The sequence below is a fragment of the Pantoea sp. YR525 genome (genome assembly GCF_900116775.1).
Taxonomy (GTDB): domain Bacteria; phylum Pseudomonadota; class Gammaproteobacteria; order Enterobacterales; family Enterobacteriaceae; genus Pantoea; species Pantoea symbiotica.
Window position 1 is genome coordinate 230,687 of record NZ_FPBU01000005.1, and the last position, 57,671, is coordinate 288,357.

Consider the following 57,671-nt stretch of genomic DNA (forward strand, 5'->3'; position numbering starts at 1 on the left):
AGCGCTGGTTCTTTGCCGGCATCGCCATTGCTATCGTCGTGGCGCTGTTGGTGATGATGTATCGCAATGCTGCTAGCAACAAATTAACCAATATTGCTTACGCGCTGATTATCGGCGGGGCGTTGGGTAACCTGTTTGATCGTTCGTATCACGGCTTTGTGGTCGATTTTATCGACTTCTATGTCGGAGACTGGCACTTCGCGACCTTCAACATCGCCGACTGTGCCATCTGTATCGGCGCGGCGCTGGTGGTGCTGGAAGGTTTTCTCAGCCCGAACGGCAAACCGGCAAAAGATAAAGGGTAAAAAATGAGTGAGTCTGTTCAGCGCGATAGCGCGTTGCTGGTGCATTTTACGCTGAAGCTGGAAGATGGCTCGACGGCGGAATCGACGCGCGCCAACGGCAAACCTGCGCTGTTCTGTCTGGGCGATGGCAGCCTTTCAGCCGCGCTGGAACAGCAACTTCTGGGGCGTAAAGTGGGCGATAAGCACGCCTTTACCCTCGAGCCGGAAGATGCCTTCGGCGGCACCAGCCCGGATCTGGTTCAGTACTTCTCGCGTCGTGACTTTAATGACGCGGGCGAGCCGGAAGTCGGTGCCATCATGCTGTTTAGCGGCCGTGGCGGCAGCGAAATGCCGGGCGTGATCCGTGAAGTTTCCGGCGACTCAATCACCGTAGACTTCAACCATCCGCTGGCGGGTCAGCGCATTCAGTTTGATATTGAAGTGCTGGAGATTGATCCGGCGCTGGAGGCCAACGATGCAAATCCTGTTAGCTAACCCACGCGGTTTCTGCGCAGGCGTTGATCGCGCCATCAGCATCGTTGAGCGCGCGCTGGAGATGTACGGCGCGCCCATCTACGTGCGTCACGAAGTGGTGCATAACCGCTACGTGGTGAGCAGCTTGCGCGAGCGCGGGGCGATCTTTATTGAAGAGATCGCTGAAGTACCGGATAACGCCATTCTGATCTTCTCCGCACACGGCGTATCGCAAGCGGTTCGCGCCGAAGCCAAAGCGCGTAATCTCACCATGCTGTTTGATGCCACCTGTCCGCTGGTGACAAAAGTGCATATGGAAGTCGCGCGCGCCAGTCGCAAAGGTGTTGAAGCGATTCTTATTGGCCACGCGGGACATCCGGAAGTGGAAGGCACCATGGGCCAGTACAGCAATCCCAACGGCGGTATGTATCTGGTGGAATCGCCGGAAGATGTGTTCAAGCTGAACGTGAAAGATGAGAGCAACCTGTGCTTTATGACGCAGACCACGCTGTCAGTCGATGATACTTCGGACGTGATTGATGCACTGCGTCAGCGCTTCCCGGCGATTATCGGTCCACGTAAAGATGACATCTGCTACGCCACCACCAACCGTCAGGAAGCCGTTCGCGTGCTGGCGCGAGATGCTGAAGTGGTGCTGGTCGTAGGATCGAAAAACTCCTCTAACTCGAACCGTCTGGCCGAACTGGCGCAGCGTGCTGGTAAGCTAGCGAAGCTGATTGATTCGGCTGATGACATTCAGGAAGAGTGGGTCAAAGATAAGCAGATCATCGGCGTCACTGCGGGCGCATCTGCTCCAGATATTCTGGTGCAGCAGGTGATTCAGCGTCTGCGTGAGCTCGGCGGTGAAGCGGCGATTGAGCTGATTGGCCGTGAAGAGAACATCGTGTTTGAAGTACCGAAAGAGCTGCGCGTTGACGTGCGTAATGTGCAGTAAGCGGTTCACACCGCAGTAAAATCAGGCCGACATTGTTCGGCCTTTTCTTTGCCTGTCGCAGCCAGAAATCCCACTTCCAGCATGCGGGATTGCTTTTACTGATAATGTTTCGCGGCTGGCATAAAATTCTTATATCCCTTTATTATTGTGGCGTGACTGTTATCTGACCGTTAACCTGTTTACGCTTTACATGCATAGATTTGTATCAGGAATGAATAATTATGAGTGAAATCCGCATTGCAATCGTTGGTGCGCCGGGTCGCATGGGACGCAATTTGATTCAGGCTGTACAGCAGGCGGAAGGTGTTGCGCTCGGCGCGGCACTGGCACGTAGCGGTTCGTCATTGCTGGGCGTTGATGCTGGCGAACTGGCGGGCATCGGCAAAACGGGCGTAATCGTCTCTGACGATCTGCAAAAGGTGGTTAATGACTTCGATGTCCTAATCGATTTCACTCGTCCGGAAGGCACGCTGGAGTATCTGGCATTTTGTCGCCAGCACAACAAAGCGATGGTGATCGGTACCACCGGTTTTGATGAAGCCGGCAAAGCGGCGATTCGCGCGGCAGCCGAAGAGATTGGCATCGTGTTCGCTGCCAATTTCAGCGTGGGCGTCAACCTGGTGCTGAATCTGCTGCAGCAGGCGGCGAAGGTGATGGGCGACTACGCGGATATTGAAATTGTAGAAGCGCACCATCGTCATAAAGTTGATGCACCATCAGGTACAGCGCTGGCGATGGGCGAGGCGATTGCCGATGCCATGAAGTGGAATCTGGATGAGCACGCGGTATATGCCCGTGAAGGTCATACCGGTGAGCGTAAAGCGCAAACCATCGGATTTGCTACCGTGCGCGCCGGCGATATCGTGGGTGAACATACCGCGATGTTTGCAGATATTGGTGAGCGTGTAGAGATTACCCACAAGGCTTCCAGCCGTATGACCTTTGCAAATGGTGCAGTTAAAGCGGCAAGTTGGTTAAAGAACAAGAAATCTGGCCTTTATGATATGCGTGATGTGCTGGATTTATCGATGTTGTGAGTGTTGTGAACCATCGTGATGTGGTTATTTCAATCGGTAAGACCTTGATTGACGAGGGCAATGTGATCATTGCCCTTTATTTTATCTGTAAATGGATGCTTTGTTTGTTTTTCACTGCGAAGTGCTTATTTATCGTGATTGGTGAGCGTTTGTCAGGCTTGTGATGGCTATTTTTGACCATTTGGTCAAAAATTTATGCGTGTTAGCATCACTTTGTCATTATTGCCGTCAGGCAACCGATTATTTTTCCGAGTTATCTCACTCTTTTATCGCCTTTCACCGTTTTTAACATTCAGTTGCCCGAAATATACAAAAAAATAACCACATGTTGTAGACAAGGTGCGGGGCGATCATTAGAATGCGCGCAATTTGCCAAAATTCGAGTACTCAGGCGGGTTTTGCATTGATTCTGGCACTGCTTTTGAATTAATATGCAAATATTGTGACTGTTTATTCCCTGGAGGATGTTTTGATTAAGTCAGCGCTCTTGGTTCTGGAAGACGGAACCCAATTCCACGGTCGGGCCATCGGGGCTACGGGGTCGGCAGTGGGAGAAGTTGTTTTCAACACTTCAATGACCGGTTATCAAGAAATCCTCACTGATCCTTCCTATTCCCGCCAAATCGTTACCCTCACTTATCCCCATATCGGCAATGTTGGCGTTAACGCCGCCGATGAAGAATCCAGCCAAATCCATGCTCAAGGCCTCGTTATTCGCGATCTGCCGCTGATTACCAGCAACTTCCGCAGTGAAGAAAGTCTGTCAGCTTACTTGCAGCGCAATAACATCGTTGGCATCGCCGATATCGACACGCGCAAACTGACCCGTTTGCTGCGCGAGAAGGGCGCACAGAGCGGCTGCATTATTGCGGGCGATAATCCGGATGCCGCACTGGCGCTGCAGAAAGCGCAGGCGTTCCCGGGCTTGAAAGGCATGGATCTGGCGAAAGAAGTGACCACCGCTGAGACTTACGCGTGGCAGCAAGGTAGCTGGACACTGGAAGGTGACCTGCCGGAGCAGAAAAAGGCGGAAGAGTTACCGTTCCATGTGGTGGCGTACGATTACGGCGCCAAGCGCAACATCCTGCGCATGCTGGTGGATCGCGGCTGTCGCCTGACGGTCGTACCTGCAAAAACCCCGGCGGAAGAGGTTCTGGCACTTAATCCAGACGGTATTTTCCTGTCGAACGGTCCTGGCGACCCGGAACCGTGCGACTACGCGATTAACGCCATTCAGGCATTCCTGAAAACCGATATCCCGGTATTCGGTATCTGTCTTGGCCATCAGCTGTTAGCGCTGGCGAGCGGTGCCAAAACCATCAAGATGAAACTCGGCCACCACGGCGGCAACCATCCGGTGAAAGATCTCGACAACAATACCGTGATGATCACCGCGCAGAACCACGGTTTTGCGGTTGATGACAGCCAGTTGCCAACCAATCTGCGCGTGACCCATGTGTCGCTGTTCGACCAAACCGTGCAGGGCATTCATCGCACTGACAAACCGGCCTTCAGCTTCCAGGGACACCCGGAAGCGAGCCCAGGCCCGCACGATGCGGCGCCACTGTTCGATCACTTTATCGAACTGATCGAAGCATACCGTTCTAACGCGAAGTAATCAGGAGCCCACGATGCCAAAACGTACAGACATAAAATCCATCCTGATTCTTGGTGCTGGCCCGATCGTTATCGGCCAGGCATGTGAATTTGACTACTCCGGTGCGCAGGCGTGTAAAGCGCTGCGTGAAGAGGGCTACCGCGTCATTCTGGTGAACTCGAACCCGGCAACCATTATGACCGACCCGGAAATGGCTGATGCGACTTACATCGAGCCGATTCACTGGGAAGTAGTGCGCAAGATTATCGAAAAAGAGCGTCCGGATGCGGTGCTGCCAACCATGGGCGGCCAGACAGCGCTGAACTGTGCGCTGGAGCTGGAGCGTCAGGGCGTGCTGGCTGAGTTCGGCGTCACCATGATTGGTGCGACTGCCGATGCCATTGATAAAGCCGAAGATCGTCGTCGCTTTGATGTGGCGATGAAAAGCATTGGTCTGGGTACCGCACGTTCCGGTATCGCGCACACCATGGAAGAAGCACTGGCGATTACCGAAGTCGTTGGCTTCCCATGCATCATCCGTCCTTCCTTTACCATGGGCGGCACCGGCGGCGGTATCGCTTATAACCGCGAAGAGTTCGAAGAGATTTGCGAACGCGGTCTCGACCTGTCGCCAACCAATGAGCTGCTGATTGATGAGTCGCTGATTGGCTGGAAAGAGTACGAGATGGAAGTGGTGCGTGATAAAAACGACAACTGCATCATCGTCTGCTCGATCGAAAACTTCGATGCGATGGGTATTCACACCGGTGACTCCATCACCGTGGCACCGGCGCAAACCCTGACTGACAAAGAATACCAAATCATGCGTAACGCCTCGCTGGCGGTACTGCGTGAAATCGGTGTCGAAACTGGCGGTTCTAACGTCCAGTTCTCGGTGAACCCGAAAGATGGCCGCATGATCGTCATCGAAATGAACCCGCGCGTATCGCGTTCGTCAGCATTGGCCTCGAAAGCGACCGGCTTCCCGATTGCCAAAGTGGCGGCGAAACTGGCGGTGGGCTTCACCCTCGATGAGCTGATGAACGACATCACTGGCGGCTTGACGCCTGCGTCGTTCGAACCTTCTATCGACTATGTCGTCACCAAGATTCCTCGCTTCAACTTTGAGAAGTTCGCCGGTGCCAACGATCGTCTGACAACGCAGATGAAATCAGTGGGTGAAGTGATGGCGATTGGCCGTACCTTCCAGGAATCGATGCAGAAAGCGCTGCGCGGTCTGGAAGTGGGTGCCAACGGTTTCGACCCGAAAGTCAGCCTCGACGATCCAGAAGCGTTAACGCGCATTCGTCGCGAACTGAAAGATGCCGGTTCTGACCGTATCTGGTACATCGCCGATGCGTTCCGTGCAGGAATGTCGGTTGATGGCGTGTTCAACCTCACCAACATCGATCGCTGGTTCCTGGTGCAGATTGAAGAGCTGGTGCGTCTGGAAGAGCAGGTTGAGCGCGAAGGTGTGAACTCGCTGAATGCGGAATTCCTGCGTGCGCTGAAGCGTAAAGGCTTTGCCGACCTGCGTCTGGCCGCGCTGGCGGGCGTGTCTGAAGGCGAAATCCGTAAGCTGCGTCAGCAATTTAACCTGCATCCGGTTTATAAGCGCGTTGATACCTGTGCGGCTGAGTTCGCCACCGACACCGCCTATATGTACTCAACCTACGAGGAAGAGTGCGAAGCCAATCCAAACCAGGATCGTGAAAAAATCATGATTCTCGGCGGCGGTCCAAACCGTATCGGCCAGGGCATCGAGTTCGATTATTGCTGCGTGCATGCGGCGCTGGCGCTGCGTGAAGACGGTTACGAGACCATCATGGTCAACTGTAACCCGGAAACCGTATCAACCGATTACGACACCTCGGATCGCCTCTACTTCGAGCCGGTCACGCTGGAAGACGTGCTGGAAATCGTACGTATCGAGAAGCCGAAAGGCGTCATCGTACAGTACGGCGGCCAGACGCCACTGAAACTGGCGCGCGCGCTGGAAGCGGCTGGCGTTCCGGTGATTGGTACCAGCCCGGACTCGATTGACCGTGCAGAAGACCGTGAGCGTTTCCAGCAGGCGGTTGATCGCCTGAGCCTGAAGCAACCGGCTAACGCCACCGTTGCTACGCTGGAGCAGGCCGTTGAGAAAGCCGCCGGTATCGGTTATCCGCTGGTGGTGCGTCCTTCTTATGTGCTGGGCGGCCGTGCGATGGAGATCGTTTACGACGAAATCGACCTGAAGCGTTACTTCCAGACGGCGGTATCGGTCTCTAACGATGCGCCAGTGTTGCTGGACCGCTTCCTCGATGATGCGGTTGAAGTGGATGTCGATGCAATTTGCGACGGCGAACGCGTGCTGATTGGCGGCATTATGGAGCACATCGAGCAGGCGGGCGTGCACTCCGGTGACTCCGCATGTTCACTGCCGGCCTACACGCTGAGCACTGAAATCCAGAACGTGATGCGTCAGCAGGTGGAAAAACTGGCCTTCGAGCTGAATGTACGTGGCCTGATGAACGTGCAGTTCGCGGTGAAGGACAATGAGGTTTACCTGATTGAGGTGAACCCACGCGCCGCGCGTACCGTGCCGTTCGTGTCGAAAGCCACTGGCGTGGCGCTGGCGAAGGTTGCCGCGCGCGTGATGGCAGGTAAAACGCTGGCTGAGCAGGGAGTCACCAAAGAAGTGATTCCACCGTATTACTCGGTGAAAGAAGTGGTGCTGCCGTTCAACAAGTTCCCAGGCGTTGACCCAATCCTCGGCCCAGAAATGCGTTCTACCGGTGAAGTGATGGGCGTAGGTCGCACCTTCGCTGAAGCCTTCGCCAAAGCGATGCTGGGTGCGCAGAGCAACATGAAGAAAACCGGTCGCGCGTTGCTGTCAGTGCGTGAAGGCGATAAGAAACGTATCGTCGACCTGGCGGCAAAACTGCAAAAGTTTGGTTTCGAGCTGGATGCGACGCACGGTACCGCAGTGGTGCTGGGCGAAGCGGGCATCAATCCACGTCTGGTAAACAAGGTGCATGAAGGTCGTCCGCACATTCAGGACCGTCTGAAGAACGGCGAATATACCTACATCGTCAACACCACGGCGGGACGTCAGGCAATTGAAGACTCCAAGCTGATTCGTCGTAGCGCGCTGCAGTACAAAGTGCATTACGACACCACGCTGAACGGCGGCTTTGCCACGGCGATGGCGCTGAACGCGGATCCGACTGAGCAAGTAATTTCAGTGCAGGAAATGCACGCGCAAATTAAATAATCACTCGTTGATAGTAATAAAGCGGCTCCTGCGGGAGCCGTTTTTTTTGGCCTTTTACCCGCAGCTGAATATCCTTATCTGTAAAAATCCTATTGATTTGACATATGTTTTATCAGTTGATGCGGAAAGGCTTACACCTCGGAATATCCGCACAAATTTATAAATAAGATCCCAGTCAGCGCACCGTACTATTTCGCTCGCTCATCAATAGAGCGCTCACCTTAACTGGGATATAAAAAATGCAAATGCGTGCTTTCACTCTCAGCGCTATTGCTGCGTTACTCGCAGCGGCGCCACTCGCCAGCCAGGCGGAAATTACTTTACTCAAGCAGGATCCACAGGCGGGCGATCCGCTGAGCCGTCTCGACTTCAAAGTGGGCGGCAGTATTCGTCCGCAATACCTGCATCAGAATGGCGTCAACGACAAGTCGTACAAACGTAATGGCTATGACGGCGGATCACGTTTCCGTTTCACCGCCAATTATTACCTGTTCGACGACGTAAGCTGGGTGGGTTACTACGAGCTGGGCGTTAACTTCCCAGCCTGGTGGGGTTGGGACAATCATCATGCGGATGGTGCGAACAACACCTCGCGCCGCCAACTCTATACCGGCTTCAAAAGCGCCACCCTGGGTGAACTCTACTTTGGTCAGCAGAACAGCGTTTACTACGATGTAGTTGGTGCGAAAACCGATATCTGGGATTACGACATGCTGGCCCAGGCGCCGGGCAACGGTATCAATGGCGACTACGACGGCTCGTACCGTTCGCGCAAAATGCTGAAATACAAAAACACCTTCGGCGATGCGGATGTGTATGCGTCTTACCTGTTTGAAGATAACGAATTCCTGCCAGGTAACGGCCTGCGCTATAAGCGTAAAGGCGGCGGTTCGCTGGGCGTGAACTACCACATCACCAAAGATCTGGCATGGGGCACCGCGTGGAACTACACCCGCGCCGATATCCGCAATCCAAACAATGGCGACAGCAAACGCTATGACCAGAATATCTACGGCACCGCGCTCAGCTGGACACCGGATAACTGGACGCTGTCAGCCGGTGCCGGTTGGTATGAGAACTTCTCACCAACCAAACGCAACACCGTTAACAACTACTTCGCGGATGACGCGTGGGGCATCGAATACTTTGCTGGCTACAAATTCCCAATCGGTCAGTATGCGGTGAAATCTATTCAGCCTTACTTCATGGGCGACCGTCTGGAGTTCGTCAACGGACGTGACTACAAACGTATTGATAACGGCGTCGGCGTGAGTGCGCAGCTGGATTACGGCTTCCGTGTCGACTACGAATATGTCATCACCTCCAGCACCGACAAGTCACTGGGCAACGTGAATCTGGTACGTCTGCGCTACGATTTCTAAAGCGTCTCAACGGCTCCTGCGGGAGCCGTTTTCTTTTGTCGCACAGAGTGCGCTTTTCTTTACACTGCGATACCGATAATGCGACGTTTCGCGCGGAGTTGTGCCGCCTCGTCAGCAATTTCTGGCTCCTCGCCCCGCTATTGCTGGGAAAGTCGGTGTAAAACTCTGTCCAATAACAAAAGTGCGGTGGCATCGGAGCTTTACGCAAATAGCGGGGTCGGCCTATCGACGAAAGTTTCGCCTTTACGTATGATGGCGCCAATTTTTCCAGTAGGTCTTTTAACATGATTAGTCTGATCGCGGCACTGGCAGCGGATCGCATTATTGGTATGGAAAACGCCATGCCATGGAACCTACCAGCAGATTTGGCGTGGTTCAAACGTAATACCCTGAATAAGCCGGTGATTATGGGTCGTCTGACCTTTGAATCGATTGGCCGTCCGCTTCCTGGACGCTTGAACATTGTGGTCAGCAGCCAGCCCGGCAGCCACGAAGGCGTTACCTGGGTGACATCTCTGGAAGAGGCGGTAAAAGCGGCAGGTGATGTTGAAGAGATGATGGTGATTGGTGGTGGACGCGTTTACGAGCAGATGCTGGCTCGCGCGGATCGTCTTTACCTGACCCATATCGATGCGGAAGTGGAAGGGGACACGCAGTTCCCGGATTACGAGCCGGACGAGTGGCAGTCAACCTTCAGCGAATTCCACGACGCTGATGAGCAGAACTCGCACAGCTACTGCTTCGAGATTCTTGATCGCCGTTGATCACCCGTTAAGCATATGATCGCCATTGATGGCCTATGTAGGCAGGTGCGCATAAATGCGCACCCTACGAAAGTCCTGCCAAATAACTGTAGGGTCGCCATTAATGGCGACCTTTTTTATTTACGGCGTATCACTTAACGGCGGATGCGCACTCACCGCGCTCTCGGCCATCGCCTGTTCGCGGTTGGATGCCTGCACGTAATACTGTTTGGTTTCCCAATGCAGCAGCGTCAATGTTCCGCCCCAGCAGCAGCCAGTATCCAGCCCAATCACATGTTCCGGTGTGCCTTTACCTTCCAGCGATGCCCAGTGACCAAAGATCTGCGTATAGTCGCTGTCGATTTTGCCCGGCACGTTAAACCACGGCTTAAGCGGTGGCGGGGCAGATTCTGGCGACTCTTTGCAGATCATATCCAGCTGGCCATTCGGGAAGCAGAAGCGCATGCGCGTCAGCGCATTGGTGCTAAAGCGCAGTCGTGCCAGGCCGCTGAGCTCCGGCGTCCAGTTGTTTGGCATGTCGCCGTACATCGCATCGAGAAACAGCGGATAGCTGTCGCTTGAAAGTACCGCTTCCACTTCACGCGCGCACATCTGCGCTGTCTCCAGATCCCACTGCGGCGTAATGCCCGCATGCGCCATTAACAGCTTTTTCTCTTCATCCACCTGCAACAGCGGCTGACGACGTAACCAGTTGATCAACTCATCGGCATCATCGGCTTCCAGCAGCGGCGTCAGGCGATCTTTCGGCTTATTGCGGCTGATACCGGCAAACACCGCCAGCAAATGCAGGTCGTGATTACCCAGCACCAGGCGCACGCAATCACCCAGCGATTTCACATAGCGCAGCACATCGAGCGAGCCGGGGCCGCGCGCCACCAAATCGCCGGTAAGCCATAAGGTGTCCTGCTGCGGATCGAAATCAACCTGCGCTAACAGCGCACGAAGCTCGTCATAACAGCCATGAACATCGCCAATCAGGTATGTACTCATTGTCAGTCCGATTAAAACGCGCCGCCCGGACGGGCCGGGCGGAGGAGGATTAGTGAATGTGGGTTTGCACCGCAAGCCGGAACACCGGAATCTCGACGTGGAACTCATCGCCCGCATCATCGATCATCACATAGTGACCTTGCATGGTGCCCATCGGCGTCTCCAGAATCGCGCCGCTGGTGTACTGATACTCGCCGCCGGCAGCAATGTGCGGCTGTTCGCCGACCACACCTTCACCTTGCACTTCAGTCTCGCGACCGTTGCCGTTGGTGATTAGCCAATAGCGGCTGCGCAGCTGTACGTTGCTGCGCCCCAAATTGCGAATGGTGATGGTGTAGGCAAACACGTAGCGATCCTCGTCGGGCAAGGATTGTGACTCCACATACTGACTATGTACATGGATACAGACGCGGGCCAGTTCACTCATGCACTCAACTCTCCGGAGTTTCAGCCTGATGCTTGCTCAACCAGTTTGCCAGTTGGCAATATTGCGCCACAGAGACGTTCTCTGCACGCAGCGAGGCATCGATTTCTAATTGATCCAGCGCACCAGCCGCAAACATATGAGCCAGGCTGTTGCGCAGCGTTTTACGGCGTTTACCAAAGGCTTCAGTGGTAATGCGGCTCAGCAGACGAATATCGCTGACCGGATACTGCGGTTGCATATACGGCACTAAACGCACCACGGCCGATTCCACTTTAGGTGCTGGCGTGAACGATTCTGGTGGCACTTCGAGCACAGGAATCACCTGGCAATAGTACTGCGCCATCACGCTCAAACGACCGTAAGCTTTGCTGCCCGGACCGGCGACTAAACGATTCACCACTTCTTTCTGTAGCATGAAGTGCATATCTTTAATCGAACCAGTATAGCTGAAAAGGTGGAACATCAGCGGCGTCGAGATGTTGTACGGCAGGTTGCCGAACACGCGCAGCGGCTGCCCTTTCTCTTGCGCCAGCGCAGAGAAATCAAAGGTCATCGCATCCTGCTGGAAAATGGTCAGCTTAGGACCGAGGAACGGGTGCGTTTGCAGACGCGCGGCAAGGTCGCGGTCCAGCTCGACCACGGTCAGCTCATCCAGACGTTCGCCTACCGGCTCAGTTAATGCGCCAAGGCCGGGGCCGATTTCCACGATAGCTTCACCTTTTTGCGGGTGAATGGCGGAGACAATGCTATCGATAATGTACTGATCGTTCAGGAAGTTCTGCCCGAAACGTTTACGGGCGTAATGCCCCTGATGGACGCGATTATTCATTACTGCTCTTGATCATAGTGATGGCGAGATTAAGCGCCGTGATAAAGCTGCCCGGTTCTGCCTGGCCGAGACCGGCTAATTCAAGCGCGGTGCCGTGATCGACAGAAGTCCGGATAAAGGGCAGGCCAAGTGTGATATTCACCGCGCGGCCAAACCCCTGAAATTTTAGCACCGGTAAGCCCTGGTCGTGATACATCGCCAGAACCGCATCGGCATGTTGCAGGTATTTCGGCTGGAACAGCGTATCGGCTGGCAGAGGTCCGGTGAGTTGGATGCCTTGCTGGCGCAGTTCGTTGAGAGCCGGAATGATGGTATCAATCTCTTCGCGGCCCATATGGCCGCTTTCGCCAGCATGCGGATTAAGGCCGCAGACGAAGATATGAGGATTCGGTAAACCAAACTTCTGCTGCAGATCACGATGCAAAATGGTGATCACTTCATGCAGCGTGTCGCGGGTAATCGCGGCAGAAACATCTTTCAGCGGCAGATGTGTGGTGGCTAAGGCCACGCGCAACTCTTCCGTTGCCAGCATCATCACCACTAAATCGCCACCGGCGCGATCGGCAAAAAACTCGGTATGACCGGTAAACGGAATGCCCGCATCGTTGATCACGCCTTTGTGCACCGGACCGGTAATTAGTGCGGCAAATTCGCCGTTCAAACAGCCGTCACAGGCGCGTGCCAGCGTTTCCAGTACATAGTGGCTGTTCGCAACGTTGAGTTCACCGGCGGTCACCGGCTGAGCAGTATCGACCTGCAGCAGCGTTAGCGTTCCGGCCTGCTGCGGTTGCGCTGCTGCAGGTTGATAATCACGCAGCGTCAGCGGCAAACCCAATAAAGCAGCGCGACGGCGCAAAAGCTCGCCGTCGCCGCAGACCACCAATTCAACTGGCCAGTTTTGCTGCGCCAGTTGAACGGTGAGGTCGGGACCAATCCCGGCGGGTTCGCCGGGCGTGATCACCACTCGATAATTACTGACCATTGTTATCCAGAATCTTCACGTAAGCACTGGCGCGCTGTTCCTGCATCCAGGTTTGCGCTTCTTCCGCGAATTTACGATTGAACAGCATGCGATAGGCGCGCTCTTTCTGCGCGGCATCGGTCTTATCAACCTGACGCGTATCCAGCAACTGAATCAAGTGCCAGCCAAATGAGGAGTGAACCGGTTGGCTAACCTGACCTTTCTGCAGCTTCAGCAATGCATCGCGGAATGCTGGATCGTAAATCTCCGGAGATGCCCAACCGAGATCGCCGCCCTGGTTCGCTGAACCTGGATCGTCTGAGAACTGTTTGGCCGCTGCGGCAAAAGTGGTTTTGCCACTTTTAATGTCGGCCGCGATCTGTTCGATCTTCGCCTGCGCCTGCGCGTCAGTCAGGATCGGTGACGGCTTCAGCAGAATGTGGCGCGCATGAACTTCCGTTACAGAGATGCTTTTGCTTTCGCCACGCAGGTCGTTCACCTTCAGGATGTGGAAGCCAACACCCGAACGGATTGGACCGACGATATCGCCTTTCTTCGCAGTGCTCAGCGCCTGCGAGAACAGCGTTGGCAGCTCTTCGATTTTGCCCCAGCCCATGTTGCCGCCTTTCAGCGCCTGAGGATCGGCTGAGTAAGTTACTGCCAGCTTGCCGAAATCGGCGCCGCCTTTCAGCTGACCAACCAGTTGGCGAGCCAGCGTTTCCTGGTCGTCAACCTGCTGCTGCGTCGGGTTTTCTGACAGCGGCAGCAGAATCTGGCTGATATTCAGTTCAGTACCTTGCGAGTTCTGCGCACCAACCTGCGAAGCCAGCGTATCCACTTCCTGCGGCAGGATAGTGACGCGGCGACGCACTTCGTTGTTACGCACTTCGGCAATCGTCATCTCTTTACGGATCTGCGCACGATAAACGTTGTAGTTCATACCGTCGTAGGCCAAACGGCTACGCAGCTGGTCGAGGCTCATGCGGTTTTGTGCGGCAATGTTCTGAATCGCCTGATCCAGTTGCTGATCGTTAATCTGCACGCCCGCTCTTTCACCCATTTGCAGAATGATGGCATCCATGACCTGGCGCTCAAGGATTTGATGACGCAAGGTTTTGTCATCCGGGAGTTGCTGGTTTGCCTGCTGCGCCTGTGATTTCACGGTGCGCATCATGTTATCAACGTCACTTTCCAGTACCACGCCGTTGTTCACGACAGCGGCAACTTTATCAACCACTTGTGGGGCTGCGAACGCAGTGTTAGCGGTAATCGCTACACCAAGAATCAGCATTCTCCAGTTCTTCATACTTTATCCATTGTTGTTTCCGCACTGCGGGAGAGCCTGTCAAACATCACAACATCAGAAAGCGCGCTGGTAAGGAATGATGCCCTGACGCAGCATTTCATTAGTGCCTAAGCCATAGTTGGAACTCAGACCACGCAGCTCAATGTTGAATGAGATTTGGTTGTCATACTTACTGTCGTTGTTTTCCCAACCGTTGATCTTGCGTTCGTAACCCAGACGAATGGCATAGCAGCACGAGCTGTACTGCAGGCCGACCAGCTGTTCAGCCGGACGACTGTTGCGGGTATCGTAGTAATAACCGCCCACCAGTGACCAGGCATCCGCAATCGGCCAGCTAGCGGTGGCACCAACCTGTGAAATCCCGTTTTTGTAGATCGGGTCAGTCACCAGGCTTGAGTTATTCAGCGCCTGCGCCACGTATTCCGGGCTGCTGTAGCGATAGCTCAGCTGCACCATACGATCGGCATCCTGACGATACTCGACCACTGCATTGCCCTGCGCGACGTTATCAAGGCGGGTGTCGTATTGCAGACCGCCACGCGCGCCCCAACGATCGCTGATTTTCCAGTAAGTGTCGCCGGCCCAAACGAGGCTGCCGGTGTCATCTTCTTTGTTCGTCTGGTTTACGCCGGTACGAGACGGGGTAAACGAGTAGATTTGACCCACAGAAACGTTAAAACGTTCCACCAGATCGTTATCATAAATACGTGAGGTTACGCCGGTCGCCACTTCGTTAGACGAAGCGATGCGATCGAGGCCGCTGTAAGTACGATCGCGGAACAGGCCAGTGTAGTCGGTTTGCAGCAGCGTCGAGTCGTACGGATAGATATTGCTCTGGTTACGATACGGGATGTAAAGGTACTGAACACGCGGTTCCAGCGTTTGCGTATAGCCTGGTTCCCAGTCCATCGCGCGGTCAAACACTAAGCGGCCATCCACTTTGAACTGTGGCAGCGTACGGTTGACGGAATCGTCAAGGCGTCCACTTGCACCACCGACGTTTGGAATCTCGCCATTGTTATAACTATTGATATTCTCTTGCTGGTAATGGGTTGCCAGGAACTTAGCTTCAGTATCAAGGCTTGCCCATCCGTTTGATAGCGGCAGATTTAATGTTGGCTCAATATGCAAACGTGTTGCTTCCGGCATACGGCTATTAACATTAGTGAATTTCACTGCCTGGGCAAAGACGCGACCATCAAACGGCCCCATATCGTTCTGATAGAAGTTCAGATCGAGCTGTGGCATTGCACGATAGACGTTGCTGTTGCTGGTATTGCCAAATACTTGGAAGTCTTTGGTCGAGAGCGTCGCGTCCCAATTGGTATCAGCGTAACCAAAGCTAAATTTCTGCGTGGCATAGCCGTCGGTAGAGCTGTAGTACTTCGAATCGAGATCGTTGAAGTAGTAAGGATCGCTTACCTTGGTGTAATCAGCGTTGAAGCGCCAGTGCTGATCGTAAACACCTGAATGACGCCAGAAGAATAGCCAGCGATCATCGTTAGTATCATTTTGGACTAAAGGACGAGAGGCTTTATCTTTGTTGTATTGATTGTCCGATTGCAGATAATCCAGTTCCATCAAGCCCGCACCAAACACCGTCAAATAACGGAATTCGTTCTGCAACTGCAGACCGCGTTTTTCCATATAGTGCGGCGTGATAGTGGCATCGGCTTGCGGCGCGATGTTCCAGTAGTACGGCAGCATGAATTCAAAGCCGTTATTACTGCCGTATTTCGCATTCGGGATCAGGAAACCCGAGCGGCGACGATCGCCAATCGGTAACTGCAGATAAGGGCTGTAGAATACCGGCACATTGCCGAGCTTAAAGCGGGCGTTCCAGATCTCAGCGACTTCTTCTTCGCGGTCCTGAATCACTTCGGAACCGACCACGCTCCAGCTGTTGGAACCCGGCAAACAGGAAGTAAAGCTGCCGTTTTCCAGAATGGTGTAGCGATTATTACCGCGCAGTTTCATCTGATCGGCATCGCCGCGGCCCTGACGGCCAACCATCTGATAATCACCGTTCCACACGTTAGTGTCTTTGGTGTTCAGATTCGACCAGGCTTTCGGACCTTTGAGAATGACCTGATTGTCGTCATAGTGCACATTACCCAGCGCATCCACGGTACGAATCGGCGTGGTTTGGCCATCTTGCTGACGCTGATGTAACTGCATTTCGTCGGAGCGCAGGCGGCTGTTGCCCTGCTGCACGTCGACATTGCCGGTGAACACCGCATCATTCGGATAGTTGCCTTTGGCGGAATCAGAATGGATGGTGACCGGCAGCGAGTTGGTGTCGCCATTGACCAGCGGGCGGTTGTAACTTGGCACGCCCAGCATGCACTGCGACATCAGATCGTCGGCGAGTGATGACTGGCTATAAAGCGCTGCACCAATCATGGTAGCCAGCAAGGTAGGTATACGTTTTTTCATACGCGGTTTCGATAATTCCATGAAAACTGGCATCATGCCGACAATCCGGTCAGAGACTAACTTACTGCCCGGCGTTGCGCCAGTGTTAATCCTTGTCTGTCCGCGTTGCCGTTAGGCGCTGAGATAAATGACAGGTATGATAATGCAATTTTCAGCCGCAAGCATGGCGAATTGAGGAGTTTATGCGCTACTGGGGAAAAGTAATTGGTCTGGCGCTCGGGATATTTTCCGGGGCAGGCTTTTGGGGCATTGTACTGGGTCTGATCATTGGTCACATGTTTGACAAAGTGCGCAGCGTAAAAGGACAGGGCTACTTCGCCAATAACCAGGCGCGCCAAACTCTGTTTTTCAGTACCACCTTCCAGGTGATGGGCCATTTGACCAAGTCAAAAGGGCGCGTTACCGAAGCGGATATCCAGATTGCTTCCTTATTTATGGATCGCATGCAGCTGCATGGCGATGCACGTACTGCCGCACAGCGTGCATTCCGTGAAGGCAAGCAGAGCGACTATCCGCTACGTAGTAAACTGCGCGAACTGCGCAGCGCCTGCTTTGGCCGATTTGATCTGATTCGGATGTTTCTGGAAATCCAAATCCAGGCTGCATTCGCCGATGGTTCACTGCATCCCAACGAGCGTCAGGTGCTGTATGTAATAGCTGAAGAGCTGGGCATTTCACGCGCGCAGTTCGACCAGTTCCTGCGCATGATTGAAGGCGGTCAGCAATTTGGCGGCGGCGGTTCTTCACGTAGTGGCACCTATCAGCAGGCGCAACGCGGTCCAACGCTGGAAGATGCCTGCAGCGTGTTGGGCGTGAAAAGCAGCGATGATGGCACCACCATCAAGCGCGCCTACCGTAAGCTGATGAGCGAGCATCACCCTGACAAGCTGGTGGCGAAAGGTTTACCGCCGGAGATGATGGAGATGGCGAAGCAGAAAGCGCAGGAGATTCAGGCGGCTTACGATTTGATTCGTAAGGAGAAGGGGTTCAAATAATCGTCTTCCAGGACGATTATTTTGTAGGGTCGTCATTTATGACGACCTTTTTTATGGCTAAAATTCCGCCGGCTGCCTGAACGTCATGCTATTGCCAAACGCCGGATGCGTGATCGTCAGCGACTCCGCATGCAGTTGCAAACGCGGCGCCATCGTTAGCGCCTCTTCATGCGCATAAAAGCGGTCGCCAAGAATCGGATGCCCCAGCGCCAGCAGATGCACGCGCAGCTGGTGTGAGCGTCCGGTAATTGGCTTGAGCTTGATGCGCGCACTGTTCGTCGCTTCATACTCCAGCACCTGATATTCGGTCTGCGCCGCTTTGCCGTTCTCGAAACACACCATCTGCTTAGGCCGGTTCGGCCAGTCACAAATCAGCGGCAGATCGATCAAACCCTCTTCTGCCGCCGGATGGCCCCACACGCGCGCCACATAGTATTTAGAGGGCTCGCGCTCACGGAACTGGCGCTTGAGCTCACGCTCAGCCGCTTTATTCAGGGCCACGACGATCACGCCGCTGGTAGCCATATCAAGACGATGCACCGATTCCGCCTGTGGGAAATCACGTTGGATACGCGTCATCACGCTATCCTTATGCTCCTCCAGACGGCCCGGCACCGACAGCAACCCGCTCGGTTTATTCACCACCATAATGTGCTCGTCCTGATACAGAATATGCAGCCAGGGTTCGAGCGGCGGGTTGTAAGCTTCCATCAGCATGATGTCGCGGTCCTGAACATTATTGGTGCGTGACAACGATCAGGCGCAGCGCATCAAGACGCCAGCCTGCATCGCCCAGGCTTTCCAATACCTGCTCGCGATTGCTTTCCAGCGCTTCAACCTCATCATCACGGATGTTGGGGTTAACCGCGCGCAGCGCTTCAAGACGTGACAGCTCAGCGCCGAGCTTCTCTTCGGCTTCCACTTTCGCTGCCGCGATAATCGCCTGCGCTTCTGGCACGATCGCTTTCTCCGCCTGAGTCAGAATCTCATGCACATCCTGCTGCACCGCATTCACCAGCTTGCTGCCGGTATGGCGATTCACCGCATTCAGTTGACGGTTAAAGCTTTCGAACTCAACTTTGCCTGCCAGATTGTTACCGGCACGATCCATCAGCAAGCGCACCGGCGTTGGCGGCAGGAAGCGGGTGAGCTGCAGGCTTTTCGGCGCTTGCGCTTCAACCACATAGATCATCTCGACCAGCAGCGTACCGACCGGCAGCGCCTTATTCTTCAGCAGCGACAGCGCACAGCTGCCGGTATCGCCCGAAAGAATCAGGTCTAGACCGTTGAGGATCAGCGGATGTTCCCAGGTAATAAACTGGGTATCTTCGCGCGACAGCGCCTGGTTGCGGTTAAAGGTCACGGTGCAACCCTCTTCCGGCAAGCCAGGGAAATCAGGCACCAGCATGTGGTCGGATGGCGTCAGCACAATCAGGCTATCGCTGCGGTCTTCCTGATTGATACCGACGATATCGAACAGGTTCAGCGCAAAGTTAACCAGATCGGTATCGTTGTCCTGCTCGCCGATGGCATTCGCCAGCTCCTGAGCCGCATCTCCGCCGTTGGAGTTCAGTTCCAGCAGGCGATCGCGGCCCTGTTCCAGCTGTGATTTCAACGCATCGTGCTGCTTACGGCTTTCGCTGACGAACTCATCAAGCCCCTGCGGATTTTCCGGCGCAGCAAGATATTCAATCAGCTGACTGTACTCTTTGTCATAAATGGCGCGGCCGGTTGGGCATGTGTGTTCAAACGCATCCAGCCCCTCGTGATACCAACGCAGCAACACCGCCTGCGCAGTTTTCTCCAGCCACGGCACCAGAATCTGGATGTCATGCATCTGGCCGATACGATCGAGACGACCAATACGCTGCTCCAGCAGATCCGGGTTGAACGGCAGGTCGAACATCACCAAACGGCTGGCGAACTGGAAGTTACGGCCTTCAGAACCGATTTCGGAACACAGCAACACCTGCGCGCCATCCTCTTCGGAGGCGAAGAAGGCTGCTGCCCGGTCGCGTTCGATAATCGACAAGCCTTCGTGGAACACGGCGGCGCGGATGCCTTCGCGCTCACGCAGTACCTGCTCCAGCTGCAGCGCAGTGGCGGCTTTGGCGCAGATCACCAGCACTTTCTCTTTGCGGTTGCTGGTGAGGTAGCCCATCAGCCACTCAACGCGCGGATCGAAGTTCCACCATGTGCCGCTATCACCTTCAAATTCCTGATAAATCTGCTCGGGATACAGCATGTCACGCGCGCGCTCTTCTGCGCTTTTGCGTGTGCCCATGATGCCGGAGACTTTAATCGCGGTTTGATACTGCGCGGGCAGCGGCAGACGAATCTGGTGCAGCTCACGTTTCGGGAAGCCTTTCACGCCGTTACGGGTGTTACGGAACAGCACGCGGCTGGTGCCGTGGCGATCCATCAGCATTGAGACCAGCTCTTTACGCGCATCTTCTTTGCCGTCGCGATCGCTGTTCGCCACTTGCAGCAGCGGCTCGATATCCTGTTCACCGATCAGATCGTTAATCAGGTTCATCTCATCTTTGCTGATGGCGTGATCGGCCAGCAGCGAGCTCACCGCATCGGCCACCGGACGATAATGCTGCTGCTCTTCGACAAACTGGCCGAAATCGTGGAAACGGTTCGGATCAAGCAGGCGCAGACGCGCAAAGTGGCTCTCTAAGCCCAGCTGCTCTGGCGTTGCAGTCAGCAGCAGTACGCCCGCGGTTTTCTCTGCCAGCTGCTCGATAACCTGATATTCACGGCTCGGTGCATCTTCGCTCCATGCCAGATGGTGCGCTTCATCGACCACCAGCAGATCCCACTCGGCATCGGCCAGCAGTTCAAGACGCTGCTTGTTACGGCGCACAAAATCGAGCGAACAGATAATCAGCTGCTCGGTTTCAAAGGCGTTGTCGCTGTCGTGCTGCGCTTCGGTGTAGCGATCGTCATCAAACAGCGCAAAGCGCAGGTTGAAGCGGCGCAGCATTTCCACCAGCCACTGATGTTGCAGCGTTTCCGGCACCACAATCAGCACGCGCTCGGCACGACCCGCCAGCAGCTGTTGCTGGATGATCATCCCGGCTTCAATGGTTTTACCCAAGCCCACTTCGTCCGCCAGCAATACGCGCGGCGCGTGACGACGGCCAACATCGTGGGCGATGTGCAGCTGATGCGGAATTAGGTTGGTGCGCATACCGCGTAGGCCGCTGATCGGCAGGCGGTATTGCTCGCTGTGATATTTGCGCGCGCGGAAACGCAGCGCAAAGCGGTCCATGCGGTCGAGCTGACCGGCGAACAGGCGATCCTGCGGCTTGCTGAACACCAGTTTGCTGTCCAGCATCACTTCGCGCATGACGACGCCGGTTTCTTCGGTGTCGAGACGCGTGCCGATGTAAGTCATTAAATCGTTTTCGTTGCGGACTTCATCGACGCACATCTGCCAGCCTTCGTAGCTGGTGATGGTGTCACCCGGATTGAAAATCACACGAGTAACCGGAGAATCATTTCGGGCATACAGGCGGTTTTCGCCGGTTGCCGGAAAAAGCATGGTGATCATGCGCGTATCGATCGCGACCACCGTGCCCAATCCCAGTTCACTTTCCGTATCACTAATCCAGCGTTGACCCAGTGTAAAAACCATATATTTTTTGCTCGACTCTCTGACATGCCATAAAGAAGTTCACCTGTACTCAGGCAATACCCAACCGCCAAACGGGTGTTTGGTCAGATTGTGTGTGCGGTGAGAATCAGGAAGGGCGCTATGGTACTGGATGGCAAGGCATTCGTCACCTGTCAAAAAAGCCCCAGCTGCCCAGTAATGAGTGTAGCAAAGTCATCACCGACGAACGGTAAAATGCCGTCAGCCACCGGTTGCAGCTGTTTAGTGACGTAATGATCGTAGTCGAGAGGCGTATTACGCGCCTCAAGCGGTTCCGGGCCGGCTGTTGCCATCACATAGCGAATTGAGCCGCCATTTTGATACTGCAACGGGCGCTGCAGATTGCGGTTGTGCTCATCGGCGAGGCGCGCAGCGCGCACGTGTGGCGGCACATTACGCTCATAATCTTTCAGCGCGCGACGCAGGCGTTTTTTATATACCAGCTGATCGTCGAGTTCCCCGGCCAGCAGCTGCGCGACCGTTTCGCGAATGTAATCTTGCCACGGCTCGCCACGGAAAATGCGGCCATAGAGATTTTGCTGGAACTGCTGCGCCAGCGGCGTCCAGTCGGTGCGCACCGATTCGAGGCCTTTAAACACCAGCCGCTCACCGCAATCGCTGCGAATCATGCCGGCATAACGCTTTTTGCTGCCCTGTTCGGCGCCGCGAATGGTTGGCATCAGAAAACGGCTGAAGTGGGTTTCATACTCCAGCTCCAGCGCGCTCTCCAGCCCATAAGTCGATTGCAGATGCTGCTGCCACCAGCCATTAACCTGTTCAGCGAGGTGACGACCAATCGCTGTCGCCTCTGCTTCACTGCGCGCGCCTTTTAGCCAGACGAAGGTGGAATCAGTATCGCCGTAAATGACATCAAAGCCTTCAGCTTCAATCAGCTCGCGTGTTTGCTGCATGATGGCGTGGCCGCGTAGGGTAATGGATGACGCGAGGCGCGGATCGAAGAAGCGACAGGCGCTGGTACCGAGCACGCCATAAAAAGCATTCATGATGATCTTCAGTGCCTGCGACAGCGGTTTGTTGTTGTCGCGCTTGGCAGCTTCTCGGCCCTGCCAAATCTGCTCGACAATCGCCGGTAAGCAGTGCGTTTCGCGGGAAAAGCGCGCGTTGCGAAAACCTGGCACGGAATCGGCGTCATCCGGATGCGCCAGGCCTTCCACCAAACCCACTGGATCGATGAGGAAGGTGCGAATAATTGAGGGATAGAGGCTTTTGTAATCCAGCACCAGCACCGAATCGTACAGGCCGGGCCGCGAATCCATCACGTAGCCGCCGGGGCTGGCTTCCGGCGCAACTTCGCCGAGATTCGGCGCCACGAAACCGGCGCGATGCATACGTGGGATATAGAGATGGCCAAAGGCCGCCACCGAACCGCCGTGGCGATCCACCGCTAAACCATTCACCGTGGCGCGTTCCAGCAGGAACGGCATGATGGCGGTGTGCTGGAAAATGCGCGTCACCAGCTCGCAATCCTTGAGGTTATATTTCGCCAGCGCCGGCTTATCGTTGGCAAAGCGCCAGTTGATCTCCTCCATGCGATCCCACGGATTGTCGATGGCTTTGCCTTCGCCCAGCAGCTGGCGCGACACCGCTTCAAGGCTGAAAGAGGGGAAATCCCAGAAGGCGGATTTGAGCGCGTCGATGCCATCGATAATCAAGCGGCCCGTCGCCTGCGCGAAAAACACCCCGGGTTTGAAGCCGTGCTCGCGCCACTCCAGCGCCTGCTTCTGACGTCCTAAACGCAGCGGAATGCCGTAGCGATCGGCGTGTTTCTGCAATACGCGCAAGTCGAACTGCACCACGTTCCAGCCGATAATCACATCCGGTTCATGCCGCTCAAACCACGCGTTGAGCTGCTCAAGCAACTGCGGGCGGCTATCGACATAAATCAGCTCAAAATCGAGCGTGCTGGCATCGCCGTTGGGCGGACCAAGCATGTAAACCTGGCGCTGACCGCAGCCTTCCAGCCCGATGCAGTAGAGTTCGCCATGCTGCGTGGTTTCGATATCCAGCGATACCCATTTCAGCTGCGGACGGTAATCAGGATGTGGCTTCAGGCGCGCGTTGACCACGCTGTCGCCGCGCGTTTCACCGCTAAACCACACCGGCGCAGTGATAAAGCGCTCCATCAAATAGCGTTCGGGTGGACGGATATCCGCTTCATACACCGGAATACCGTTTTCACGCAGGCGCTTTTCCAGATTTTGCAGCTGGCGATTGCTGCGGCAATACAGGCCAAACACCGGGCGGCGGCGGAAATCCTTCAGCTCCAGCGTTTGCAGGCGTGTGTGCCGCTCGTCGCGGATCAGCGCTTCGGTTGGCGCGCGAAACTCCTCGGGAACAAACGCCACGGATTCCTGGGCAGGCAGCACCAGCCGCTGCGGGCCGCTGTCGGTTGCCAGCCACAGCACCACTTCGCTGCCGGTCGGCGTATCTCGCCAATGTCGGGTAAGCAGAAAACCTGCGCGCGGATCGGTCACGTGAACTCCAGAGGATGAATTGCATTGAGTATAACATGGATGTTTATACAGTGTCCTGCAGGCGAAATTGTCACCACTTTGTCAACATCGTTCTACAATTCTTGCCTTGACGACCATGAGTATGCTCTGGACAATCCAGCCTCTATATTCCGCAGAGGATATTTATGGAAGCCTGGATTCAACACCTGTTTTCGCAATCGCTGGAGTACGCGCTGATCGCCGTTGCGCTGGTGACTTTCCTTGAGTCGCTGGCCTTCGTGGGATTGCTGTTGCCGGGCACGGTATTAATGGCCAGCCTTGGGGCGCTGGTCGGCAGTGGACAAATTGGTCTTTACCCGGCGTGGGCGGCAGGTTTTGCTGGCTGCCTCATCGGGGATTGGGTTTCGTATGGTATCGGCTGGAAATTTCAGGGGCCGCTGCATCGTTGGAAATACATCCAAAAATACAAGGGCTTGCTGGATAAAACCGAACATGCGCTGCACCAGCACAGCATGCTCACCATTTTGGTGGGGCGTTTTGTTGGGCCGACGCGTCCACTGATTCCGCTGGCGGCCGGCATGCTGGAGCTGCCGGTGCGCAAGTTTCTGCCGCCTAACCTGATTGGTTGTATTCTCTGGCCACCCGCTTATTTGATGCCGGGCATTCTGGCGGGCGTGGCGATTGACGTGCCGCAGGCCGCGCAGGGCGGCAGCTTTAAATGGTTGCTGTTGCTGGTGGCGCTGCTGCTGTGGATCGGTGGCTGGCTGCTGTGGCGCTGGTGGCGCAGCGGAAAAACCGTCGATTGGGCAACGAAATATCTGCCGACTGCGCGCCTGCGCTGGCTGGCTCCGCTGATGGCGGCAATTGGTTTGGGCGCGTTTATCGCTATCCAGTTCCATCCAATGATGCCGATCTTCCGCCATCTGCTATGGAAAGTCTTCTTCGCTTAACGCGATGTCACGCCAAGGATGGCGGCCGCCTCACTTTCACCACGCACCAAACTTTCAGTACTGCCATCCCAATAGATGCGCCCATCGACGATCACCAAACTGCGCGGCGCAATTTGCTGAGCATCTTCCAGACTGTGCGACACCATCAACAAGGTGATGTTGCGGCTTTCGCATACCGAACGAACCAGCTGCAGCATCTCGTTGCGCAGCGCCGGATCCAGCGCTGAGAAGGGTTCGTCCAGCAGCAAAATTGGCTGATTGCGCAGCAGGCAACGCGCCAATGCCACGCGCTGACGCTGGCCACCGGAAAGTTCGCCAGGCAAACGCGCGAGCATTGTCTGCAGGCCAGTTTGCTCGGCGATAGCCACGACTTGCTGCTGCTGTTCACGCGTCAGTTTCAGGCCCGGATGTAGCCCCAGCGCCATGTTTTGCTGCACCGTCAGATGCGGAAAAAGGTTGTTCTCCTGGAACAGCATGGAAACCGGGCGCGCCGACGGTACGCTGTGAGTATGATCAATGCCGTTCATCACCAGCGCGCCTTGATTGATCGGCAAAAAGCCGCCAATCAGACTCAGCAAGGTACTTTTCCCCGCGCCGCTCGGACCGAGGATCGCCAGACGTTCACCGGCCTGCGCCGCAAAACTGAAGCGCATCGGCAGATGCTGATAAAGGTAAGTGAGGTTATTCAGTGTCAGCATGGCGACCCGGTAATTTTTCCATCAGAGTAAAGAGTAGCAAGCAGAGCAGCAGCAGCAGTAGCGCAGTGACGGCGCCGTCCGCACCGCGATAGGCGCCAATCTGCTGGAACAGATAGAAGGGCAGCGTGCGGAAATCGGCGCTGCCAAACAGCGCGACCACGCCGAAATCACCAATCGACAGCACGCAGGCAAACGCCAGCGCCTGAGCAATTGGACGTTTCAGCGCGCGCAGCTCAATCAGCCGCAAACGGTTGAAGCCGGAGATGCCGAGTGAAGCGCAGAGCTGGCTGTAACGGGCGCTGATATCGCGCATCGGATTCTCCAGCACTTTCATGGCGTAAGGGATGGCGATCAGGGCATTAGTAAAGATCACCAAACCATCGGCGCGCTGCGGCAGACCTACGGTGGCGTTGAACAGCAGGAAGAAACCGCTCGCCAGCACAATGCCCGGCATCGCCAGAATCAGCATGCCGCTCATCTCCATCGCCTGCGCCGCGACTATGTTCTGGCGCTGCCGCAGTTCGCGGCTGCTCCACAACAGCATCATGGTCAGCACCACGCAAAGCAGGCCAGCTCCCACGGCGATGCGCAGCGAGGTAAAGGTGGCTTGCCACAGCGCCGCTTGTTGCAGTGCACCGGCGACGCCGCCGCGCAAACCATCGACGATTACCGCCGCCAGAGGCGGTAACAGCAGCAGCAGCGCCAGACTAATCAACAACGTATCGCTGATGCGCGCCTGCCATGAATCCTGCGGATCGCGCCAGCCGCGAATGCTCTGGCTGCCGGTGGGAATGGCTTTGCTAAAGCGCTGGCTCAGCAATACCAGCAGCAAACAGCAACCGAGCTGTAACAGCGCCAGCAGCGCCGCGCGGCCCGGATCGTAGTCGAAATTCAGCGCCTGATAGATCGCCAGTTCCAGCGTGGTGGCCTGCGGTCCGCCGCCCAGCGCCAGCACCGTGGCGAAGCTGGCGAAACAGAGCATAAAGATTAGCGCCGCCGTCGGCAGAATCTGACGGCGTAGCCACGGCCATTCCAGCCAGCGAAACAGATTCCAGCCGCGCAGGCCTAATTGGGCGGCGACTTGCCGCTGCTCGCCGGGAATGCTCTCCAGCGCCTGTAACAGCAGGCGCGTCGCCAGCGGCAGGTTAAAAAAGACGTGCGCCAGCAGAATGCCCTGCAGGCCATACGGTGAAAAGTGGTAGTCAAAGCCAATGGCCGAGCACAGTTGTGCCAGCCAGCCGCTGCGGCCGTAGACGCTGAGCAAGCCAAACACCGCCACCAGCACCGGCAGCACCAGCGTCATGGCGCACAGGCGCAGCAACAGATTGCGACCGGGAAAACGGCGGCGATAGAGCGCGCGTGCCAGCAGGATTGCGGGCAGCACTGAGAGCAACGCCGACAGCAGCGCCTGCTCAAACGAGAACAGCAGCACATGATGCAGATAACTGTCGTTGAGCAGCGCACGCCAGTCGGTGGCCGGTGCAACCATCACCAATGCGCCAAACGCCAGCAGCGCCACCGCACAGAGCAAAAGCGCGATGACGCTACCGGGAATTAACCAGCCGGGCATTAACGACTAACGGCGCTTTGCCATGCGCTGATCCACGCGGCGCGATGGTCGGCCACTTCGGCTGGCGTGTATTGCAACGCCTTGGCGGGCACCTGCAGCGTTTGATAACCGGCTGGCAGATCGCTTTTGATCACCGGATACATCCAGTTGCCGGTGGGAATGGTCTGCTGGAAGGCCGGAGAAACCATAAACTGCATGAACTGCTGCGCCAGCTTGGGCTGTTTGCTGCTGGCGAGCTGCGCGGCAACTTCCACCTGCAAATAGTGGCCTTCGCTAAATTCGGCGGCGGCGTAGTTCTCTTTCTTCTCTTCGATAATGTGATAAGCCGGAGAAGTGGTGTAGCTCAACACCAGATCGCCTTCGCCCTTCAGGAACAGGCCGTAAGCTTCGCTCCAGCCTTTGGTGACGGTAACGGTTTTTTGTGCCAGCTTCTGCCACGCGTCAGGCGCGTTATCACCATAGACTTTTTGCATCCACAGCAGCAGGCCAAGGCCCGGCGTGCTGGTGCGCGGATCTTCATAAATCACGCGCCATTTTTCCGGGCTTTCGACCAGTTCTTTCAGGCTTTTCGGCGGATTCTTCAGTTTGTTTTTATCGTAGACGAAGGCGAAGTAGCCATAATCGAACGGAATGAAGGTGTCGTTGTGCCAGCCATCTGGCAACGTTAATGCTTTGGTATCAACGCTGCTTTTGGCAAACAGCCCGGTTTTCTCCGCCGCCTGCACCAGATTGTTGTCCAGCCCCAGCACCACATCGGCTTTGCTGTTTTTGCCTTCCATGCGCACACGATTGAGCAGCGATACGCCATCTTCCAGCGCTACGTACTTCAGTTCGCAGCCGCACTGCGCTTCAAAGGCTTTTTTTACCGCTGGACCGGGGCCCCAATCGGCAGAGAACGAATCGTAGGTGTAAACGGTGAGAACCGGTTTGGCAGCGAAAGCCGGTGCCGCAACCAGCAGCAACACAGGCAGAACTTTGTTTAACACTTTGCGCTCCTTGAGGAGAAGATAAGTTGAGTCGCAAAGGATCTGAGGAGTGAGACATCTCAAATCCCTACGCCGGTATTAGCCGGATCAGGTTCGACGGGTTTCTCTCAGCCCTGATTTCAAGGCACCCCGTTGAGAACGGCTCATTCTAGACATTTATATGACAGCGCGAAAGGATCACAGCTCCGGCGGCGCAAACCAGGCTGATTTGAAGTCAAACCAGCCGAGCGTATTGAGGCGCACGCCGCGCATACTGCGCTGTCCTTCCAGCAGCAGCCAGTGATGGAACAGCGGATGCAGATAGTCGCAGTCGATCAGCTGTTTACTCCATTCCGCCAACGGTAAATCCTTTTGCCGCCAGCGTGCGGCATCGGCTTGCCAGTCAATTGGGATGCAGTGATGCATCAACGGCAGCTCAAACAGTTGGGCGAACAGCGCGTACTCGAGCGGCAGGGTAAAGTTGACGCTGCCGAGCCAGATGTCACTTTCACCTTCGCCCTCGAACCACTCTTCGTAGCTCACAACGCGGGTGATCAGCTCAACACCTTGCTGCGCCAGCAGCGGTCGCAGCGCGTTGGCGATACCTTCATGCTCAACGTGATGGCTGTACCAGCTCAGCGTCAGTTGGGTTAAACCTGCTAGCTTGTCGGCGGGCGTGAGATCGCGGCGATGGTGCCAGCGTGGCAGCAAGCCATAAGCGGGGAACCAGTAACGCTGATAGCCGACGCCAGCATGATTCAATAAGGCGATCGGATTAAACAGATAACTCACCCAACGGCGGAAATGCGCATCGCGGCCCAATGCGGAGCGCTGATCGTAAAGCAGAAAGTAGCAGCCTTCTTCCAGACGGCTCTCTTCCGATTTTTCATCGGCGGTTTCGCCTTGCAGTTTGACTCCGGCGTACACCAGTTCATCGCTGATCTCCGGCAGCACCCAAATTGACACATCGTCAATCAGCGCGCGATAGCCAAAGTAATCATCGAAGGCGGCGATTTTCAGCTGCGTTTGTTGGTTGCGCACCACGCTGTACGGGCCGGTGCCAATCGGCTGGCGGGCAAACTGACGCAGCGTTGGCCATTCGCGCGGCAGGATCATCGCGCTGACGCTGGCCAGCAGCCATGGCAACCAATCGTCCGGCTGGCTCAGATGGATATCCAGCGTCCAGGGCGCGGGCGAATCCAGTTTACTGATGTGAGAAAACAGCGGCTGGCTACGCACGCGTTCCAGCGAAGCAATCACATCCTCCATTTCCAGTTCACGACCATGATGAAAACGGATCGCCGGGCGCAGGAAGAAGCGCCACTGCAGCGACGAGGTCTGCTGCCAGTGATGGGCGATATCGGGTTCGATTTCCCCCTTTTCCTCATTTATGCGCATCAGGCCGTTGAAAATTTGTCGCGCCAGATGGGTTTCTGAGCGGCGCAGCGGCGAACCTGGCAGCAGATTGGGCAGCGGACGGTAATAGAGCACGCGCAGAATGTGTTTACCCTGACGGAAGCTGCGGCCTAAATGTGCCGCGATCATCTGGCGCACCTGATTTTTATCGCCAACCAGTTGCACTAACTGTTCGATGCGATCCTGCTCAAGTAGATCCTCAGCGCGCTGCTGCTGGAGCGCCAGGCCGGTATAGCAGAAACTCAGCATCGAGCGCTTGCCGCGTCCCGCTTCCGCCTGCCAAATCAGCCAGCCTTCACTCTGCATGGCGTTGAGCAGGTTACGCATATGGCGACGCGAACAGTGCAGCAGATCCGCCAGCTCGTTGAGCGTGGTTTCCTGATCCTGCCCCTGACAGCTTTGCCATAAGCGGATGAATTGCTGCTGCAAACGTGATGAGGACATAAAAGGGGAACTCCTTGTCAGAATCGCTCAGTTTTTCCTGCCTCATATTAGAGGCATACTGCCCGGCAATGGAAGAGCGGGAGGCATTCAGTAATGAATGGCGCTCTGCCAGCGGTTCCGCCGACGTGGAACCTCTTTCTGAGTAGGGTGCATTTTCACCGCCAGCAGCGCTTTATCTGCTGGCTTTTTTCGTTTTGCTGTAGAATCTTCTACCCTCATTTCTCTACCTTTTTTTATCCGCAAAGGGATTTCTGCATGAAATCGCTGTTAACGCGTCAACGTCGCATCAATCCGGTCTATCTCTCGTTTATGGCGGTGTCGTTTATGACCGGCGTGGCCGGTGCGCTGCAGGCGCCGACGCTGAGCCTGTTTCTGACGCGTGAAGTGCAGGTAAGTCCGTTCTGGGTCGGCTTGTTCTTTACCATCAATGCGATCGCCGGGATTGTGATTAGCCTGCTGATGGCGAAACGCTCCGATAACCAGGGCGATCGCCGCAACCTGATTCTGTTTTGCTGCCTGATGGCGACGCTGAATGCGCTGCTGTTTGCCTTTAATCGCCACTATTTAACGCTGGTGACGCTGGGCGTGTTTTTGTCGGCGCTGGCCAGCGTGTCGATTCCGCAGGTGTTTGCGCTCGCGCGCGAATATGCCGATCAGTCGGCGCGTGAAGTGGTGATGTTCAGCTCGGTGATGCGTGCGCAGCTGTCGCTGGCGTGGGTGATTGGGCCGCCGCTGTCATTTGCGCTGGCGCTCAACTACGGCTTTGTGACGCTGTTTTGCGTGGCGGCGGGGATTTTCCTGCTGAGCATGCTGCTGATCTGGCGTACCTTGCCGTCGGTGCCGCGCGTGGTGGCATCGCCTGAAGAGGTGCTGACGCAGCTGAGCCCGTGGAAAGACAGCCAGGTGCGGTTGCTGTTTATCGCCTCCGTCACCATGTGGGCGTGCAACACCATGTATATCATTGATATGCCGCTGTATATCAGCTCTACGCTTGGCCTACCGGAGAAGCTGGCGGGATTGCTGATGGGCACTGCCGCCGGGCTAGAGATTCCAATCATGCTACTGGCCGGGCATTACGCGCGGCGCACCGGCAAACGCAAACTGATGCTGCTGGCGCTGGTGGCGGCGATTGTGTTTTATCTCGGATTGGTGATGTTCCAGTCGCGTACTGCATTGATGGTACTGCAACTATTCAACGCTGCCTTTATCGGCATCATCGCCGGGATTGGCATGCTGTGGTTCCAGGATTTAATGCCGGGCCGCGCGGGTGCGGCGACGACATTGTTCACCACCTCGATTTCCACCGGCATGATTATCGCCGGCATCATTCAGGGCACCATGAGCGAGCGCTTTGGTCATGAGTCGGTTTACTGGCTGGCGTTGGGGCTGGCGGTGCTGGCGTTGGGATTGGCGTCGCGCGTGCGGGATGTATAAAGGAGAAGGGCGACATCACGTCGCCCTTGTTGCCTTAGCGTAAGAACGCGGGCTGATTGGTTTCGTAGCTGGAGATTGAGGCTTCGTGTTGCAGCGTCAGGCCAATGCTGTCGAGACCGTTGATCATGCAGTGACGGCGGAAGCTGTCGATTTCAAAGCTATACGTTTTATCGCCTGCCGTAACAGTTTGCGCTTCCAGATCCACGGTGAAAGAGACGCCCGGCTGCGCGGCAACCAGTTTGAACATCTCATCCACTTCTTCATCGCTCAACTTCACCGGCAGCAGCTGGTTGTTGAAGCTGTTGCCATAGAAGATGTCGGCGAAGCTTGGCGCGATCACCACATGGAAACCGAAATCAGTCAGCGCCCAAGGCGCGTGCTCACGCGATGAACCGCAGCCAAAGTTCTCACGCGCCAGCAAAATGCTGGTGCCTTTGAACTCGGGTTTGTTCAGCACGAAGCTGGCGGTTGGCACGGTGCCCGCATCATCTTCAAAACGCCAGTCGTGGAACAGGTGCGCGCCAAAACCGGTGCGCGTCACTTTCTGCAGGAACTGCTTAGGAATGATGGCATCAGTGTCGACGTTGGCCGCATCCAATGGCGCCACAATTCCGCTGTGTTGAGTAAATTTGTTCGCCATGGTTTACGCTCCCTGAGTCAATTCACGAATGTCGGCAAAACGACCGGTTACGGCAGCCGCAGCGGCCATCGCCGGGCTCACCAGATGCGTACGTCCACCGCGGCCCTGACGGCCTTCAAAGTTACGGTTGCTGGTTGATGCGCAACGTTCGCCCGGATTGAGGCGGTCATTGTTCATTGCCAGACACATCGAGCAACCCGGTAAGCGCCATTCAAACCCGGCTTCGAGGAAGATTTTGTCCAGACCTTCAGCTTCGGCTTGTGCTTTCACCGGACCGGAACCTGGTACCACCATCGCTACTACGCCCGGCGCTACTTTGCGACCTTTGGCAATTGCGGCAGCGGCACGCAGATCTTCAATACGTGAGTTGGTGCAGGAACCGATAAACACTTTATCGATCGCCACGTCAGTCAGTTTGATGCCTGGCTGCAGATCCATATACGCCAGTGCTTTCTCAGCAGAAGCGCGCTCAACCGGATCGGCAAAGGATTGTGGATTCGGGATCGCTTGATCGACCGCCATCACCTGGCCTGGATTGGTGCCCCAGGTCACTTGCGGGGCGATATCTTCGGCGTGCAGCGTGACGATGCTGTCGAATTTGGCATCGCTGTCGGACTTCAGCGTGCGCCAGTAAGCGACCGCTTGTTCCCACTGCTCGCCCTTCGGCGCGAACTGCTTGTCTTTGAGGTAAGCGAAAGTGGTGTCATCCGGCGCAACCAGGCCCGCTTTGGCACCCATTTCAATCGCCATGTTACACAGCGTCATGCGGCCTTCCATGCTCAGCGCTTCGATCGCTGGGCCACAGAATTCGACAACGTGACCGGTACCGCCAGCGCTGCCGGTTTTACCGATGATCGCCAATACGATGTCTTTGGCAGTGATGCCCGGCGCAGCTTCGCCCAGCACTTCAATCTTCATGGTTTTCGCGCGGCCCTGCTTCAGGGTTTGCGTGGCAAACACATGCTCAACTTCGGAAGTACCGATACCGAATGCCAGTGAACCGAACGCGCCGTGGGTGGCGGTGTGGGAATCGCCGCACACAATGGTCATGCCCGGCAACGTCATGCCTTGCTCAGGCCCAATCACGTGCACGATGCCCTGGAACGGGTGATTCAGGTCATACAGCTGAATGCCGAACTCAGCACAGTTTTTGATCAGCTCTTGCATCTGAATACGCGCCATCTCGCCAGACGCATTGATATCTTTGGTCTGCGTCGAAACGTTGTGATCCATGGTAGCGAAGGTTTTCGACGGCTGGCGCACTTTGCGGCCGTGCGCGCGCAGGCCATCAAAGGCCTGCGGTGACGTCACTTCATGGATCAGATGGCGATCGATATAGAGTAACGGAGTTTCGTTAGGCGTTTCGTGGACGACATGTGCATCAAATAACTTCTGGTATAAGCTTTTCATTTTATTATTTTTCCTCGGCGATGAAACCGGCAATGATGCTGCCCATCTCATCTGTGCTCACGGCCTTGCCGTCACCGGCCAAATCACGGGTACGATAACCCGCTTCCAACGCGCGGCTGACAGCGCGTTCAATGCTTGCGGCTGCTTCATCCGCATTCAGGCTGTAACGCAGCAGCAGTGACAGCGACAGAATCTGCGCAATCGGGTTGGCAATGTTCTGACCGGCGATATCCGGTGCGGAACCGCCCGCTGGCTCAAACAGGCCAAAACCTTCTTCGTTCAGGCTGGCAGAAGGCAGCAAGCCCATCGAACCGGTAATCATCGCGCATTCGTCTGACAGGATGTCGCCAAACAGGTTAGAACACAGCAGCACGTCAAACTGTGATGGATCTTTAATCAGCTGCATGGTGGCGTTATCGATGTACATGTGGCTCAACTGCACATCCGGATAATCTTTTGCCACTTCGTTGACAATCTCGCGCCACATCACGGAAGTCTGCAACACGTTGGCTTTATCGATTGAGGTAACGATGTTGCGGCGCTTACGCGCTGATTCAAACGCGATACGCGCAATGCGCTCGATTTCGAAACGGTGATAAACCTCAGTATCGAAAGCGCGCTCATGTGGGCCGCTGCCTTCACGGCCTTTCGGCTGACCGAAGTAGATGCCGCCGGTCAATTCACGCACGCAGAGGATGTCAAAACCGCGCTCGGCGATATCGCTGCGCAGCGGGCAGAACGCTTCCAGACCTTTATACAGCGCGGCAGGGCGCAAGTTGCTGAACAGCTTGAAGTGCTTACGCAGCGGCAGCAGCGCGCCGCGCTCAGGTTGCTGTGCAGGCGGCAGATGTTCCCACTTCGGGCCACCTACCGAGCCAAACAGAATCGCATCCGCTTGCTCTGCGCCGGCAACGGTAGCCGGTGGCAGCGGTTCACCATGACGATCGATGGCGATACCGCCAACATCATATTCGCTGGTGGTGATACGCATGTCGAAACGCGTACGAATTGCATCGAGAACTTTCATGGCCTGCGCCATCACTTCCGGACCAATTCCGTCGCCTGGCAAAACCGCGATATGAGAAGACTTAGACATAGTTACACCGTTTCCTTCTGATCTTTAAATTTACGCTGCAGTTCTTTTTCCACCTGCTTAGCACGCCAAATATTGTTCAACGCGTTCACCATCGCTTTCGCCGATGATTCGACGATATCGGTCGCCAGGCCAACGCCGTGGAATTTACGACCGTTGTAGTTGACCACGATATCGACCTGACCCAGCGCGTTCTCGCCGTGGCCTTTTGCCGTCAATTTATAGTTGATCAGTTCAGCTTCAAAGCCGGTAATGCGGTTGATCGCCTGATAAACCGCATCAACCGGACCGTTACCGGTTGCGGCGTCCGCTTTGGTCTCTTCACCGCAGCCTAACTGCACGGAGGCCGTCGCGGTCACGCTTGAGCCGGTCTGCACGTTGAATTCGTTCAGCTGGAAATATTCTGGTTCTTCGTTCTGCTTGTTGATGAAGGCTAACGCTTCCAGATCGTAATCGAAGACTTGGCCTTTCTTGTCGGCCAGCTTTAGGAAGGCGTCGTACAAAGTGTCGAGGTTGTAATCAGACTCTTTGTAGCCCATCTCTTCCATGCGGTGTTTCACCGCGGCGCGGCCAGAACGGGAAGTCAGGTTCAGCTGGATTTTGTGCAGGCCGATAGATTCTGGCGTCAGGATTTCGTAGTTTTCGCGGTTCTTCAGCACGCCATCCTGGTGAATACCGGAAGAGTGGGCGAAGGCGTTAGAACCGACCACCGCTTTGTTGGCTGGAATCGGCATGTTGCAGATTTGGCTAACGGTTTGGCTGGTGCGGTAAATTTCCTGATGATTGATGTTGGTGTGGACATTCATGATCTGCTGGCGGGTTTTGATCGCCATGATCACTTCTTCCAGCGCACAGTTACCGGCACGCTCACCTAAACCGTTTAACGTGCCTTCAACCTGGCGCGCACCGGCCAATACTGCGGCGATGGCGTTGCCGGTCGCCATACCCAAATCGTCATGGGTATGAACGGACAAGATGGCTTTATCGATGTTGGGAACGCGAGCCACCAATTGGCCAATGATGTTGGCGTATTCGCCTGGCAAGGTGTAGCCAACGGTGTCCGGGATGTTGATGGTGGTTGCACCGGCATTGATCGCGGCTTCAACCATGCGGCACAAATCGTCGATTGGCGTACGACCGCCATCTTCACAGGAGAACTCAACGTCGTCGGTGTAGTTGCGCGCGCGTTTTATCATGTGCACCGCGCGTTCAATCACTTCCGGCAGCGTGCTGCGCAATTTGGTGGCGATGTGCATCGGAGAAGTCGCGATGAAGGTGTGAATACGGAACGCTTCAGCCACACGCAGTGATTCGTATGCGGCGTCAATGTCCTTCTCAACGCAGCGTGCCAGTCCGCAGACGCGGCTGTTTTTAATGGTACGAGCGATGGTTTGTACGGATTCAAAATCGCCTGGAGAGGAAACGGGGAAGCCCACTTCCATCACATCCACGCCCATACGTTCCAACGCCAGAGCGATTTGCAGTTTTTCTTTAACACTCAGGCTGGCCTGTAAAGCCTGTTCGCCATCACGCAGAGTGGTATCGAAAATAATAACTTGCTGGCTCATCGTAATCTTCCTTATGCATTAACGTTGCCGGTGCTACGAGCATAAAAAAACCCGCGCATTGGCGCGGGTTTCTTAAACTTCAGCAGGTTCGAATCAGTTATTGATTCCGCCCACGAGTCTACCGCGCAAACTGGATGCGTTTAGTAGTAGACCGAGTAGGCGGAAAGAATGAAACATGATTCAAACCTCGTAAATTTTTGGATGCACATATTGGTACTGGAATTGACGTGTGAAGTCAACCTTAAGTGCAAGGGTATTTCTGAGAGGTAAAAAGGGCGATGTGCTGTGATTTTTCAGCTGCGCAGAGCAATGGCATTAATTAGTAACAGGATAAGTGATTCCATCCACTTAAAAAATCGTTTAGAAAATAGAGTTTATTTTAACTGATTGATAATTATTGGCTTATGTCAACAATGCACATTGCTGGTAAAACAAGATTAGGCTTGTTGCTAAGAAGAATATGATGTGATTAGACCGTTTTATAGCTAATCACGCCAGAAAGTAATTATCACAAAAGATTGTGGACTGAGTGGTCAGGCAATATGAAAATCATATTTCTTAGAACACGCTGCAAATAATCTCTAAACCAGCATTTTCCTCTGTGGTTATGACGAAGCATTAGTTTAATCCTCGCAGGCAATAATCACGCATCAGTGCCTTTATTGCCGGATTGGGCGCGACGTGGCGTCCTGGCGTTTGCAGGTCGGGTTGTCTGCGGTTATGGTAATCGACCTACTCTTAAAAGAATTAACTCAAGTAGATTCCCTGTACCTGGAAGGCGGACAGAACGCCGCCTTCTGAGCATAAACATAAGGTTTTGATCTTAATTGGCGATCGGGGGCCGGATATCAGTGGCGTGCGGGAAACGCGAACGTCAGTGGATTCAGTCCCTCAAGCCTGGAGGCAGAAAATGGAGATGTTGTCAGGAGCCGAAATGGTCGTCCGTTCATTAATCGATCAGGGCGTTAAGCAGGTATTCGGTTATCCGGGCGGAGCGGTGCTCGATATTTATGATGCGCTGCAAACGGTCGGTGGTATTGACCACGTATTGGTCCGTCATGAACAAGGCGCGGTGCATATGGCCGATGGCCTTGCGCGTGCGACCGGTGAAGTGGGCGTGGTGCTGGTGACTTCCGGTCCGGGCGCCACCAACGCGATTACCGGTATTGCAACCGCCTATATGGATTCAATCCCGATGGTGATTCTGTCGGGTCAGGTGCCTTCGTCACTGATTGGTTACGATGCGTTCCAGGAGTGCGACATGGTCGGCATCTCCCGTCCGGTGGTGAAGCACAGCTTCCTGGTGAAAAATGCCGAAGAGATCCCAACCGTGCTGAAAAAGGCCTTCTGGCTGGCAGCCAGCGGTCGTCCGGGGCCGGTGGTTATCGATCTGCCAAAAGATATCCTGAACCCAGCCAACAAGCTGCCGTACGTCTGGCCGGAAACGGTGAGCATGCGCTCTTACAATCCGACCATTCAGGGCCATAAAGGACAGATCAAGCGCGCGCTGCAAACGTTACTGGCTGCGCACAAGCCGGTGATTTACGCCGGCGGCGGGGCGATTATGTCGGGCTGCGAAGCAGAACTGCTGCAGCTGGCTGAGCAACTGAATATTCCGGTGACAACCTCGCTGATGGGCTTGGGCGTGTTCCCTGGCACGCATCGTCAGTGCATCGGTATGCTGGGTATGCACGGCACTTACGAAGCCAACATGACCATGCACAACGCCGATCTGATTTTCGGTATTGGCGTGCGTTTCGACGACCGCACCACCAACAATCTGGCGAAGTACTGCCCGAACGCCACCATTATGCATATCGATGTCGATCCAACGTCGATCTCCAAAACCGTCAGCGCGGACATTCCGATTGTCGGCGATGCGAAGCAGACGCTGGCGCAGATGTTAGAGCTGCTGGCGCAAAGCGATGCGAAGCAGGAACTCGATAGCCTGCGCGACTGGTGGCAGACCATTGAAGGCTGGCGTGGCCGCAAGTGTCTGGAATTCGATCGCACCAGTGACAAAATCAAGCCGCAGGCTGTCATCGAAACCATCTGTCGTTTGACCAAAGGCGAAGCTTACGTCACCTCTGACGTCGGTCAGCATCAGATGTTTGCCGCACTTTACTACCAGTTCGACAAGCCGCGTCGCTGGATCAACTCCGGTGGCTTGGGCACCATGGGCTTCGGCTTGCCTGCAGCGCTGGGCGTGAAGATGGCGCTGCCGGATGAAACGGTTATCTGCGTGACCGGCGATGGCAGCATCCAGATGAACATTCAGGAACTGTCGACCGCGCTGCAGTACGATTTGCCAGTGCTGGTATTAAACCTCAACAACGGCTTCCTCGGCATGGTTAAGCAGTGGCAGGACATGATTTACTCCGGCCGCCACTCGCAGTCTTACATGCAATCGCTGCCTGACTTCGTGCGTCTGGCCGAAGCTTATGGTCATGTGGGTATCTCCATTGCGCATCCTGCGGAGCTGGAAGAGAAGCTGCAGCTGGCACTGGATACGCTGGCGAAAGGCCGTCTGGTGTTTGTGGATGTGAATATTGACGGCAGCGAGCACGTTTACCCGATGCAAATTCGTGGTGGTTCGATGGATGAGATGTGGTTGAGCAAAACGGAGAGGACTTAATTATGCGTCGTATTTTATCGGTTCTGCTGGAAAATGAATCCGGCGCATTGTCCCGCGTAGTGGGACTGTTCTCTCAACGTGGTTACAACATCGAAAGCCTTACTGTCGCGCCAACCGATGATCCGACCTTATCACGCATGACAATTCAAACGGTCGGCGATGAAAAAGTGCTGGAGCAGATCGAGAAGCAGCTGCACAAGCTGGTGGACGTGTTACGAGTCAGCGAGCTGGGGCAGGGCGCTTACGTTGAGCGTGAAATCATGCTGGTGAAAATCCAGGCCAGCGGTTACGGCCGTGAAGAAGTGAAGCGCAGCGCGGAAATTTTCCGTGGTCAGATTATCGATGTCACGCCAACGCTTTACACGGTTCAGCTGGCAGGCACCAGCGATAAACTCGACGCGTTTCTTAACACTGTTCGCGACGTAGCAGAAATTGTTGAAGTGGCTCGCTCAGGAATCGTGGGTGTGTCGCGCGGCGATCGCGTAATGCGTTAATCACCTTAAGTAACGATTTCATCTGATTCTAACCCGGCGAAATGCCGGGTTTTTTTATTTTATGCGCTTATCCAGGATGCGAGAGAAAAGCGGTTGCTCGGCGTAGTGTTCTGCGGTTAGATGTTACAAATGTTTTACCCATAGCTACTCTGCGGATATTTTCGCCAGCGCTGGCTTATCAGAATTAAGGTGTCACCGTGAAACTGGATGAAATTGCGCGCCTGGCAGGCGTGTCGCGCACCACGGCCAGCTATGTAATCAATGGCAAAGCGCGGCAGTATCGTGTCAGCGAAAAAACCGTCGAGAAAGTGATGGCGGTGGTGCGTGAACACAACTATCACCCGAATGCCGTCGCGGCTGGGCTGCGTGCCGGACGCACCCGTTCAATTGGTCTGGTGATCCCTGATTTGGAAAACACCAGTTACACGCGCATTGCCAACTATCTGGAACGTCAGGCGCGTCAGCGCGGTTATCAGCTTTTGATTGCCTGCTCGGAAGATCAGCCGGACAACGAAATGCGCTGCATCGAGCATCTGTTACAGCGTCAGGTTGATGCCATCATCGTTTCAACTTCTCTGCCACCAGAGCATCCGTTCTATCAGCGTTGGATCAACGATCCTTTACCGATTATCGCGCTGGACCGTGCGCTGGATCGTGAACACTTTACCAGCGTGGTGGGTGCCGATCAGGATGATGCGCAGACGTTGGCGGCTGAATTGCGTCAGCTACCGGTAAAAAACGTGCTGTTCCTTGGGGCGCTGCCGGAATTGTCGGTGAGTTTCCTGCGTGAACTCGGCTTCCGCGATGCGTGGAAAGACGATGAACGGCCAATAGATTACATCTACTGCAACAGCTTCGATCGTGCTGCCGCTGCCACGCTGTTTGAGAAGTACCTCGAAGATCATCCGATGCCAGAAGCGCTGTTCACCACGTCGTTTGGGCTGCTGCAGGGCGTAATGGACGTTACGCTGAAGCGTGATGGCCGCCTGCCAACCGATCTGGCGATTGCCACTTTTGGCGACCACGAATTGCTGGATTTCCTTGAGTGCTCGGTGCTGGCGGTGGGGCAGCGTCATCGCGACGTGGCTGAGCGCGTGCTGGAGCTGGTTTTGGCCTCGCTGGATGAACCGCGTAAACCGAAACCGGGTTTAACCCGCATTCGTCGTAATTTATTCCGCCGCGGACAATTAAGCCGCCGCGCTAAATGAAATGCTGGGCAGTTCGCTGCCCAGCGTTAATTTAACCTGCAGATATTTCCTGCGAACCTTCCGGCGTAAATAAGCGTAAATAATCGCCACTCCAGCTAACAATTTAACCTTGCTGACTTTTCTTAATTGTTTACATCTCAAGCAGCGAGGCGTAGCAGAGCTGGCGCGATGATGCTGGGCTTCCTTTCAGAAATCCCCTAAAATGCCGCCGTCGTCGCAGATTGCAGGGCAAATATAATTCCGTGTAAAAGCGCTTTATTTTTCGCCATTTTTCAATGTGCGAAAATTTTTATTCAATTATTCATCAGGTTAATTTTTTATTTTGCGAATCCATGTCGATTAATTCCCTCTCTGATTAATTTCACCCGATGTAAATAGTGATATTCACTTGCCGTTGCGGCTTGACAAGGATTTCATCGGCTCCGTAAACTCGTTTCGTGGTAAAAAGTGGGATAAAGTGGTGAAAACGGGTGATTGAGGGGTAAGGCTGGCATGTTCCGTGGAGCAACGTTAGTCAATCTCGACAGCAAAGGACGATTAGCAGTACCAACGCGCTATCGTGAATTGCTAGTCGCAGAGTCTCAGGGGCAAATGGTGTGCACCATTGACCTCCACCAGCCATGCCTGCTGCTTTATACCCTGCCCGAATGGGAAATCATTGAGAAAAAGCTGTCTCGCTTATCCAGCATGAATCCAGCCGAGCGTCGCGTACAGCGGCTGCTGTTAGGACATGCCAGTGAATGCCAGATGGATAATGCGGGTCGTTTGTTGTTGGCGAACACGTTACGCCAACACGCCGGCCTGACCAAAGAAGTGATGCTGGTTGGACAGTTCAACAAGTTTGAGCTGTGGGATGAACAGACCTGGTATCAACAAGTTAAGGATGATATTGACACAGAACAGTCGGCTCAGGAGCCTTTATCTGAGCGGTTGCAGGACTTGTCGCTATAGCTATGCAGGAAAATTTCAAACACACCACAGTGCTGCTGGATGAGGCGGTAAACGGCCTCAATATCAGGGAAGACGGCATTTATATCGATGGCACTTTTGGTCGCGGCGGTCACTCGCGCTTAATTCTTTCTCAGCTTGGCGAGAAAGGGCAACTGATAGCGATTGATCGCGATCCGCAAGCGATAGCCGCAGCCGCTGAGATAAACGATCCTCGTTTTTCGATCGTGCACGGGCCGTTTTCGGCATTAGCGGAATACGTCGAAGAGCGCGGGCTGACTGGCAAGATCGACGGCGTTCTACTCGATCTGGGCGTCTCTTCACCGCAATTGGATGATGCCGAACGCGGTTTCTCTTTCATGCGTGATGGGCCGCTGGATATGCGTATGGACCCAACGCGCGGGCAATCAGCCGCTGAATGGCTGATGAGCGCGGAGGAGGCAGATATCGCTTTCGTGATCAAAACCTACGGTGAGGAGCGTTTTGGTAAACGTATTGCGCGCGCCATCGTTGAGCGCAACCGTGAACAGCCGATGACGCGCACCAAAGAGCTGGCAACGGTGATTGCCGCAGCGATGCCCGTTAAAGACAAATTTAAGCATCCGGCGACGCGAACTTTCCAGGCAATTCGTATCTGGATCAACAGTGAGCTGGAAGAGATCGATACCGCGCTGAAAGGGGCATTATCGGTTCTCGCGCCAGGCGGCAGGTTGTCGATCATCAGCTTCCACTCACTGGAAGATCGCTTAGTGAAGCGCTTTATGCGCGATCAGAGCCGTGGTCCGCAGGTGCCAGCAGGGATTCCGATGACCGAGTCGCAGCTCAAAGCTTTAGGCGGACGTGAACTGAAAACGCTGGGCAAGCTGATTCCTGGTGAAGCTGAAGTGAACGAAAACCCACGTGCGCGCAGTTCGGTATTACGTATCGCGGAGCGAACGGCGTCATGATTGGCAACGAGCGCCACAGCTTACCCGGTGTTATCGGTGGAGACCTGCTGCGATTTGGCAAGATCCCGCTGTTGCTGCTCATAGCAGTGCTGGTGTCTTCGGTGATCGTCGTGACCACCACGCACAAGACGCGCCTGTTAACGGCGCAGCGTGAACAGCTGGTGCTGGAGCGTGATGCGCTCGATATCGAATGGCGCAACCTGATTCTTGAAGAGAACGCACTGGGCGATCATAGCCGCGTAGAGCGGATAGCAACCGATAAACTGCAAATGCAGCATGTTGATCCTTCGCAGGAAAATATTGTGGTGCAGAAATAAGGAATCGCAGAACTCAATGAGTGGCGCAGGCAAAACGCTGAAGTTAAAAAAACAAGAAGATAAGGCCAGCTTTGTAAGCTGGCGCTTTGCGTTACTGTGCGGGTGCATTTTACTGGCGCTGGGCGGACTGCTGTCGCGCGTAGCATGGCTGCAGGTGATCAACCCTGACAAGCTGGTGAAAGAGGGCGATTTGCGTTCGCTGCGCGTGCAATCGGTGCCAACCGCGCGCGGCATGATCAGTGATCGTGCCGGTCGTCCATTGGCGGTGAGCGTGCCGGTGAATGCGATTTGGGCCGATCCGAAAGAGCTGACCGAACACGGCGGCGTCTCGCTGGATAGCCGCTGGAAAGCGCTGTCAGATGCGTTATCGATTCCGCTTGATCAACTCGCTGCACGCATCAACGCCAACCCAAAAGGGCGCTTTGTCTATCTGGCGCGCCAGGTGAATCCGGCGATTGGCGAGTATGTGAAAAAGCTTAAGCTGCCGGGCATCTATCTGCGTGAAGAGTCGCGCCGCTACTATCCAGCGGGCCAGGTTACCGCACACCTGATTGGTTTCACCAACATTGATGGTCAGGGCATCGAAGGCATCGAAAAGAGCTTCGACAAATGGCTGACTGGCGCACCGGGCGAACGTACGGTGCGTAAAGACCGTAACGGTCGCGTAATTGAAGATATCTCTTCGGTAGACAGCCGCGCCGCGCACAACCTCACGCTGAGCATTGATGAACGTCTGCAGGCGCTGGTGTATCGCGAACTGAACAACGCCGTAGCGTTCAACAAAGCCGAATCAGGCACCGCCGTGCTGGTGGATGTGAACACCGGCGAAGTGCTGGCGATGGCGAACAGCCCCGCTTACAACCCGAATAATCTCAGCAATACGCCGAAAGACGTGATGCGTAACCGCGCTATTACCGACATCTTCGAGCCAGGTTCCACCGTGAAACCGATGGTGGTGATGACGGCTTTACAGCGCGGTGTGGTGAAAGAGAACAGCGTACTGAACACTGTGCCGTACCGCGTCAATGGTCATGAGATCAAAGACGTGGCGCGCTACAACGAATTGACCCTTACCGGGGTTTTACAGAAGTCGAGTAACGTCGGGGTTTCACGTTTGGCGTTAGCGATGCCCTCCTCAGCACTCGTAGATACTTACGCGCGCTTTGGGCTGGGTAAACCGACCAATTTGGGGCTGGTCGGGGAAAGTAGTGGCTTATACCCTCAAAAACAACGGTGGTCTGACATAGAGAGGGCCACCTTCTCTTTCGGCTACGGGCTAATGGTAACGCCGTTACAGTTAGCGCGAGTTTACGCAACCATTGGCAGCTACGGCATCAATCGCCCGCTGTCGATCACCAAAGTTGACCCGCCGGTAGCGGGTGAACGCGTTTTCCAGGAAGACCTGGTGAAAACGGTGATGCACATGATGGAAAGCGTTGCGTTGCCTGGCGGCGGTGGGGTTAAAGCCGCCATCAAGGGCTATCGCATTGCCATCAAAACCGGTACCGCCAAGAAGGTTGGACCGGATGGACGTTACGTCAACAAATACATTGCTTATACCGCAGGCGTTGCGCCTGCCAGCCGTCCTCGTTTTGCGCTGGTGGTGGTGATTAACGATCCCCAAGCCGGTAAATATTATGGTGGTGCGGTTTCAGCACCGGTGTTTGGCGCCATCATGGGCGGCGTGTTGCGTACCATGAATATCGAACCTGATGCGCTGCCGACAGTTGATAAGAACGAGTTGGTGAAGAATAGAAGTGAGGAATCAAGTGACAGATCGTAACCTGCGCGACTTACTGGCCCCGTGGGTGCCGGGTGCGCCGGCGCGTCCACTCCGTGACATGACACTAGATAGCCGCGCTGCGGCTTCTGGCGATCTGTTTATCGCCGTGGCGGGCCATCATGCTGATGGACGTCGTTTTATTCCGCAGGCTATTGCACAAGGCGTGGCGGCAGTGATTGCCGAAGCCGAAGGTGAAGCCAGCGATGGAGATATCCGTGAGGTGCATGGCGTCCCGGTTATCTATCTGGCGCAGTTGCAGCAGCGTCTCTCTGCACTGGCCGGACGCTATTATCAGCAGCCTGCAAGCAAACTGAAATTAATCGGTGTTACCGGCACCAACGGCAAAACCACCACCACGCAACTGATGGCGCAGTGGGCCAATTTGCTGGGTGAAACCGGCGCCGTGATGGGCACCGTCGGCAACGGCCTTTATGGTCAACTGGTGGCAACCGAAAACACCACCGGTTCTGCGGTGGATGTGCAGCATGTTCTGAATGATTTAGTCGGGCAGGGCGCAACCCTGACGGCGATGGAAGTCTCCTCACACGGTTTGGTGCAGCATCGCGTTGCAGCTTTACCGTTTGCGGCCGCAGTGTTTACTAACCTGAGCCGCGATCACCTCGATTATCACGGTGATATGCAGAGCTATGAATCGGCTAAATGGTTGCTGTTCTCTGAGCATCAGGTCGCTGAAGCCATCATCAATGCTGATGATGAAGTGGGCCGTCGCTGGCTGGCAAAACTGCCAGATGCAGTAGCGGTTACCATGGAAGATAATCTGCAATCGGGCTGTCATGGCCGCTGGCTCAAAGCCACGGCGGTGGATTATCACGATGGCGGTGCGCACATCCAGTTCAGCTCCAGCTGGGGCAACGGCGAGTTTGATAGCCGCCTGATGGGCGCTTTCAACGTGAGCAACTTGTTGCTGGCGTTGGCTACGCTGCTGGCGCTGGAGTATCCGCTTGATGCGCTGGTCGTCACGGCGCCGCAGCTGCAGCCGGTGTGTGGTCGCATGGAAGTGTTTACAGCGCCAGAAAAACCTACCGTGGTTGTCGATTACGCTCACACGCCAGATGCGCTGGAAAAAGCGCTGGAAGCGGCGCGTCTGCACTGCAAAGGTCAGTTGTGGTGCGTGTTTGGCTGCGGTGGCGATCGTGACAAGGGCAAACGTCCACTGATGGGCGCGATTGCTGAGCAATTCTCCGACATCGTGGTGATCACCGACGATAATCCGCGCAGCGAAGAGCCGATGGCGATTGTGAATGACATTCTCACCGGCTTACTCGATCCGGGCCGCGCGCGCGTGGTTTCCGGTCGTGCGCAGGCGGTCACCAACGCCGTGATGCAAGCCGGCGCGGATGACATCGTGTTGGTGGCCGGAAAAGGCCACGAAGATTATCAAATCATTGGCAACCGTCGTCTGGATTACTCCGATCGCGACACCGTCGCCCGTTTGTTGGGGGTGATGGCATGATTCCCGTTTCTCTCAACACGCTGGCTGAAATCAGCGGCGGTCAACTGCATGGTGCGGACTTAACAATTACCGATGTCACCACCGATACACGTAAAGTCACCGCCGGCAGCCTGTTTGTGGCGCTGGTGGGTGAACGTTTTGATGCTCACGATTTCGCTAACGATGCCATTGCTAACGGCGCGCAGGCGCTGCTGGTAAGTAAGCTGCTGAAGGTTTCTGTACCGCAGGTAGTTGTTGCTGATACGCGCATTGCTTTCGGGCAACTCGCTGCGTGGGTACGCCAACAGGCGAAAGCGCGCGTGGTTGCCTTGACCGGTTCATCGGGCAAAACCTCGGTGAAAGAGATGACCGCCGCGATTCTGCGTCAGTGCGGCGAAACGCTCTACACCGCAGGCAACCTGAACAACGACTTCGGCGTACCAATGACGCTGCTGCGTCTCACCAAAGAACATGCTTATGCGGTGATCGAACTGGGTGCCAACCATCAAGGTGAGATTGCATACACCACCGATTTGGTGCGTCCAGAGACCGCTCTGGTTAATAACCTGGCCGCCGCCCATCTGGAAGGCTTTGGTTCGCTGGCCGGTGTGGCGAAAGCCAAAGGCGAGATTTTTGGCGGCTTGCCGGTACACGGCACCGCGATCGTCAACGCCGACAGCAACGATCTGGTCAACTGGCAATCACAGTTTGTGGATAAAACCCTGTGGCGTTTCTCGCCGCAGCCGATGGCTGATGCAGAGTTCCGCGCCAGTGAAATCGTGCTGCGTGCCGATGCCACGCTGTTCACGCTGCATACACCACGCGGTGATATCGCCGTGGAGTTGCCGCTGCCAGGCCGTCATAACATCGCAAATGCGTTAGCCGCTGCAGCGCTGGCGTTGTCGGTGGATGCGCCGCTGACGGCGATTCAAGCTGGCCTTAAAACCTTGCAGCCTGTTCCTGGTCGACTGTTCCCGATTCGTCTGGCGGCCAATCAACTGCTGCTGGATGACAGCTACAACGCCAACGTCGGTTCTATGACGGCTGCCGCGCAGGTGCTGGGCGATATGCCGGGTTACCGCGTGATGGTGGTGGGCGATATGGCTGAGCTGGGCGATGAAGCCGAACTGTGTCATCGCCAGGTGGGCGATGCGGCCAAAGCGGCCGGCATTGATTGTGTGCTGAGCACCGGAACTCTGAGCCAGTTGATTGGCGAAACCAGCGGCAAAGGCGAGCATTTCGCCACTAAAACCGCGCTGACTGAACGTTTACGCACATTGCTGTCCGAACATCAGGACATCACTATTTTGGTTAAAGGTTCACGTAGTGCCGCCATGGAGCAGGTAGTACAGAGCTTACAGGAGAAAGGAACATGCTAGTCTGGCTGGCCGAACATCTGGTCGCATTTTATTCCGGCTTTAACGTCTTCTCGTATCTGACGTTTCGCGCCATTGTCAGCCTGCTGACCGCTTTGTTCATTTCTCTGTGGATGGGCCCGCGCCTGATTGCCTGGTTGCAGAAACTGCAGATCGGCCAGGTGGTGCGTAACGACGGTCCAGAATCACACTTCAGCAAGCGTGGCACGCCAACCATGGGCGGCGTGATGATCCTCACCTCCATCACCATTTCGGTGTTGATGTGGGCTTATCCGTCTAATCCATATGTCTGGTGCGTGCTGGTGGTGTTGGTTGGTTTTGGCATCATCGGCTTTGTGGATGACTATCGCAAAGTGGTGCGCAAAGACACTAAAGGGCTGATCGCGCGCTGGAAATACTTCTGGATGTCGGTGATTTCGCTGGCCGTTGCATTCGCGCTGTTTATCGCCGGTAAGGATACGCCTGCGACGCAGCTGGTGGTGCCGTTCTTCAAAGACATCATGCCGCAACTTGGACTGTTCTACGTGGTGCTGGCCTACTTCGTGATTGTCGGTACCGGCAACGCGGTTAACTTAACGGACGGCCTTGATGGCTTAGCCATCATGCCAACGGTATTCGTGGCAGCAGGCTTTGCGCTGGTGGCGTGGGCGACCGGTAACGTCAAGTTTGCCGAATATCTGCACATTCCTTATTTACGCCACGCGGGTGAATTGGTGATTGTCTGTACCGCGATTGTCGGAGCCGGACTCGGATTTTTATGGTTCAACACCTATCCAGCGCAAGTGTTCATGGGCGATGTCGGCTCACTGGCGCTGGGCGGCGCGCTCGGCACGATCGCTGTGCTGCTGCGTCAGGAATTCTTGCTGTTAATCATGGGCGGCGTGTTTGTGGTCGAAACGCTGTCGGTGATTCTGCAGGTGGGATCGTTCAAGCTGCGCGGTCAACGCATTTTCCGCATGGCGCCGATTCACCATCACTATGAATTGAAAGGCTGGCCGGAGCCGCGCGTCATCGTGCGCTTCTGGATTATTTCGCTGATGCTGGTGCTGATTGGCCTGGCAACGCTGAAGGTGCGTTAATCATGGCTGACTATCGGGGCAGAAAAGTCGTCATCATTGGATTAGGCATTACTGGCCTCTCCTGTGTTGATTTCTTCCTCGCGCAAGGCGTAACGCCACGCGTGATGGATACCCGTGTCTCGCCGCCGGGGCTGGACAAGCTGCCAGCCTCGGTGGAGCGCTATGTTGGCGGTATTAATAGCGATTGGCTGTTGGCGTCCGATCTGATTATCGCCAGCCCAGGCATCGCGCTGGCGCATCCTGCTTTGAGCGAAGCCGCCGATGCCGGGATTGAAATCATCGGCGATATCGAGCTGTTCTGCCGTGAAGCGCAGGCACCGATTGTGGCGATTACCGGTTCGAACGGCAAAAGCACCGTGACGACGCTGGTAGGTGAAATGGCGCGTGCCGCAGGTTGGCAGGTGGGCGTGGGCGGCAACATCGGTTTGCCAGCGCTAACGCTGTTGAAATCGCCAGCACAGCTTTATGTACTCGAACTCTCCAGCTTCCAGCTGGAAACCACACACAGCCTGAAAGCGGCCGCCGCGACGATCCTCAATCTCACCGAGGATCATATGGATCGCTATCCGCTGGGCATGCAGCAATATCGTGCCGCCAAACTGCGCATTTACGAGAATGCTAGCGTTTGCGTAGTGAATGCTGACGATGGCATGACCATGCCGGTGCGCGGTGTTGATCAGCGTTGCGTGAGCTTCGGCATCAACCTTGGCGATTATCATCTTAATCAGCAGCAAGGCAGCACCTGGCTGCGAGCGAAGGGCGAGAAAGTCCTGAACACCGATGAGATGACCCTGGTAGGTCAACACAATTACACCAACGCGCTGGCAGCGCTGGCATTAGCCGATGCGGTGAACATCCCGCGCGCTTCCAGCCTGAAAGCCTTAACCACCTTTACCGGCCTGGCGCACCGCTTCCAGCTGGTGCATGAAGCCAAAGGCGTGCGTTGGATCAACGATTCCAAAGCCACCAACGTTGGCAGCACCGAAGCGGCGCTGAATGGCCTGCAGGTAAAAGGCACTTTGTGGCTGCTGCTGGGCGGCGATGGCAAATCGGCTGACTTCAGCCCGCTGGCGCGCTATCTGCAGGGCGACAACGTGAAGCTGTTCTGTTTTGGTCGCGATGGCGATGCGTTAGCGGCACTGCGTCCGGAGATTGCCACGCGCACAGAAACCATGCAGCAGGCGATGACGCAAATTGCCGCACAGGTAAAAGCGGGCGATATGGTGCTGTTATCACCGGCCTGCGCCAGCCTCGATCAGTTCCGTAATTTTGAACAACGCGGCGATCAGTTCGCGCAACTGGCGAAGGAGCTGAGCTGATGCGCATTCCTGGAGCCGGTATCGCCAATTATCTGTCCGTGCGCCTGCGCGATTGGGTGATGGGCGCGCGCGACAATGATGATGCGCCGGTGGTGCTTTATGACCGCACGCTGCTGTGGCTGACCTTTGGTCTGGCGCTGATCGGTTTTGTGATGGTGACGTCGGCGTCAATGCCGGTGGGGCAACGACTCAACGAAGATCCGTTCTACTTTGCCAAGCGTGATGCGTTCTATATCGCTTTAGCCTTCGGCATGGCGCTGGTGACCTTACGCATCCCGATGGATTTCTGGCAGCGCTACAGCAACGTGATGCTGATGGTTTCAGTGGTGATGTTGCTGATCGTGTTGGTGGTCGGTAGCTCGGTAAATGGTGCTTCGCGCTGGATTGCCCTTGGCCCGCTGCGTATTCAGCCGGCTGAGCTCTCGAAGTTGACGCTGTTCTGCTATCTCGCCAGCTATCTGGTGCGCAAAGTAGAAGAGGTGCGTAACAACTTCTGGGGCTTCTGTAAGCCGATGGGCGTGATGGTGGTGCTGGCCGTGCTGCTGCTGGCGCAGCCGGACCTCGGTACCGTGGTTGTGCTGTTTGTTACCACGCTGGCGATGCTGTTCCTCGCCGGGGCGAAAATGTGGCAGTTCCTGGCGATCATCGGCTCCGGCATTTTCGCTGTGGTGCTGCTGATCATCGCGGAACCGTACCGTATGCGCCGTGTAACGTCCTTCTGGAACCCGTGGGAAGATCCGTTCGGTAGCGGCTACCAGCTGACGCAATCTTTGATGGCGTTTGGGCGCGGTGAGTTCTGGGGACAGGGCTTAGGCAACTCGGTGCAGAAACTGGAATATCTGCCAGAAGCACATACCGACTTTATCTTCTCCATCATCGGTGAAGAGTTGGGTTATGTCGGTGTGGTTTTAGCGCTGTTGATGGTATTCTTCGTCGCTTTTCGCGCGATGTCGATTGGTCGCCGTGCTCTGGAGATCGATCAGCGCTTCTCAGGCTTCCTCGCTTGCTCAATTGGCGTGTGGTTTAGCTTCCAGGCGCTGGTTAACGTCGGTGCGGCTGCGGGCATGCTGCCGACCAAAGGTCTGACATTGCCGCTGATCAGTTACGGTGGTTCGAGTCTGATCATCATGTCGACCGCCATCGTGTTTTTATTGCGCATAGATTATGAAACGCGTCTGGCGAAAGCGCAGGCGTTTACCCGAGGTGCTCGATGAGTGGCAAACGGCTGATGGTCATGGCAGGCGGTACTGGCGGACACGTATTTCCCGGTCTGGCCGTTGCTCATCACCTGATGGAACAAGGCTGGCAGGTGCGCTGGCTGGGAACCGCTGACCGAATGGAAGCGGATTTGGTACCGAAACACGGCATTGAAATTGATTTTATCCGCATCAGCGGTTTACGCGGTAAAGGCGTGAAAGCGCAGTTGCTGGCACCGGTGCGCATCTTCAATGCCTGGCGCCAGGCGCGTCGCATCATGCAGAGCTGGCAGCCGGATGTGGTGCTGGGCATGGGCGGATACGTTTCGGGGCCCGGCGGTTTAGCCGCGTGGAGTTGCGGTATCCCGGTAGTGCTGCATGAGCAGAACGGCATTGCAGGCCTGACCAATAAGTGGCTGGCGAAAATCGCCACCAAAGTGATGCAGGCGTTTCCCGGTGCGTTTCCAAATGCTGAAGTGGTTGGCAATCCGGTGCGAACCGATGTGTTAGCGCTGCCGTTACCGGCAGAACGTCTGAGCGCACGTTCCGGCCCGATTCGCGTGCTGGTGGTTGGCGGCAGCCAGGGCGCGCGCATCCTCAACCAAACCGTGCCGCAAGTGGCCGCAGAGTTGGGCGAAGCGATTACGGTTTGGCATCAAACCGGTAAAGGTGGACTGGGAACCGTGCAGCAGGCTTACCGCGCAGCGGGCCAGCCGCAGCACAAAGTCACCGAGTTTATCGATGACATGGCCGAAGCTTACGCCTGGGCCGATGTGGTGGTGTGCCGTTCGGGCGCATTGACGGTGAGCGAAGTGGCCGCCGCAGGTTTACCGGCGATTTTCGTGCCGTTTCAGCACAAAGATCGTCAGCAGTACTGGAATGCGTTGCCGCTGGAAAAAGCGGGCGCAGCCAAAATTTTCGAGCAGCCGCAATTTACCGCAGCTGTGGTAGCGGACACGCTGCGTCACTGGGATCGCACCACATTGTTGGCGATGGCAGAAAAAGCCCGTCAGGTCGCGATTCCCGATGCAACCGAGCGGGTTGCAAATGAAGTGGCGCGCGTCGCGAAGTAATTAATCGGCCAGTTGATTTGGCCCGTACCTTTAGCAGGTGCAAACGGGAAAAACAGGTAATTGAAACAGATGAATACACAACAATTGGCAAAACTGCGTTCTATTGTGCCCGAGATGCGTCGCGTCCGGCACATTCACTTTGTCGGCATCGGTGGTGCTGGCATGGGCGGTATTGCCGAGGTGTTGGCGAACGAAGGCTATCACATTAGCGGTTCTGATCTGGCACCGAACGCGGTGACACAGCATCTGGCGGCGCTGGGCGCGACGATTTATTTCAACCATCGTCCGGAAAACGTCACCGATGCCAGCGTTGTCGTGGTGTCGACAGCCGTTGCGCAGGATAACCCTGAGCTGGTTGCCGCACGTGAGCAGCGTATTCCCGTGATTCGTCGCGCTGAGATGTTGGCAGAACTGATGCGTTTCCGTCACGGCATTGCCGTTGCCGGTACGCACGGTAAAACAACCACCACCGCGATGGTGACCAGCATTTACGCGGAAGGCGGACTGGATCCGACCTTCGTTAACGGTGGATTGGTTAAAGCCGCAGGTACGCATGCGCGCCTGGGCAGCAGCCGTTACCTGATTGCAGAAGCAGATGAAAGTGATGCGTCCTTCCTGCATCTGCAACCGATGGTGGCGATTGTCACCAACATCGAAGCGGATCACATGGACACCTATCAGGGCGATTTTGAGAACCTGAAGCAGACGTTCATTAATTTCCTGCACAACCTGCCGTTCTACGGACGCGCGGTAATGTGCGTGGATGACGCGGTGATTCGTGACCTGATTCCGCGCGTAGGCCGCCAGGTAACAACTTACGGCTTCAGCGACGACGCAGATGTACGTATCGAGAATTATGAGCAGCGTGGCGCACAAGGGCACTTCACCATCATCCGTCAGGATAAGCCGGTGCTGAAAGTGACGCTGAATGCGCCGGGCCGCCACAACGCCCTGAACGCAGCTGCTGCGGTAGCTGTCGCCAGCGAAGAAGGTATTGAAGATAACGCGATTCTGGCCGCGCTGGAGAGCTTCCAGGGCACCGGACGCCGCTTTGACGTGCTGGGCGAGTTCGATACCGCCGCCGTAAACGGTAATCCAGGCAGCGCGATGCTGGTCGACGATTACGGCCATCATCCTACCGAAGTAGATGTCACCATCAAAGCCGCACGTGCAGGCTGGCCTGACAAGAAGCTGGTGATGGTGTTCCAGCCGCATCGTTATACGCGTACCCGTGACTTGTTTGATGATTTCGCTAATGTGCTGTCGCAGGTGGATGTGTTGCTGATGCTGGATGTCTATCCGGCGGGTGAAGCCGCGATTCCGGGCGCTGACAGCCGTTCGCTGTGCCGCGCGATTCGTAACCGTGGCAAGGTTGATCCGATCCTGGTCTCTGAGCATGACGCGCTGCCAGACGCGCTGGCTCCGTTGCTGTCGGGCGACGATCTGGTGATCGTGCAGGGCGCAGGCAACATCGGCAAGATTGCCCGCAAGCTGGCCGAAAACGAATTGCAGCCTGCCATTAAGACGGAGGCGCGCCATGACTGAGAAGGTTGCAGTATTGATGGGCGGCACTTCGGCAGAGCGCGAAGTTTCGCTGATGTCCGGTGCGGCAGTGCTAGCCGGACTGCGTGAAATGGGAATTGATGCGCATGCGGTCGATTCGCGTGACGTGTCGGTGCTGGATCTGAAACAGCAGGGCTTCGCTAAAGCGTTTATTGCTTTGCACGGTCGTGGTGGTGAAGACGGCACGCTGCAAGCAGTGCTGGAATTCCTGCAACTGCCCTATACCGGCAGCGGCGTGATGGCTTCTGCCATCACCATGGACAAACTGCGCAGCAAATTGTTGTGGCAGGGCAGGGGATTACCTTCAGGCAAATTTGTCTGGCTGACGCGTGAGCAGCATGAGCAAGGTTTAGACGCGGATATCACCGCCGCCATTGAAGCACTGGGCTTACCGCTGTTTGTGAAGCCAAGTTGCGAAGGTTCTAGCGTGGGTATCAGCCGCGTGAACCATGCGGATGCTTTACCCGCAGCGCTTGAAGAAGCTTTTCGTCATGATGATGACGTACTGATCGAAGCTTTTCTGAGCGGCGCGGAGTACACCGTGGGCATCGTGGGTGAGCAAATTCTGCCTTCTATCAGAATTAAAACCGCCAGCGAGTTCTATGACTATGAAGCTAAATACATTTCTGACGATACTGAATACTTCTGCCCGAGCGGATTAAGCGCCGAGCAGGAAGCAGAATTGCAGACGTTGGTGTGGTCAGCCTGGCGCGCATTGGGTTGCAGCGGCTGGGGTCGCGTCGATGTGATGGCTGACGGTGAGGGCAACTTCCAACTGCTGGAAGTGAATACTTCGCCTGGCATGACCAGCCACAGCTTAGTGCCGATGGCCGCGAAGCAAGCGGGATACAGCTTCCCGCAGCTGGTAGCGCGTATTCTGGAGCTGGCTGACTGATATGTCTCAGGCGGCGATACGAGTACGCAATCGCGAACCTCAGGAGCGGACACGTTCCGGGCGTAGCAACGGTGCACGACTGTTTGGCATGGTGTTCCTGCTGATTGTGCTGGGCATTATGGTGGCGGGCGGCCTCGTGGTGCTGAAGTGGATGAATGACGCGTCACGCTTGCCGTTATCGAAGCTGGTAGTGACCGGGCAAACCCACTACACCACGCATGACGATATTCGCCAGGCCATATTATCGCTTGGCGCGCCGGGAACTTTCATGTCGCAGAACGTGGATATCATCCAGCAGCAGATTGAGCGTTTACCCTGGATTAAGCAGGTCAGTGTGCGCAAGCAGTGGCCTGATGAGCTGAAGATAAATCTGGTGGAGTATGTTCCGGTGGCACGCTGGAACGACTCACACATGGTGGACGCCGATGGCGTCTCCTTCAGCGTCCCGGCCAGTCACGTTGGTAAAGAAACGTTGCCAATGTTGTACGGCCCGGAAGGCAGTGAAAATGAGGTGTTAGCTGGCTATCACACCATGAGTGATGTGTTAAAGGCTAACAAGTTTACCCTGAAGGTCGCGTCGATGACGGCGCGGCGCTCGTGGCAATTAGTGACCAGTGACGATGTGCGCATCGAATTAGGTCGCAGCGATACCATGAAGCGTCTGAACCGTTTTATTGAGCTTTATCCGGATTTGCAGCAGCAGGGCCAGAGTCAGAACCAGCGCATCACGTATGTTGATTTGCGCTACGATTCCGGCGCCGCAGTCGGTTGGGCCGCTGCACCGATAGAGCCACAGGACAGTAATCAGCAACAGAACCAGGCACAGGCTAAACCACAATGATCAAGGCAACGGACAGAAAACTGGTAGTAGGACTCGAAATTGGCACCGCGAAGGTGTCCGCCCTGGTTGGGGAAATTCTGCCCGATGGTATGGTCAATATTATTGGGGTGGGCAGTTGCCCGTCTCGTGGCATGGATAAAGGCGGCGTAAACGATCTGGAGTCGGTGGTGAAATGCGTACAGCGCGCCATCGACCAGGCTGAATTGATGGCGGATTGCCAGATTTCATCGGTCTACCTTGCTTTATCGGGCAAACATATCAGTTGCCAGAACGAAATCGGGATGGTTCCGATTTCGGAAGAGGAAGTGACTCAGGATGATGTAGAGAACGTGGTGCATACGGCGAAATCCGTTCGCGTACGTGACGAGCATCGTATCCTGCATGTCATTCCGCAGGAATATGCCATCGATTATCAGGAAGGCATCAAGAATCCAGTGGGACTTTCCGGCGTGCGTATGCAGGCGAAAGTACATTTGATCACCTGCCACAACGATATGGCAAAAAATATTGTCAAAGCCGTTGAACGTTGTGGCCTGAAAGTTGACCAACTGATTTTTGCCGGCCTGGCATCCAGTTTCTCTGTGCTGACAGAAGATGAACGTGAGCTGGGCGTCTGTGTTGTTGATATCGGTGGCGGTACAATGGATATCGCTGTCTATACTGGCGGCGCATTGCGTCATACCAAAGTGATCCCGTATGCCGGGAACGTGGTAACCAGCGATATCGCCTACGCTTTTGGTACACCGCCGACCGACGCAGAAGCGATTAAAGTGCGTCACGGTTGTGCATTGGGCTCGATTGTCGGCAAAGACGAAAATGTCGAAGTGCCGAGCGTAGGTGGACGTCCACCACGTAGCCTGCAGCGTCAAACGTTGGCTGAAGTGATCGAGCCGCGTTACACCGAACTGTTGAATCTGGTCAACGACGAGATTCTGCAATTACAGGAGCAGCTGCGCCAGCAAGGCGTGAAACATCATCTGGCGGCCGGTATCGTGCTGACCGGTGGTGCGGCGCAGATTGAAGGTTTGGCAGCCTGCGCACAGCGCGTGTTCCATACGCAAGTGCGCATCGGACAGCCGCTTAACATCACCGGCCTGACAGATTATGCGCAGGAGCCGTATTACTCTACGGCAGTTGGCCTGCTGCATTACGGCAAAGAGTCACACATGAACGGTGATGCAGAAACGGAAAAACGTGCTTCAGTGGGCAACTGGTTTAAACGAATCAATAGCTGGCTGAAGAAAGAATTTTAATTTTTGAAAAAGGAGATCATGCTGGCAATGTTTATGATCTCCAGGCGACAGGCACATAACGGAGAGAAATCATGTTTGAACCTATGGAATTAACCAATGACGCGGTGATTAAAGTCATCGGCGTCGGCGGTGGCGGTGGCAACGCCGTAGAGCACATGGTACGCGAGCGTATCGAAGGTGTGGAATTCTTCGCTGTAAACACCGACGCGCAAGCGTTGCGTAAGACAGCGGTCGGCCAGACGATCCAGATCGGGACCAATATCACTAAAGGTCTTGGTGCAGGTGCGAACCCAGAAGTGGGTCGTAACTCTGCAGAAGAGGATCGCGAAGCACTGCGTGCTGCGCTGGATGGTGCAGACATGGTGTTCATCGCAGCAGGCATGGGCGGCGGTACCGGTACCGGTGCAGCGCCAGTTGTGGCTGAAGTGGCAAAAGATTTGGGTATCCTGACTGTTGCGGTGGTGACTAAGCCATTCAACTTTGAAGGCAAAAAGCGTATGGCTTTTGCTGAGCAGGGTATCGCAGAACTGTCTAAGCATGTCGATTCACTGATCACTATTCCAAATGACAAGCTGCTGAAAGTTCTGGGTCGCGGTATCTCTTTGTTGGATGCGTTCGGCGCAGCTAACGACGTATTGAAAGGCGCAGTGCAGGGTATCGCTGAACTGATTACGCGTCCTGGCCTGATGAACGTCGACTTCGCGGACGTGCGTACCGTGATGTCAGAAATGGGTTACGCCATGATGGGTTCAGGCGTGGCATGTGGTGAAGACCGTGCAGAAGAAGCGGCAGAAATGGCGATCTCTTCTCCACTGTTGGAAGACATCGATCTGTCTGGCGCGCGCGGCGTGCTGGTCAACATCACTGCGGGCTTCGACCTGCGTCTTGATGAGTTCGAAACCGTGGGTAACACCATCCGCGCCTTCGCATCTGACAACGCAACCGTAGTTATCGGTACTTCTCTGGATCCAGAGATGAACGACGAACTGCGTGTGACCGTCGTTGCAACCGGCATCGGCATGGATAAGCGCCCTGAAATTACTCTGGTGACCAACAAACCGGCCACTCAGCCAGTGATGGATCATCGCTACCAGCAGCACGGCATGGCGCCGCTGCCGCAGGAGCAGAAACCGGCTGCGAAAGTGGTGAATGACCAACCGGCGGCATCCAGCAAAGAACCCGATTACCTTGATATTCCAGCCTTCTTGCGTAAGCAGGCAGACTAAGAATATCCCGAGAATTGGGATTCTCCGCTCTTTGTGCTAAAGTATTCGC

General features: G+C 55.4%; 47 protein-coding genes and 1 riboswitch (1 of these 48 cut by a window edge). Of the genes, 29 read left to right on the plus strand and 18 right to left on the minus strand.

What is annotated here, in order from left to right:
* From lspA to folA, 8 genes are all read left to right on the plus strand, one after another.
* On the plus strand, positions 1 to 305 hold the 3' portion of the coding sequence (lspA, locus tag BM323_RS12285; protein ID WP_008108657.1) for a signal peptidase II. 202 nt of this gene lie to the left of the window's left edge; only the last 305 of its 507 coding nucleotides appear in the window; the start codon falls outside the window, past its left edge; its stop codon occupies positions 303 to 305.
* A gap of 3 nt (positions 306 to 308) precedes the next feature.
* Positions 309 to 779 (plus strand): FKBP-type peptidyl-prolyl cis-trans isomerase, encoded by a 471-nt coding sequence (fkpB, locus tag BM323_RS12290; protein ID WP_008108656.1) that lies wholly within the window; start codon positions 309 to 311, stop codon positions 777 to 779.
* The gene (ispH, locus tag BM323_RS12295) at positions 760 to 1,713 is read left to right on the plus strand and encodes a 4-hydroxy-3-methylbut-2-enyl diphosphate reductase (protein WP_008108655.1); all 954 of its coding nucleotides are present in this window, start codon (positions 760 to 762) and stop codon (positions 1,711 to 1,713) included. Before fkpB ends, ispH begins: the two co-directional genes overlap by 20 nt.
* Before the next feature lie 221 nt (positions 1,714 to 1,934).
* The gene (gene dapB / locus BM323_RS12300) at positions 1,935 to 2,750 is read left to right on the plus strand and encodes a 4-hydroxy-tetrahydrodipicolinate reductase (RefSeq protein WP_008108654.1); all 816 of its coding nucleotides are present in this window, start codon (positions 1,935 to 1,937) and stop codon (positions 2,748 to 2,750) included.
* Between the two features lie 469 nt (positions 2,751 to 3,219).
* Complete coding sequence (gene carA, locus BM323_RS12305) at positions 3,220 to 4,368, plus strand: glutamine-hydrolyzing carbamoyl-phosphate synthase small subunit (protein ID WP_008108653.1); 1,149 nt, start codon at positions 3,220 to 3,222, stop codon at positions 4,366 to 4,368.
* A 13-nt stretch (positions 4,369 to 4,381) separates the two neighbouring features.
* Positions 4,382 to 7,603 carry a carbamoyl-phosphate synthase large subunit gene (gene carB / locus BM323_RS12310; RefSeq protein ID WP_008108652.1) on the plus strand — a complete coding sequence of 1,074 codons (3,222 nt, stop codon included), beginning with the start codon at positions 4,382 to 4,384 and terminating at the stop codon, positions 7,601 to 7,603.
* A 239-nt stretch (positions 7,604 to 7,842) separates the two neighbouring features.
* Positions 7,843 to 8,985 (plus strand): porin, encoded by a 1,143-nt coding sequence (locus BM323_RS12315; protein ID WP_008108651.1) that lies wholly within the window; start codon positions 7,843 to 7,845, stop codon positions 8,983 to 8,985.
* A gap of 284 nt (positions 8,986 to 9,269) precedes the next feature.
* The gene (folA, locus tag BM323_RS12320; RefSeq protein WP_008108650.1) at positions 9,270 to 9,749 is read left to right on the plus strand and encodes a type 3 dihydrofolate reductase; all 480 of its coding nucleotides are present in this window, start codon (positions 9,270 to 9,272) and stop codon (positions 9,747 to 9,749) included.
* 120 nt (positions 9,750 to 9,869) lie between these two features.
* On the opposite strand, the gene apaH is transcribed toward folA, so the two are convergent.
* Genes apaH through lptD form a run of 6 tightly spaced genes read right to left on the minus strand, consistent with a single transcriptional unit; the run spans position 9,870 to position 16,698 of the window.
* The gene (apaH, locus tag BM323_RS12325) at positions 9,870 to 10,739 is read right to left on the minus strand and encodes a bis(5'-nucleosyl)-tetraphosphatase (symmetrical) ApaH (RefSeq protein WP_008108649.1); all 870 of its coding nucleotides are present in this window, start codon (positions 10,737 to 10,739) and stop codon (positions 9,870 to 9,872) included.
* Between the two features lie 49 nt (positions 10,740 to 10,788).
* On the minus strand, positions 10,789 to 11,166 hold the full coding sequence (apaG, locus tag BM323_RS12330; RefSeq protein ID WP_008108648.1) for a Co2+/Mg2+ efflux protein ApaG: 378 nt from the start codon (positions 11,164 to 11,166) through the stop codon (positions 10,789 to 10,791).
* Positions 11,167 to 11,170: 4 nt separating this feature from the next.
* On the minus strand, positions 11,171 to 11,995 hold the full coding sequence (gene rsmA, locus BM323_RS12335; RefSeq protein WP_008108647.1) for a 16S rRNA (adenine(1518)-N(6)/adenine(1519)-N(6))-dimethyltransferase RsmA: 825 nt from the start codon (positions 11,993 to 11,995) through the stop codon (positions 11,171 to 11,173).
* A complete protein-coding gene (gene pdxA, locus BM323_RS12340; RefSeq protein WP_008108646.1) occupies positions 11,988 to 12,977 on the minus strand; it encodes a 4-hydroxythreonine-4-phosphate dehydrogenase PdxA in 990 nt (329 codons plus the stop codon). The genes rsmA and pdxA overlap by 8 nt, the downstream gene beginning before the upstream one ends.
* On the minus strand, positions 12,967 to 14,262 hold the full coding sequence (surA, locus tag BM323_RS12345) for a peptidylprolyl isomerase SurA (RefSeq protein WP_008108645.1): 1,296 nt from the start codon (positions 14,260 to 14,262) through the stop codon (positions 12,967 to 12,969). Before surA ends, pdxA begins: the two co-directional genes overlap by 11 nt.
* A 54-nt stretch (positions 14,263 to 14,316) precedes the next feature.
* Positions 14,317 to 16,698, minus strand: a complete 2,382-nt coding sequence (gene lptD, locus BM323_RS12350; protein ID WP_193372754.1) for an LPS assembly protein LptD — start codon at positions 16,696 to 16,698, stop codon at positions 14,317 to 14,319.
* A 182-nt stretch (positions 16,699 to 16,880) separates the two neighbouring features.
* On the opposite strand from lptD, the gene djlA reads away from it, so the two are divergent.
* Positions 16,881 to 17,693 (plus strand): co-chaperone DjlA, encoded by an 813-nt coding sequence (djlA, locus tag BM323_RS12355; protein WP_008108642.1) that lies wholly within the window; start codon positions 16,881 to 16,883, stop codon positions 17,691 to 17,693.
* A 57-nt stretch (positions 17,694 to 17,750) separates the two neighbouring features.
* On the opposite strand, the gene rluA is transcribed toward djlA, so the two are convergent.
* The 3 genes from rluA to polB form a co-directional block, all read right to left on the minus strand.
* Positions 17,751 to 18,410 (minus strand): bifunctional tRNA pseudouridine(32) synthase/23S rRNA pseudouridine(746) synthase RluA, encoded by a 660-nt coding sequence (gene rluA / locus BM323_RS12360; RefSeq protein WP_008108640.1) that lies wholly within the window; start codon positions 18,408 to 18,410, stop codon positions 17,751 to 17,753.
* Positions 18,411 to 18,429: 19 nt separating this feature from the next.
* Positions 18,430 to 21,336: an RNA polymerase-associated protein RapA gene (gene rapA, locus BM323_RS12365; RefSeq protein ID WP_008108639.1), complete on the minus strand. Its 2,907-nt coding sequence runs from the start codon at positions 21,334 to 21,336 to the stop codon at positions 18,430 to 18,432.
* 152 nt (positions 21,337 to 21,488) lie between these two features.
* The gene (gene polB / locus BM323_RS12370) at positions 21,489 to 23,849 is read right to left on the minus strand and encodes a DNA polymerase II (protein ID WP_008108638.1); all 2,361 of its coding nucleotides are present in this window, start codon (positions 23,847 to 23,849) and stop codon (positions 21,489 to 21,491) included.
* A gap of 164 nt (positions 23,850 to 24,013) precedes the next feature.
* Between polB and BM323_RS12375 the strand changes: the two genes are divergently transcribed.
* On the plus strand, positions 24,014 to 24,778 hold the full coding sequence (locus BM323_RS12375) for a DedA family protein (protein WP_008108634.1): 765 nt from the start codon (positions 24,014 to 24,016) through the stop codon (positions 24,776 to 24,778).
* Here BM323_RS12375 and thiQ read toward each other — a convergent pair.
* The 4 genes from thiQ to sgrR all read right to left on the minus strand — a co-directional run bounded on the left by thiQ (position 24,775) and on the right by sgrR (position 29,871).
* Complete coding sequence (gene thiQ, locus BM323_RS12380; RefSeq protein ID WP_008108633.1) at positions 24,775 to 25,476, minus strand: thiamine ABC transporter ATP-binding protein ThiQ; 702 nt, start codon at positions 25,474 to 25,476, stop codon at positions 24,775 to 24,777. The two genes, BM323_RS12375 and thiQ, sit on opposite strands and share 4 nt — an antisense overlap.
* Positions 25,460 to 27,046 (minus strand): thiamine/thiamine pyrophosphate ABC transporter permease ThiP, encoded by a 1,587-nt coding sequence (gene thiP, locus BM323_RS12385; RefSeq protein WP_008108631.1) that lies wholly within the window; start codon positions 27,044 to 27,046, stop codon positions 25,460 to 25,462. Before thiP ends, thiQ begins: the two co-directional genes overlap by 17 nt.
* Positions 27,046 to 28,032: a thiamine ABC transporter substrate binding subunit gene (thiB, locus tag BM323_RS12390; protein ID WP_008108630.1), complete on the minus strand. Its 987-nt coding sequence runs from the start codon at positions 28,030 to 28,032 to the stop codon at positions 27,046 to 27,048. Before thiB ends, thiP begins: the two co-directional genes overlap by 1 nt.
* Positions 28,033 to 28,078: 46 nt before the next feature.
* A riboswitch (TPP riboswitch) is annotated at positions 28,079 to 28,174 on the minus strand.
* 35 nt (positions 28,175 to 28,209) lie between these two features.
* Positions 28,210 to 29,871, minus strand: a complete 1,662-nt coding sequence (sgrR, locus tag BM323_RS12395) for an HTH-type transcriptional regulator SgrR (RefSeq protein ID WP_008108629.1) — start codon at positions 29,869 to 29,871, stop codon at positions 28,210 to 28,212.
* 255 nt (positions 29,872 to 30,126) lie between these two features.
* Here sgrR and BM323_RS12400 point away from each other — a divergent pair, with 255 nt between their 5' ends.
* Positions 30,127 to 31,305, plus strand: coding sequence for an MFS transporter (locus tag BM323_RS12400; protein ID WP_036649573.1), 1,179 nt, complete (start codon positions 30,127 to 30,129; stop codon positions 31,303 to 31,305).
* Positions 31,306 to 31,339: 34 nt separating this feature from the next.
* On the opposite strand, the gene leuD is transcribed toward BM323_RS12400, so the two are convergent.
* The 5 genes from leuD to leuL all read right to left on the minus strand — a co-directional run bounded on the left by leuD (position 31,340) and on the right by leuL (position 36,193).
* Positions 31,340 to 31,945 (minus strand): 3-isopropylmalate dehydratase small subunit, encoded by a 606-nt coding sequence (leuD, locus tag BM323_RS12405; protein ID WP_008108627.1) that lies wholly within the window; start codon positions 31,943 to 31,945, stop codon positions 31,340 to 31,342.
* A gap of 3 nt (positions 31,946 to 31,948) precedes the next feature.
* Positions 31,949 to 33,355 carry a 3-isopropylmalate dehydratase large subunit gene (leuC, locus tag BM323_RS12410; RefSeq protein WP_008108626.1) on the minus strand — a complete coding sequence of 469 codons (1,407 nt, stop codon included), beginning with the start codon at positions 33,353 to 33,355 and terminating at the stop codon, positions 31,949 to 31,951.
* 4 nt (positions 33,356 to 33,359) lie between these two features.
* A complete protein-coding gene (gene leuB, locus BM323_RS12415) occupies positions 33,360 to 34,451 on the minus strand; it encodes a 3-isopropylmalate dehydrogenase (protein ID WP_008108624.1) in 1,092 nt (363 codons plus the stop codon).
* A gap of 2 nt (positions 34,452 to 34,453) precedes the next feature.
* Positions 34,454 to 36,016: a 2-isopropylmalate synthase gene (gene leuA / locus BM323_RS12420; protein WP_008108623.1), complete on the minus strand. Its 1,563-nt coding sequence runs from the start codon at positions 36,014 to 36,016 to the stop codon at positions 34,454 to 34,456.
* A gap of 93 nt (positions 36,017 to 36,109) precedes the next feature.
* Entirely contained in the window at positions 36,110 to 36,193 is an 84-nt protein-coding gene (gene leuL / locus BM323_RS24730; RefSeq protein WP_099686952.1) for a leu operon leader peptide, read from the minus strand.
* 733 nt (positions 36,194 to 36,926) lie between these two features.
* Here leuL and ilvI point away from each other — a divergent pair.
* From ilvI to ftsZ, 18 genes are all read left to right on the plus strand, one after another.
* Positions 36,927 to 38,651: an acetolactate synthase 3 large subunit gene (gene ilvI, locus BM323_RS12425; RefSeq protein WP_008108621.1), complete on the plus strand. Its 1,725-nt coding sequence runs from the start codon at positions 36,927 to 36,929 to the stop codon at positions 38,649 to 38,651.
* Positions 38,652 to 38,653: 2 nt separating this feature from the next.
* On the plus strand, positions 38,654 to 39,145 hold the full coding sequence (gene ilvN / locus BM323_RS12430) for an acetolactate synthase small subunit (protein WP_008108620.1): 492 nt from the start codon (positions 38,654 to 38,656) through the stop codon (positions 39,143 to 39,145).
* A gap of 197 nt (positions 39,146 to 39,342) precedes the next feature.
* Positions 39,343 to 40,353 (plus strand): catabolite repressor/activator, encoded by a 1,011-nt coding sequence (gene cra, locus BM323_RS12435; protein ID WP_008108619.1) that lies wholly within the window; start codon positions 39,343 to 39,345, stop codon positions 40,351 to 40,353.
* A gap of 492 nt (positions 40,354 to 40,845) precedes the next feature.
* Entirely contained in the window at positions 40,846 to 41,304 is a 459-nt protein-coding gene (gene mraZ, locus BM323_RS12440; protein ID WP_007885013.1) for a division/cell wall cluster transcriptional repressor MraZ, read from the plus strand.
* 2 nt (positions 41,305 to 41,306) lie between these two features.
* A complete protein-coding gene (rsmH, locus tag BM323_RS12445; RefSeq protein WP_008108618.1) occupies positions 41,307 to 42,248 on the plus strand; it encodes a 16S rRNA (cytosine(1402)-N(4))-methyltransferase RsmH in 942 nt (313 codons plus the stop codon).
* Complete coding sequence (gene ftsL, locus BM323_RS12450; RefSeq protein WP_008108617.1) at positions 42,245 to 42,565, plus strand: cell division protein FtsL; 321 nt, start codon at positions 42,245 to 42,247, stop codon at positions 42,563 to 42,565. Before rsmH ends, ftsL begins: the two co-directional genes overlap by 4 nt.
* A gap of 16 nt (positions 42,566 to 42,581) precedes the next feature.
* On the plus strand, positions 42,582 to 44,348 hold the full coding sequence (locus BM323_RS12455) for a peptidoglycan glycosyltransferase FtsI (RefSeq protein ID WP_008108616.1): 1,767 nt from the start codon (positions 42,582 to 42,584) through the stop codon (positions 44,346 to 44,348).
* Complete coding sequence (murE, locus tag BM323_RS12460; RefSeq protein WP_008108615.1) at positions 44,335 to 45,822, plus strand: UDP-N-acetylmuramoyl-L-alanyl-D-glutamate--2,6-diaminopimelate ligase; 1,488 nt, start codon at positions 44,335 to 44,337, stop codon at positions 45,820 to 45,822. Before BM323_RS12455 ends, murE begins: the two co-directional genes overlap by 14 nt.
* Positions 45,819 to 47,180 carry a UDP-N-acetylmuramoyl-tripeptide--D-alanyl-D-alanine ligase gene (gene murF / locus BM323_RS12465; RefSeq protein WP_008108614.1) on the plus strand — a complete coding sequence of 454 codons (1,362 nt, stop codon included), beginning with the start codon at positions 45,819 to 45,821 and terminating at the stop codon, positions 47,178 to 47,180. The genes murE and murF overlap by 4 nt, the downstream gene beginning before the upstream one ends.
* The gene (gene mraY / locus BM323_RS12470) at positions 47,174 to 48,256 is read left to right on the plus strand and encodes a phospho-N-acetylmuramoyl-pentapeptide-transferase (protein WP_008108613.1); all 1,083 of its coding nucleotides are present in this window, start codon (positions 47,174 to 47,176) and stop codon (positions 48,254 to 48,256) included. The genes murF and mraY overlap by 7 nt, the downstream gene beginning before the upstream one ends.
* Positions 48,257 to 48,258: 2 nt before the next feature.
* On the plus strand, positions 48,259 to 49,575 hold the full coding sequence (gene murD, locus BM323_RS12475; RefSeq protein WP_008108612.1) for a UDP-N-acetylmuramoyl-L-alanine--D-glutamate ligase: 1,317 nt from the start codon (positions 48,259 to 48,261) through the stop codon (positions 49,573 to 49,575).
* Positions 49,575 to 50,789, plus strand: a complete 1,215-nt coding sequence (gene ftsW, locus BM323_RS12480; protein ID WP_008108611.1) for a cell division protein FtsW — start codon at positions 49,575 to 49,577, stop codon at positions 50,787 to 50,789. The genes murD and ftsW overlap by 1 nt, the downstream gene beginning before the upstream one ends.
* Entirely contained in the window at positions 50,786 to 51,844 is a 1,059-nt protein-coding gene (murG, locus tag BM323_RS12485; protein WP_008108610.1) for an undecaprenyldiphospho-muramoylpentapeptide beta-N-acetylglucosaminyltransferase, read from the plus strand. Before ftsW ends, murG begins: the two co-directional genes overlap by 4 nt.
* Before the next feature lie 69 nt (positions 51,845 to 51,913).
* Positions 51,914 to 53,389 (plus strand): UDP-N-acetylmuramate--L-alanine ligase, encoded by a 1,476-nt coding sequence (murC, locus tag BM323_RS12490; protein WP_008108609.1) that lies wholly within the window; start codon positions 51,914 to 51,916, stop codon positions 53,387 to 53,389.
* Positions 53,382 to 54,302 carry a D-alanine--D-alanine ligase gene (locus tag BM323_RS12495; RefSeq protein WP_008108607.1) on the plus strand — a complete coding sequence of 307 codons (921 nt, stop codon included), beginning with the start codon at positions 53,382 to 53,384 and terminating at the stop codon, positions 54,300 to 54,302. The genes murC and BM323_RS12495 overlap by 8 nt, the downstream gene beginning before the upstream one ends.
* Position 54,303: 1 nt before the next feature.
* Positions 54,304 to 55,143: a cell division protein FtsQ gene (gene ftsQ / locus BM323_RS12500; protein ID WP_008108605.1), complete on the plus strand. Its 840-nt coding sequence runs from the start codon at positions 54,304 to 54,306 to the stop codon at positions 55,141 to 55,143.
* Positions 55,140 to 56,396 (plus strand): cell division protein FtsA, encoded by a 1,257-nt coding sequence (gene ftsA, locus BM323_RS12505; RefSeq protein WP_007888634.1) that lies wholly within the window; start codon positions 55,140 to 55,142, stop codon positions 56,394 to 56,396. The genes ftsQ and ftsA overlap by 4 nt, the downstream gene beginning before the upstream one ends.
* A gap of 71 nt (positions 56,397 to 56,467) precedes the next feature.
* Positions 56,468 to 57,622 (plus strand): cell division protein FtsZ, encoded by a 1,155-nt coding sequence (gene ftsZ / locus BM323_RS12510; protein ID WP_008108602.1) that lies wholly within the window; start codon positions 56,468 to 56,470, stop codon positions 57,620 to 57,622.
* Positions 57,623 to 57,671 lie beyond the last annotated feature (49 nt).

Excerpts from the sequence above, each read along its gene's own strand:
- fkpB (WP_008108656.1), top strand. The coding sequence starts at position 309 with ATGAGTGAGTCTGTTCAGCGCGATAGCGCGTTGCTGGTGCATTTTACG.
- ispH (WP_008108655.1), top strand. The coding sequence starts at position 760 with ATGCAAATCCTGTTAGCTAACCCACGCGGTTTCTGCGCAGGCGTTGAT.
- dapB (WP_008108654.1), top strand. The coding sequence starts at position 1,935 with ATGAGTGAAATCCGCATTGCAATCGTTGGTGCGCCGGGTCGCATGGGA.
- carB (WP_008108652.1), top strand. The coding sequence starts at position 4,382 with ATGCCAAAACGTACAGACATAAAATCCATCCTGATTCTTGGTGCTGGC.
- BM323_RS12315 (WP_008108651.1), top strand. The coding sequence starts at position 7,843 with ATGCAAATGCGTGCTTTCACTCTCAGCGCTATTGCTGCGTTACTCGCA.
- folA (WP_008108650.1), top strand. The coding sequence starts at position 9,270 with ATGATTAGTCTGATCGCGGCACTGGCAGCGGATCGCATTATTGGTATG.
- apaH (WP_008108649.1), bottom strand. The coding sequence starts at position 10,739 with ATGAGTACATACCTGATTGGCGATGTTCATGGCTGTTATGACGAGCTT.
- apaG (WP_008108648.1), bottom strand. The coding sequence starts at position 11,166 with ATGAGTGAACTGGCCCGCGTCTGTATCCATGTACATAGTCAGTATGTG.
- rsmA (WP_008108647.1), bottom strand. The coding sequence starts at position 11,995 with ATGAATAATCGCGTCCATCAGGGGCATTACGCCCGTAAACGTTTCGGG.
- pdxA (WP_008108646.1), bottom strand. The coding sequence starts at position 12,977 with ATGGTCAGTAATTATCGAGTGGTGATCACGCCCGGCGAACCCGCCGGG.
- surA (WP_008108645.1), bottom strand. The coding sequence starts at position 14,262 with ATGAAGAACTGGAGAATGCTGATTCTTGGTGTAGCGATTACCGCTAAC.
- lptD (WP_193372754.1), bottom strand. The coding sequence starts at position 16,698 with ATGAAAAAACGTATACCTACCTTGCTGGCTACCATGATTGGTGCAGCG.
- djlA (WP_008108642.1), top strand. The coding sequence starts at position 16,881 with ATGCGCTACTGGGGAAAAGTAATTGGTCTGGCGCTCGGGATATTTTCC.
- rluA (WP_008108640.1), bottom strand. The coding sequence starts at position 18,410 with ATGCTGATGGAAGCTTACAACCCGCCGCTCGAACCCTGGCTGCATATT.
- rapA (WP_008108639.1), bottom strand. The coding sequence starts at position 21,336 with ATGGTTTTTACACTGGGTCAACGCTGGATTAGTGATACGGAAAGTGAA.
- BM323_RS12375 (WP_008108634.1), top strand. The coding sequence starts at position 24,014 with ATGGAAGCCTGGATTCAACACCTGTTTTCGCAATCGCTGGAGTACGCG.
- thiQ (WP_008108633.1), bottom strand. The coding sequence starts at position 25,476 with ATGCTGACACTGAATAACCTCACTTACCTTTATCAGCATCTGCCGATG.
- thiP (WP_008108631.1), bottom strand. The coding sequence starts at position 27,046 with ATGCCCGGCTGGTTAATTCCCGGTAGCGTCATCGCGCTTTTGCTCTGT.
- sgrR (WP_008108629.1), bottom strand. The coding sequence starts at position 29,871 with ATGTCCTCATCACGTTTGCAGCAGCAATTCATCCGCTTATGGCAAAGC.
- BM323_RS12400 (WP_036649573.1), top strand. The coding sequence starts at position 30,127 with ATGAAATCGCTGTTAACGCGTCAACGTCGCATCAATCCGGTCTATCTC.
- leuD (WP_008108627.1), bottom strand. The coding sequence starts at position 31,945 with ATGGCGAACAAATTTACTCAACACAGCGGAATTGTGGCGCCATTGGAT.
- leuC (WP_008108626.1), bottom strand. The coding sequence starts at position 33,355 with ATGAAAAGCTTATACCAGAAGTTATTTGATGCACATGTCGTCCACGAA.
- leuB (WP_008108624.1), bottom strand. The coding sequence starts at position 34,451 with ATGTCTAAGTCTTCTCATATCGCGGTTTTGCCAGGCGACGGAATTGGT.
- leuA (WP_008108623.1), bottom strand. The coding sequence starts at position 36,016 with ATGAGCCAGCAAGTTATTATTTTCGATACCACTCTGCGTGATGGCGAA.
- leuL (WP_099686952.1), bottom strand. The coding sequence starts at position 36,193 with ATGTTTCATTCTTTCCGCCTACTCGGTCTACTACTAAACGCATCCAGT.
- ilvI (WP_008108621.1), top strand. The coding sequence starts at position 36,927 with ATGGAGATGTTGTCAGGAGCCGAAATGGTCGTCCGTTCATTAATCGAT.
- ilvN (WP_008108620.1), top strand. The coding sequence starts at position 38,654 with ATGCGTCGTATTTTATCGGTTCTGCTGGAAAATGAATCCGGCGCATTG.
- mraZ (WP_007885013.1), top strand. The coding sequence starts at position 40,846 with ATGTTCCGTGGAGCAACGTTAGTCAATCTCGACAGCAAAGGACGATTA.
- rsmH (WP_008108618.1), top strand. The coding sequence starts at position 41,307 with ATGCAGGAAAATTTCAAACACACCACAGTGCTGCTGGATGAGGCGGTA.
- ftsL (WP_008108617.1), top strand. The coding sequence starts at position 42,245 with ATGATTGGCAACGAGCGCCACAGCTTACCCGGTGTTATCGGTGGAGAC.
- BM323_RS12455 (WP_008108616.1), top strand. The coding sequence starts at position 42,582 with ATGAGTGGCGCAGGCAAAACGCTGAAGTTAAAAAAACAAGAAGATAAG.
- murF (WP_008108614.1), top strand. The coding sequence starts at position 45,819 with ATGATTCCCGTTTCTCTCAACACGCTGGCTGAAATCAGCGGCGGTCAA.
- mraY (WP_008108613.1), top strand. The coding sequence starts at position 47,174 with ATGCTAGTCTGGCTGGCCGAACATCTGGTCGCATTTTATTCCGGCTTT.
- murD (WP_008108612.1), top strand. The coding sequence starts at position 48,259 with ATGGCTGACTATCGGGGCAGAAAAGTCGTCATCATTGGATTAGGCATT.
- ftsW (WP_008108611.1), top strand. The coding sequence starts at position 49,575 with ATGCGCATTCCTGGAGCCGGTATCGCCAATTATCTGTCCGTGCGCCTG.
- murG (WP_008108610.1), top strand. The coding sequence starts at position 50,786 with ATGAGTGGCAAACGGCTGATGGTCATGGCAGGCGGTACTGGCGGACAC.
- murC (WP_008108609.1), top strand. The coding sequence starts at position 51,914 with ATGAATACACAACAATTGGCAAAACTGCGTTCTATTGTGCCCGAGATG.
- BM323_RS12495 (WP_008108607.1), top strand. The coding sequence starts at position 53,382 with ATGACTGAGAAGGTTGCAGTATTGATGGGCGGCACTTCGGCAGAGCGC.
- ftsQ (WP_008108605.1), top strand. The coding sequence starts at position 54,304 with ATGTCTCAGGCGGCGATACGAGTACGCAATCGCGAACCTCAGGAGCGG.
- ftsA (WP_007888634.1), top strand. The coding sequence starts at position 55,140 with ATGATCAAGGCAACGGACAGAAAACTGGTAGTAGGACTCGAAATTGGC.
- ftsZ (WP_008108602.1), top strand. The coding sequence starts at position 56,468 with ATGTTTGAACCTATGGAATTAACCAATGACGCGGTGATTAAAGTCATC.